Origin of the sequence: Tannerella serpentiformis (genome assembly GCF_003033925.1) — a bacterium.
In the GTDB taxonomy this organism is placed as follows: Bacteria; Bacteroidota; Bacteroidia; order Bacteroidales; family Tannerellaceae; genus Tannerella; species Tannerella serpentiformis.
Genome location: NZ_CP028365.1, coordinates 57,672 through 115,342, shown reverse-complemented (window position 1 = coordinate 115,342; position 57,671 = coordinate 57,672). Strand labels below are relative to the sequence as shown.

Sequence of the window (57,671 nt, the reverse complement as noted above, 5' to 3'; positions counted from 1 at the left end):
GCGCCCTCATAGATGACGAACTTCGTGACCGTCCGGCTGAGTGGTTTCGAGCGGATCTCTTGCCCACTCTCTTTGGCCTTCCGTATGCCGCTGATGAGGTCTACGATGATGGCGATTAAAACGAATACGAAACACGCGGTGGCCACAGGAAACATGGCCCCGGTACCTTCAAAGAGTACTTTCATGGTTTGTTTATTTGTTTATCTGTTGAGGTGTTGGGGTGTTTAGGTGTTGAGGGCTAAAGCCCCTGTTTATGTGTTTAGTTGTTGAGGTGTTAGTTGTTCGTTGTTGGGGTGTGAAATGAGGGTCGCCGCAGACCAAAAACGTGTTTTTGGCCCAATCCTCGGCGGGTTTGGGGCTTCAAATCGGTTTTTGGTGCAATCCTCGGCGGGTTTCGGGCTTCAAATCGGTTTTTGACGCAATCCCCGGCGGGTTTCGGGCTTCAAATCGGTTTTTGGCGCAATTCCCGGCGGGTTTCGGGCTTCAAATCGGTTTTTGGCCCAATCCTCGGCGGGTTTCGGGCTTCAAATCGGTTTTTGGCGCAATTCCCGGCGGGTTTCGCGGCGTCCGTGTAGGGGCGAATTGCATTCGCCCCATTAGACGGCCCCCAACGGGGCCGAATGAATGCGTCTGGCGCCCGTCCCTGTCGGGACGTCTGGAGGGCGAATGCAATTCGCCCCTACATGTATCAGGCAAAATTCGCCGGCGTCCGAAGACGCCCCCGGCAGACTTCCCAGCCTCGGCAGAGGCCGCCCCTACACGGGTACATGGTCATTGTTAGGTGTTGAGGCCTCCGACCTGTTGAGTTGTTGAGGCCTTCGGCCCGTTGAGTCGTTGAGGCGTTTGTTCGTTGGTTTGACAAGTGGTTCAACATCTCAACAATTCAACATCTCAACAACTAAACACCTAAACATCTAAACAGGGCCGTTAGGCCCCAACACATAAACGCCTATTCCTCCGGCAGGGTGATGTCCGGATTGCCATCGCCGCCCGGCTTCTTCGGTTTCTCGCCGCCCGGCTTCTTCGGTTTCTCGCCGCCCGGCTGGGGCTGTTCGCCGGAGCCACCACCCGGCTTCTTGGGGTCCTTCGGCTGGTCGGGCTGCTTGGGTTCACCGCCCGGCTTCTTCGGATCCTTGGGCTGCTTCGGTTGCTTCGGGTCTTTGGGCTCCTTAGGCTGCTTGGGTTCCTTGGGGACGGACGGCTTGCGGGGCGCGCGCTTCTTCTGGGCGGCGGACTGCTTCCAGGCGGCGTCCAGCTCGGCGGCGCGCTGGTTGAGTCGGGCAGCAAGGGCCTCGATGGCCGGCTTCTCGATGGGCGTGGAGCCGAAGAGGTAGTTGGAGCGCAGGGTGAAGAGGATGCGCTCGTAGGCGGCGTCGGTCCGTGGGCGGACTTTGGAGGCCAGCGGCAGCTTCGTGGCCGCGCGCCCGTCTGAGCGCTTGGTGGCCAAGTCGGAGAACGCCTTATTGAGGGCCTCGAGTTTGGCCGGCAGGTCGGCAAGGTGGAGCGTGGTGAGGTGGGCCGTGAGCTCCGCCTTCTTCAGGTCGACCACAAGGCCGGAGATGAGGGCCGTCTCACGGTCGGCCGCCTCGGTGGGTGCACCGCTGTAGACGCTGACGGTGGGCATGAGCGCGGCGGCTGCTTTCTGTACGGCCTCGTCGGGCGAGAGTCGGGCGGCACGAACGGAGGCGAAGAAGTACTGCACGGCGCGATCGCGGGCCGTGTCAGCCTTCACGAGCTCGGCCGTGAGGGCGTCGGCTTGGGCCTCGCGGTTGAGCTCGGTCTCTTCGGTGATGCCGCCGTTGTAGTCGGTCATGATCTCGGCTGGGATACCGGTCTTGGCCTGATCGGCCGATTTGAGGATGCCGTGCATCTCGGTGTGATAGGTCACGTGCATCGCGTTGTCGAGCTTCTTCTGCCCGACGGTCTTAATCTCTAAATCTTTGTCCATACTGATGTTTGTTGGTTGTTGGGGGCTAAAGCCCCGTTGGTTGTTGGTTTGTTTAGGTGTTTAGTTGTTTAGTTGTTTAGGTGTTTAGGTGTTTAGGTGTTAGTTGTTAGTTGTTCGTTGTTAGGTGTTAGTTGTTCGTTGGTTCGGCGGCAAAGGTGAAGGGCACCCAGACGCCCCGCAAATCGGCGTGTAAAGAACCGCGGATTCAGGCGGTTTTAACGGTTAAAATCGGCGGTTCTTTGCCGCGGGGATCCGGGCCAGTCGGTACTTGTTTTTCCGACAATTAGCGGTGTAGGAAGGGGGTAAAAAGGGGCTCGGAGCGTAACCGATATGCAGGTAACAGGTCAAACTTCGCCACCCGGCGCACCGGGCCCAGCAGCGGTGTCCGCGATGTGATCAATGTATCGCAGGCCTTACTGAACCCTCGCTGCGCGCCTTCGATCCCACAAAGGCCATCGAAGTCAGTGCCCTATTCGATCAATACATTAAAGAGATGCTCCGATGAAGCTGACGGACAAACAGGCTTTACAGGAATGGGAGCAATACCTGCAATCCATCCGCGAAGAAACGGCCACCCCGATCGCGCCATGCCCGTGGCCGAACGCGAAAAGCGCCGCCAATGGCCCCTGAGGCGCATCCCGCCCAGAATGGATCAAAGAGCTGTTCCCACTCCCCCTCCCTCATGTACCCGGCCAGATTCGCCGGCGGCCGCAGCCGCCCCCGATGATTTCGACACGGATGAAGAATGCCGTAACCCCGGAATCATCGCCGACAAATGGAACTGGACCAGAGCAAGCCCTCTACTTTACACGCTCATTCAGCGAGCCCCTGTTGGTTATTTGGTGCGGCAATATCATCGCCCGTGATTGTTGCATTGCCCGTGCTGGCGCGCGTGCCCGTGAGCTGGCCGGGCGGAATAAGCCGCTGGGGAATTGGGACATCATCAATATCCGAATGGTAGACATCCGCCGCCCCGACCCCAAGCGAGACTTTGCTGAGGGCGTTTCGGTCTGGCCGGAAAAGAATACAGAGGCGATGATCGATGAAGTACTCGCTCAGGTGTCGGCCGCCTCGGTGCAAAAGGAATGCTTCAACAACCCGGTGGTTGAAGGGACGTACTTCAAAGAGATCACATGGGGTACCGTGCCCCCGCTTAATAAGTTTCCCTTCCTCATTAGTTATGGCGACCCGGCACCCTCCAATCGTACCACGCACCGCAAGGGCGTGAAAGCGCTCGGATCGTTTAAGTCGAATGTGCTTTTGGGCATTTTGGATGGCCGTCTGTATGTCATTACGGGCTTCCTCGACCATGTCACCAATGATGAGTTCGTCAATTGGTACTACTACCAAAAGGATTACGTCCGCGACCGTACGACGATCTACAACTACATCGAGAATAACAAGCTACAGGATCCCTTCTACGAACAGGTTTTCAAGCCGCTTTTCCTGCAAAAGGCCATCGAACGGAAATTCATCATCTCTATCGCACCCGACGAGCGAGCCAAACCGGATAAGTTCGCCCGAATTGAAGGCAACCTCGAGCCGCTCAATCGGGCGGGCAACCTGATTTTCAACATCGCCGAAAAAGAGAATCCCCACATGCAGCGACTCGAGGAACAGTTTAAGCTCTTCGATGATGGACTCCCCGCCCCAGCCGACGGCCCAGACGCAGTAGAAGGGGGGTACTTCGTGGCTCAGCGTAAGGTTGCCGCCATCACCCCCACGGCATGGTCGATCGGCACGCGGCCGGTGAATAAGAAAAGGTATTGAAAGCGTTTTTTTACCCCTCCCAGTTCCACGAGGGGTAAGCACGGCGGAGGGCGGCCGCCGTTTCGCGGCGGGTGTGTAGGTCAGACAGGTAGTGGCTGACCCCACGCAGCACGTCCATAATAGACCGTTCGTCTACGAAAAACTCATGCTCGGACAGAATGTGCATCACATCATCGAAGCGGCGACGGCGTACCTCCGTCCAGTAATAGAAGCGTGCGGCCATCAGCCGGCGGCGCGCCTCGCGACGCTCCGCCCGTGTCAAACACATGGAAGGATTTCCCTCCGTCTCTTTCGTCTGGTTCTGCCCCTCTTTCGTCTGATTCTGTCCGGTCATCATTGATTGCTTGTCCTTGCTTTTGCAAAGGAAGCAAAAGCGGAGGGAAAGGGCGACGATTTGGCAGGTGAAAAGATAGACACAATGTCACCCGCCTATATACAGCAAAGGCGGCCTATCCATCCCGGACTCCGGCCGCCCCAATCAAAAGAAATTTATAACATCTTACTCTTATATCTTGTCTGCTTCTTTCCTGACGTCAGGAAAATGCTCCCCCCGCTCTATCTCTACAATCCCCCGTATAATCTCATAAGCCACTTGCGGGACAATCGCGTTGCCGGCCGCTCTTAGGGCTTCCTCGTTGAATCGTTTATCGGCGCGGTGGATAGCTTCTTCGATTTCATCATCAGACAGACAGTCCGCAAAATCCGCTCGTATCCGGCGGCGCAGTGATTCGGAGCATATCCCATCATCGTCAGTGCGAACCGGTGATTCATTCGGAAAATCCCGGAAACACCCACGCGGACTACGAACCCAGCCACGACTTCCTCCAAGTAGCTGGCCCCCTTCTTCGCTGCCATTTTCTTGTTGTTCACATTCAGCCCTGCTGCCTCGAGGCTTGCTCGTGGCGTTGGAAGCAGGCGCGGAGGCAAGGTTATCGTGTGCCCCCCAATGTTCACCGTCCGCGGCGGCATCGGAGGCGAGGAACCACACTCGGTCGCGCCTGTGGGGTGCCCCGACGGCACAAGCCGGAATAACCACCGGCCGGATGGTATATCCGATGGCTTCAAAGTCTTTGCAGATCCGGTGGACGGTGTATTGCCCGCATTTCGTTTGAAGCTCGTTACCCGCTCCGAACAGATCGGGCTCGCTTTCCAGCGTAGCGACGTGAGCGGGTTGTACCACCCTGAAAGGATGCCAGCAACATTTTCACCAATAACCCAGCGCGGTCGGACGTCACCAATAATGCGCAGCATTTCCGGCCAGAGGTAACGGGGCGCCTGCGGGCGCCGGCGAAGTCTGCCGGGTACAAGCCCGATGGCTGCCCCCCCCGGTGAGTATCGTACGGCGGCCGTAGTCGGCGCCGAATCGTGGAATAAGTCTTTCATCGATGATCGTTTTTGTCAGTGTACGAATGTCTTTATGATGATAGGCGGCGGGGAACAGGGAGGCCAACACGTCGGAACCGAATGCGCCGATCTCACACGATACGACCGTTTCGAAGTCGCTCCCGCGCGTACCCGGCCAAACTTCGCCGGCGGCCGCAGCCGCCCCGATATGAATCATCCCCGCCGCCATCCTGTTTTACACCTCGTCGTCCGTTTCCGATGTGTTATTCCCAGCGGCATGCGCCCGGCAAACTTCGCAGGCATGTTCCTGGCCAAACTTCGCCGGCGTCCGAAGACGCCTCCGGTAGGCCTCTTCTTGGCGGCGGATCCACGCGGCAATATCTTTCCACGGGAGCATCCCGCCTACGTTTTTATCGTCCACGTAGCAATGCGCATACACCTTGCGCGCGTCGCTGCCATAGGCCGCCACCTGATCTGGCTGATGATCATTGATTCGATCGAAGCCGATGCCCTTTTCAAGCAGCCAGTTCACCATCTCCGTTTGCTGGCGCCCTTCGCGGCATGTCCAGATAATGATGTAGTGCCCTTCGGCGCGCAGAGCGTTGATCGCCTCACGCGCCCCAGGCATCGCCTCGCCGATCCTCGGCCACTGGCCGTCGTGGATCGTTCCGTCAAAGTCTACTGCGATGATCATACGTCCGTCATGCTTAATGGGATAGCCACCCAGGCGCCCGACTCGTCGCGTACCGCCGCGCGGATGTAGTCTTTCGAGGGCGTGGGTTGGTAGCTCTCTTGGATGATGCGCACGCCCTCTATGAAGCGTTCGTCGCCCGTTTCCTCAGCCATCTTTTGCAGTTGTAGCACGCGGGAGGCCTTCAGATTGCCCGCCTCGTCGCGTGACAGCAGCCGCAGGATGGCCTTGACCAGCGCGCGGCTGGCATCGTCGCGGGCCTGCGATTCGATGTACGTTTTGACCATCGCGATACCCTCATTCACCGTGTCGCGGTAATTGTCGAGCATGTAGTGCCCGATGGTGATGCGCATCGTGCCCTCGGAGTTGGTGAACGTGTGCGACTGCTGATCGTCTTTCACGCCGAACAGCTCCGCCTTCATCTCCAATGCCCCGCGGAAGGCCTCCGCCGCGGCCGACTTTTTCTGGGCGATAGCCTCGCTGATATTCGTCAGCTCGGGCATTACGGCCGCGATCGTCTCATCCACCAATGCCGTGTAGGCTTCGCGATCGGACTTCCGTTTGGCCTCCGCCGCTTTCTTCTCTTTGGCCAGTTTGTAGGCCTCAAACTCTTGCCGCTCCTCGGCCGTCATTTCTACTGTTGTCATTTCTGTTTATGCGTTTAGGTGTTTATCTGTTTATGCGTTGGGGATCTCTTTTCGTCTTATGCGTTGGGGATCTCTTTCCGTCCGTCGGGGAACATCACATAGAGGAAGCCCCCGCCGCCCTGAGGTGTGTCCGCCATTCGGCCGATCTTTTCAATGTCTTTTACACGCTGCATAAAGGCGTTGTAAAGGCTGCGTAAACGATCCAGCGGGATGCGGTTGAAGTTCGTCGCCCCGGCCGCCCGACAGGCAATGGCCTTTACCCGATTCACATCCGCCTCATAGTCCATCGCTTGGCAGTAGCCGAACACGGCGGCCATCACCCGCTTGCGCCAGCGGTCAGCCTCGGACGCCCGCGAGGTCATCGCCACGGCCAGTTTACTGCACACGTCGGCCAGCCCTGCGCAATCCATTTCCGAGGAATGCTCTACGCCATACGAGGCGAGGATCTCGCGCTTACCGTCCTCATCGATCCGCGCCCTGTTCAGCAGCATGTGGAAGCGCTTCAGTAGTTGCCGCTTCCGGTGATCGTTGTCTATTGCTTTCATCATTCTTTGAACTAAAATCTAAAAGGTAAAAACTAAAAGTCCTACCGGTGGGAGGGGGCCGGTCGGGTACCCGGCAACTTTTCATTTTTAGCTTTTCGTTTTTCCGTTTACCTCCCGCCCCCAGTATTCATCCGCGCCTTTGTCCCAGATCACTACCGGCCGACCGCCGCCATAACGGCTCGTGGGGAAGGCTTTGAACCCTTCGATGCGAAAGGCCACGTTGGCATCGCGCAGGATGCGCAGGGCCGTGGGCGTCGAGGGGCGACGGCCGTCCACGTGACTGATGTAGACGAATAGCTTCGTGGGGAAGCGCCGCTTGAGGTCTTTGTATTCCGAAAACTTCAGATCCATGAATTGCACGGAATCGATAAAGACGATGTCCGCACTGCGTTGCCGCCGCAGCCTTTCGCAAAGCTCATCCTTGCTTTCGCGGTCGAGCAGTATCCAGCGGGCACCCGCCTCGAGCAGGCCGGCACGGTCGACAGCCATCTGGATCGTCCGCGAATTGCCCTCCTCGACGCTGTTGTAGGCCACGCGGCCGAAGGCGGTCAGATACTTGGATAGCATCATCGCGAAGGTCGTTTTGCCATTCTTCGTGTCGCCATAGATGATCCAGCTGCCCGTCAGTTCGGGCTCGCCCACCGCATCGCGCCATACACCGTCGAACCCGAGGGTGTTGAACTTTGTGGTCAGCACATTGCGCGCCGTCAATGCTCTTTTCATAAGCTAAAATCTAAAAGTGAAAAGGTAAAAACTGCCGGGGTATAGCCGGATGAGATTCACCGCTCCGGCCGGCAGGACTTTTCGTTTTTAGTTGTTAGTTGTTAGTTCCCTTCGACAGTTCGATGTTTATGCGTCGGAGGGATGGCGTATTGTCTTCGCCCATCAGGCGGCGCAGCAGGCGGTTCACGTCCGTATCCGCCCCGGCGTTGGCTTTGATGATCATCGCCGCCGTCAGTTGCAGGAAGCGCTCGGCCTCTTCGCGGGCCGTGGGCACGACCTTGCCATAGCGCTTGCCAAAGCGACCGAAGATTTCGGCGTAGCCCACCTTCTTGTTGTCGATGGCCCGGCGGATCTTTTCGCTGAGGCCATCCGCGCCCATCATGTAATACCCACAGCAGTGCTCCGTGGCGTTCCATAGGGCTTTGATCTCGAGGAAAGCCTCATAGCTGAGGTCGCCCGCCTCGTCGAGGATGACCAGCGGCCGATCGAGCGTTTTGAGGTAGAACACGAGGTCGTTGTAGACGTCCGCCAGCCGTCCCGTGCTACCCACGCCAAACTCTCGGGCGATGCCCCGCAGCAGCTTTTGCCGCGTTTTGACCTGCGAGCAATCCACGTAGACGGCATTGCGGTGCGTTTTGACATATTGCCGGGCGGTGTAGGTCTTTCCGATGTCGGTCAGGTCGCAGAGCATAGCCGAGAGGCCGTTCTGCTGGCACATCTCGAGCTGCGCCGTGATGTATTTGAAGACGGGCGTTTCGGCCGTCTGCCATGCCGGCGCATCGGTCAGGCCGACGCCCAAGCGGCGGGCGATGCTGATCCACTTTTCATCAGCCAGCACCCCGACCGTCTCGCCCCGCTTGATGCGGCTGTATTGCGCGCTGCCTATGCCAAGCGTGGCGGCAAAGCGGGCGTCCGAGCCGTCGAAATTGGCCCGACGCGCCGCCAGCGCGGCCCGGATTTTCTCTTTGTATTCGTTCGTGAGGCTCATATTTGTGTGTTTTGACGTTATTCCTATGACTGAGTCCTATTTGCTTGAATGCTTAATCCCTGACGAGCTGCCCGACAAGCAGTTCGTCGAGAGTACCAAAGTTCTTTTGTCGTTTTCCCGGCTGATGAAATACCCTTGCCGGCAGGTGCAAGGGGAAAACTATTGGTTAGTTGAATTGCCGGCTGACCCATATGCTGTCTGCGAGGCGATGATTGCTCATTCTCTACAATGTTATCCTGTCGAAACATGTCCTATTCGTGTTAAGTAGTTTCTATTTTGTTGGTTCATAATTGATCGATCGCGCGGGCGGCCCAATCCTCCATCGAGGCCGTGAGCTCGTCTTCCTCATAGCCGATCGGCTGACGGGTTTCGACGATTTGGACGGGCGCCGCGGCCGTGGCCTCAGCCGTCTCTTTACTGATTCGGCCCACCTGGGGGATCTCCCGGCGCCGCTCGCGGATCATCCGGTCGAAGCGCGCCGCACGCTTATGTTGCGTGAGCATCCGCGCCTCGTCCGCCTCAGTGCGTTCCGCGGCGCATTCGTTGTACGCCATTTCCGCCCGAGCTGTCGCCTGGCCGATGTAGACGTCGCCCTGATAGAGGTAGACGCACGGCACTGAGCCATCCTCTTGGGGCAGCCAGTAGGCCGTCACGCGCCGATCGTTCGGCTGGAGGCGGCTGAGCATATCGAAGTCCGCAAGGGCGAACTCGGCGCTGGCCACCCGCACGTAGTCGTTGTTGCGGATGGTCGTTTCCGTCACGTTGCCGATGTGTTTATACAGCCTTTCCGGCGCGATCGGCCGCAGCGTCGGGTTGGCGTGTTTCAAAAGCACCTCACGGCGGGTCAGCCCGGGGAACTCTTTCTGCCGCGGGTGCAAGGCGTTATTGTGTAGTTCGATGTCTGTCAAATCGTCGGCAATGATCGTTTGCGGTTGAAAGGTGGGGTCGATAAAATCGCCGTGCACCTTGTTGCGCACGCTTTTGAAGGCCTCCGCCTTGCCGTACCAACGGCCACACATGTGCCCTTGCTTCTTCGATGTACCCCATTTGAGCGACCGGATGTTGTGCTCGGCCCGTTTCTCGGTGGGCGACGAACAGAAGCGGACGAATTGGAAGGCCTCGGGCAGCCAGTCGATGTTTTGCATCAGGTGATGCTCCACTTCCAGCTCGGCCGGCATGGGCAGACCCAGCTCCGTGAGCTCGCAAAAGACGTTGCGGAAGGCCTCCATCACGGTGTCCAGCGTGGGCGTGCCCACGGTGTAGGCCGGGCGGAACCAGTAGCCCGAGACGACGTCCACGCAGAGGTATTTGGCCACCCAGCCGCGGGTGCTTTTTCGGGACAGGACGGCGTCGTCCATCGAGATTTTGGAGAGGGCAAACCGGCCATTGTGTCGCACATGCTTCGGGCGCTGCGAGTTGGCGTAGTCGAACTGGCCGTTGCGGTCGGCATAGACGGCCGTCTCGTTGACCACGTTTTTCAGGTACCGCCGGATGGTCGAGCAGCTCACCGCCTGCGGGCGGCCTTTGTAACGGTAATCCTCGGGGCGGAACACCTCGCCGGTCGCCCGGTCGAACAGCTCCGTATCGCCCGCCGCGAACTCCATGTAGAGCTCATGCACGCGGGCTGCGAAGGGCTTGTCGTTCGTTCGCCAAAGCGCCACGATCAGGTTTTCAGCCCGGCGGGACACCTTCCGCGCCGCGTCGTTGCCCATGTTGCGGGGCAGCAGCGCGGCGTATCCCTCGGCCACATAGGCGCGGAAGGCGCGCTCGAGGCTGCGTGCGTTGGTGTACTCCGGTACGGCCACGCCGTACGTTTCGGCCGACCGCCGGCACTCGTCAGTGTGCCAACGGAGCATCGTCTGCCAGTAGGCACCTTTCCGAAGTTTGGAGCCGCTGGCCGCGCGACGTTCCGTCTGTCGGGCGAGTCCCTTGCGGAGGGCGTTGAAGATTGAGGCCTTGGCCGTGAGCTGCCGGACGGTCTCTTCCGAGAGGCGTGTCCCGTCTGCTTTTTCGTAAGCAGCGAAGAAGGCCTCCGCCTCCCGATCCATGTCCACGGTGTAGAGCGGCCGGTGTTCCTCACGCGGCACACGCCCCATCACCCTTTCGATCACCCGCAGCCGGTCGGCCCGGCGGATCGACCGCGCGTCGATCACCGTCTCGCCCCGCACCCCGCGGCGCAGAATCTTCACGTCGCCGTTGCGGCGATCGTAACAATACTGCCGATAAGTTAGCCCCGACTGGCACCAGTCGTTCACCGTCAGGGCGGGCACACCATCTATCATTGAGTAAGCAGGCATCGTGGAAACTATAATCTAAAAGCTAAAAATGGGGAACCCGGGCAGCGCATAACAGCCGCCCAGTGATCACTCTCGGATAAGTTTTTGAGGCATATAAGGGTTAGAAAGAGCCATTCGAGGCCGGGTTTTGGACTCCAAAATGGTTTTTGATGCAATCCTCGGCGGGTTTGGGGCTTCAAATCGGTTTTTGGTCAAATCCTTGGCACGTTTTGGGCTTCAAAACGGTTTTTGGTCAAATCCTTGGCACGTTTTGGGCTTCAAAACGGTTTTTGGTGCAATCCTTGGCACGTTTTGGGCTCCCAACCGGTTTTTGGTCAAATCCTTGGCACGTTTTGGGCTTCCAACCGGTTTTTGGTCAAATCCGAGACTCATTTCGGGTGGTTGTTTGGTTGTTTAGACATTGAACAAAGCAACAATTAATCCTCGCCCAGGTGGTCAGCTATTCGCCGCATTCGTTCCCGGTCACGCCACCAGATCAGCCCGATCATAACCACCCAAGCGGCATACAGTACCAGTGCCACAGCCGGCTCACATTCCTCTGTCGGGGTGCACGAGAGCAACACCCCGAGGCATCCGAACCGAAGCCACATCCCCACGCTCGTCATTCTGAGCGCACCCAAAAACATGCGTAGCATAGCCCTACGCCCTCCCTTGGATATATCGTTCCACCCGTTCGGCCGTCAGTCTAACCGACTGCCCCTCGTCCGAGTCGAACAAGTAGACATCCAGCTCCCGGTATCGGTATCGCAGCATTTCGCGCCGCCCCCGACCCGTGTACCAATAGCACGCGCCAGGCCTCAATTCTCTTGCCTTCATATACAATTCCGATCGATTGTTGTATGTTCGTCATAGGATTCCGACACCCTGTCCTTCACCGTATCCGGCCCAAACACGAACCGATATTTCCATCCTCTGGTGTGAAATACATAGCGCCCGTCGTAGGTTTGATCCGTGAACGTCACTACCATGTCCTTCCCGTTCTTCGCCCGGTAGACATATGGCATTCCGATGATCAGTTTGTTTGCCTCCACGTCTCGTCCTCCCGAATCCTTTCTTCCACTCGTTCAGCCGTCATGCAGATCGACTGCCAGTCGTCCGAGTCGAACACGAAGCAGCCGTCCGCCCTTCTGTATAGGTAGCGCACCCTCTCTCGTCCCACTCGGCTCGTGTACCAGTAGCACGCCCCGGGCCTCAATTCACTTGTTTTCATCGCTCAGCTTGATTTTCTCGATTTCACTCATCAAAAGCACCCTCAGCGCTGGCCCAATCCGCGTATCGTTCCACATCAGCCGGCACAGCTCTACCAGCATGTAGCCCCGGCCATACACCGCCAGCGTAGCCTCTGCCTCCGCTGCCTCGTCCATCAGATCCATCGTAACCAACACCGCCGCACGATCTTCGGCTTTCTCCTTGACCAACTTCCGCAGCTCATTTCCCATCTCATCAGCCCGCAGAATCAGCGTGCTATTCACCTCCGAGACATCCGCTGGTCTCATACCCTTATCCGTATTCATTTCGTTTTTTACTTTTCGTTTTTCAGCTGTTAATGATCAATTCTATCGCATCGCTCATCGCGTCGATACGCGCCTGTGCACGCAGCAACTCCACATATAGCGGGTGCGCCGCCTGGACGATCGCTTCGTCCATCAGTTCCTCTTCCAGTCGTTCCGCGTCCGCCCGCGCCAGCTCCAACTGCTGGCCCAGCTCGCCGATTACGGATTCATACTTCGTTTCCATCGCGTCGTTTTTCGTTGCCATTCAGTTGTTCGATGACGGACGTCATCCGCGCCTCCGACAGCGGATTCACATACTCCCGACAGTTCTTCAGCGCCCGTTCCTGCAAAGCCAGCATCACGCTCCCGGCATGCCCGCCGGCCTGCCCAGCCACTACCCGCTGCACGAACCACACCGGGTAACCCGTCGAGCGCGCCACCTGTATGTAGTCCCGCCGTGACAGGTAGCGCCTCATCCGCCCCATCATCACTCGTTCCAGCTCCTCTCGTTGCTCGTCGGTCAGCTGTGCCCCCGGATCCACGTAGTAACCATATTTCCGAAGGCTCGGCAGCACCTCGCCCGTCACCCATTTCCGGAACGCCCGTGCCTGCGGCTTCCTGCTTTGAAAAGCCAGACAGTAAAATCCAGACTCATTTACTGCCGTCATTGCCTGAGGGCCTCCGAGGGTGTCCACTGTAATGGACACCCCTTTGTCCTCATCCTCTACACGGGACAAAGCATCCCTGTACTTGATCAACCCCAATACCTCACACACATCTTTAGCGATGAACCACGGCTCATCCTTAATCATCTGCATCCGTACGGATGCCCCTTCTTTCCATTGTAAAATGCTCGTTTCCATTGTCTTTACTTCCTTAGTTTAATACAGTTACTTGTTCCTTTCCTTTCTCTTTCAGACCCATATCCAGCGCCCGTTGCCGGATGCGCTTGACCAAGTCACTGCGAAACTCACCGTTCAAAGCCATGTTCACCATCCGGGTAAATACAGGATCTATCCGTCAAAGTCGGCCGCTTAGAATCTGAAAATGAGCGCTTTCGTGCTGTCATCGAGGCCAAACAGAAGGAGATCGAGACCAAACAAAGAGAGATCGAAGCCAGGCAAAAAGAGATCGAAGCCCAGCGAAAGGAGATTGAAACCAGGCAAAGAGAGATTGAGGATAAGGAACGACAGATCAAGCTGATGCGCATTGATCACCTGAAAAAAGAGGAACCCGATATTCATACTCAATATCTCGAACCTGCCCACGCACCTCTACCCCCCGAAAACCCCGTAGAATCCGCCAAACTGTTAAAATCTCAGCCCTAAGAAGCCCTCTTTACCCCCTGAAAACGGCCTAAAACGCTGGTTTTAAGCCCCCTTTGTTGCGTCCCACCTGTCGCAACTTGCGCTCCTACGCCGTAATAGGGGGTAAAACTCACCTCGAAAAGTCCACAACTTAACACATTATTAACCCGCAAGGGGGGGATTCTCGCCCCCATTTACCCCCATTTTTTGACCCTACTTTTGACCCCAGTTTGACCCCAGTTTGACCCTAACTCCAAAAACGGGGTAAAAAAAGAGGGGTGCCCGAACCTACGTCCGAACACCCCGTTTTAGCCCTATTTCGAGCCCTCTGAGCGCCTTTGTTTATCCCCTCAGATCATCAGTATTCATGCGCCTTTTCGCGCGTTTTTAGCCCTTTGGGAGGTCTCAATCCAACCCGCCCGTTGTAGGCCCCCAATTCCATCCCCTCGAATCCAACCGAAATCCAAGCGAAATGTACTGAATGTTTGGCGGCTCTTTTTCTCACATCTCTGTCTATCAGTGTTTTCCGTTTTCCCCGTTGTACTTAATGTTTTGTGGGGCATAAATACACTATTTCTGGCCGTCGCAGAATTTACAACGCCTGAAATACACTATTTCTGGCTGTCGCAGAATTTGCAGCGATCGAAATACACTATTTCTGGCCGCCGCAGATTTTAAGGGCGCCGAAATACACTATTTCTGGCTGCCGCAGATTTGCAACAACCCGTCGCTGTGTTCGACGGCCCTCCGCACAGGATAACGCTCAGTTGGCCACCGTTCCCCTTGAGCGTGGGGATCAGTTATCCCACGTGGGATCGTAGGCCAGAAGGGTAGAGGACTGCTGTGAGAGACCGATGTAGATGATGTCGTTGAGGGTGAACATGCAGTGGATGCCGCGGAAGTCGGACGGGAGCTGCGCGCGGCGTGTCCAAGTGTGCGTGGCGGGGTCATACTCTAGGATCGTGAACGATTCATCGATGAGGTAGAGCTTGTTGCGGCAGGTGGTTCCGGCTAAGATGCCGCCGTTGGCCACGGAGCAGACCGTCTCGGGTGTCCAAGTGGAGAGGTCGATCGTGCGCCAAAGGTTGCGGTTGAAGGAGCCGTCAGCATTGCGGCCGAGGCCGGCGTAGACCATCGTACCGACGGTGAGGGCTACGCCACCGTAGTGTTGCGTGGGGAAGTCGGGCTGCCGGATCCACGTGGAGGCTGCTACGTTGTAACCCCAGACGTGGTTCGTGGCCGTGTCGCCCCGCCCGCCGATGAGGAAGATGTTGCCGTTTAGGGCCACGCCTAAGGCGAGGCAGAGCGAGTCAGGCGCAGGGCTTGAGGCTATGGTGTACCAAGTATTGCTGGCGATGTCGTAGCGGTAGAAGCTGTTGCGGGTGCGATGGTTCACGTCGATGCCGCCGAAGACGTAGGCCGATCCGCCGAGTGTGACGGCCGTTTGCCACTTCAGCGGACCAGCGGGGCAGGCCAGCATTTGTCGCCACTCGTTGGTCGTGGTGCTGTAGTAGTAGAGGTCGGCGCTGTAGTAAGGCCCGATGTCACCGCCCAATAGGTAGCCGCGATCAGTCGTGGCGAAGCATGTCGGGGTGCCTTGCAGGCGGGCTGCACCGGGGAAGTTGTGCGGTATGGTGCGGAAGATTGAGGGCATGCGTTGGACGACGGTCTCGCCGTACGATGTGCCTTCGGCGTTGGTGGCGTAGGCGCGGATGTAGTACGTGCGCCCCCCCCTGAGGCCGGAGAGTTGTCCGGTGAAGGTGCCTCCCGGACTGAGGGTAAGCTCGGCCGATTCGGCGTTGTAAAGCGTCGGCGTCTCGTCCGTCAGCGACCAGCAGATGCCGCATGAGGTGACGGCACTCTGGCCCGGTGAGACGATTCGTCCGCCCAGTGTGGCCGTGCCTCGAGTCAGGGTCGACGCGGGCAGCGTGACGACGGTTGGGAGACTGCTAAGCGTGGTGAAGGAGTCGGGCGCACTGTAGGAATATCCGTAGACGCGGTTGCCCGCGTAGGCGCGGACGTAGTATTTGCGATTGGCCTCGAGGCCGGTGCACTGTCCCGTGAAGGGGCCCGTGCCGGAGCCGACCTCCACGTGGGGCGAGTTGGTGAGGGTAGGATCAGGCAGGGTGCTCCAGCAGAAGCCGCGCTCCTCGATCGGCGCATCGCCGGCTGAGAGGACTGTCGCCGACACGGAGGCGGAGGTGTAGCTCACATGGAGGACAGCCAAAGAGGAGACGACGGACCTGCCGTCGGTCGTGGTGAAGGACTTTCGGATGCCGTTGTAGACGCCGAAGTGGTTGCGAACAAAGGCCTCGACGTAATAGGTAGTGGACGGTCTGAGGCCGCGGATAGGACAGAGGAAAGAGTCGGCCGTAAATGTGCTGAGGAACGAATCCTTCGGGTTCATGTCGGGCGAGGTGGAGTAGTAGACACCGCGCGCCAGGATCTCGCCCTCGCCCGAGATCTCGATGCGCCCACCGCAGACGGCGGTGGCTGCGCGTGTGCTGTCGGCTATAATAAAGGTATGCACGAGGCCCAGGCCCGTTTGGGTCTGCACCTTTCGCTCCTCACCGTAGGCTACGCCTTTGGCGTTGCGGGCATAGGGGCGGATGTAGTAGTCGCGCCCGTTGACGAGCCCGTCCACGGTGCCCTGATATTCGCCGATGCCTTTCCCGAACACTTTGGTGTGGTGATCCACCGTCGGGTGGGCTTGCTCTGACCAGCAGAAGCCCCGTTCGGTGACGGCAGCCCCGTTCGCCTGCACCACGGTGGCCGTCAGCGTGACGGACGATGCCGTGAGGGCGTTGATGGTTACGGTTTCGCCCATCTGCGGGGTGTGGGCGTTCTGTATGCCGGGTTCCACCTCCGGGTCGTCGATGCAGGCCGACGGCAGGGTGAGGAACAGCGTAAAAAGGAGAGAGAGGAATGCGTAAGGGAGATATTTCTGGTTCATGGGAGGAGCCTCGTTGTTTCGTTTTTATGTCAGAAGATCATGCCTACACCCAGCGCGGGGTAGAGGTATCGGAAGTTGAGGACGGTGCATTCGCCCGTCACGTAGTATCGGCCGCGGGGTAGGAGGTAGGTGGCGCCGAGATCCACCTTCAGGCCTTTCTCGGAGGCGTCGAGGTCTTTGGCCCACGCTCTCTGGTAGATGTTTCCGGCATTGTCGGCCGTACCGTATTGCCGGATCAGGTCACGCTGCCAATAGCCTGCGCCGACGGAGGTGTAGATGCCGGGCAGGGTACGGATCATCAGCCCGACAGAGGCCATGAGTACATTGGCCTGCTTACGACCCATGTATCCGTAATAGCCGCTTTGACCCTCGATGATGAAGCGTCCGTCGGCTGTGCGACAGGTCGCGGTGTGGCCCTGAAAGGAGAAGTTGGATTGCGCCGCGATGTACCATCCTAACCGCCCGACGATCCCGCCCACGCGTATACCGAAGGGTGCGAGCAGTGAGGCCTGATAGCCGAAGAAGAAACGCATGGGCGTGACTGATGTGGGTGTAGCCGTCGGCGCCTCGTCTTCACCCCGATTCTGGCGGCGAACCATCTCTAATTGTCGGCGCCAATAGTCGGCCGTGACGGGGTTTTCGGCCGTACCGATGCCGCGACTGTAGTAAAGGATGAGCTTATCGATGGCGAACGTATCGCGCTCCGTGGCCCACTCCGTGAGGCAGTTGAGGCACTTGTTCATCACCGTGCGCATGGAGACGTGCATGGTTTCGTCTTCGAGCCAGATGGTCGTCAGTCGGTCGATGCTGTAGCGGTCGCATTCGGCAAAGACGCCCTCCTCGAACCACATTTTGGCATCCCGATAATCCTTGCGCTGCAGGGCCTCATCGCCCTTGCGATTGTATTCGGTCTGTCGCTGCGCTTGGGCGTGCCACGACAGGCAGCACGCGATCCACAGCAACAGCATTCCCGTCCACTTCTTCATTGTCTTTGTCTGTGCGTCTATACTTAGTCAATACGTTGTGAGCCCCCGGGCTACCATCGTGCCGTTGGCGTTGTAGATGTCGTAGAGGTGGTCTTCGCGTTCGAAGGCACGCCCGTTTTCCGATCGCCCCACACTGAGGTAGATGCAGCGGATGCGCTCGATGCCTTGCGCGTCGATGGCGCCGTAGCGTCCGTTCTGCTTTTTGCGAACGATGGTGTAGCTGCCGAAGGGCATGCCCTGCTCGTAGAGCGCTTTGCGGTCGCGGACGTTGTCCTCCTCGATGCGGTCGTCGCAAGCCAAACTAAGGCGGATCACCTCTTCGGTCACCTTGATCTCTTTCGCGCTCGCAAAGTCACGCTTGGCGTCGGCATAGGCGCCGCGTTCCATCTTCATCTTTCCGGAGGCGACCAGGGCGACGTAGCGCGCGTTTGAGGTCTCGGATGAGGCATCGTCACGCGTGGTAGTTTCCGTCTTATCGGATTTCTTCTCCTCGGTCTTCTTGTCCGTCTTTTTCTCCTCCGACTGATGTTTTTCCGCCTGTTTGTCTGCGGCCGACGAGGGCGCTACCGTGGGCGGATCGAACGGCGAGCGATCACTGCCTGCGTCGCTTTGCAGCAATAGGTTGGCCGTCGGTTCGTTCGTTGGTGCCGGTTTGCTGCCGCCGATCAGGTACGACGCGGCCCAGCCGATCAGCACCGAGAGGCCGATCAATAGCGGGATCAATACGCGGCGTTTGCCCTTTCGCCGACGCGCCGGGGTGGGCTGTTCCGCCGGAGTGAGGAGGGCCGTCTCTTCGACGTCGGCGGTGAGCAACTGCGTCCGCTCGTCGTCGTTCGTGAGTGGCGCACGCTGAGTCGTTTGGCCGGTAGCGGCCACGGGCTGATCTTTTCGTTCGGGATAGGGCGGGATGTCGAGGTCGTCCAGCATTTCGCGGACGGACGCGTAGCGGTCGGCGGGGTTCACCTGCATGGCTCGCAGGATGGCGTGTTCGGTGCGGGGGGTGATGTTGGCGTTCAGCCGCGAAGGTTCGGTGAGCGGTTTAGTCACACGGAGGATGGATTCGGGGGGCACGCAGCCCGTGAGTAGGTTGTAGAACGTGGCGCCGAGCGAATAGATGTCCGGGCGGGGCGAGAAGCCCGTCAGGCCGTCGCTGTCGTACTGCTCGATGGCGGCGAAGCCCTTCGAGAGGGTCAGCGTGGTAGTGCTTGTCTCCTGACTATCGATGTCGTAGCGTTTGCTGACGCCGAAGTCGATCAGTCGGGCGTCGTCGTGCTCGTCGATCAGGATATTGCCCGGCTTGATGTCGAGATGGAGGATGTTTTTGGCGTGTACAAACTCTAGCGCGCGCCCGATTTGGTCGATATATTTGAGTGCGCACGGCTCCGTCAGCTGCCCCTCGTTTTCGAGCAACGACTTGAGCGATCGGCCCGTGATGCGCTCCATAGCGATGTAGGCCGTGTTGTTTTCCTCGAAGACTTCGAGGACATTCACGATGTACGGGTGGTGCACTTCCGAGAGGATGCGTGCCTCCTGGATCTGCCGCTCGCGGAACTTGTCGAACAGCCTGCGCCCCGTCTCCGAATGCACGCGGACTTGCATCGTGGCGGGGTCTCTGAAGCAGTAATCTTTGAAGAAATATTCCTTGATACAAATCGGTACGGCGGTCTTTACGGCTCCCAGTTCACCCTTGACTTCGGTGTTCCAAACGCCCGAATAAGTGATTCCGAATCCGCCTTGTCCGATGACCTCTGTCAGACAATATTTCCCGTTTTGCAAGCAATATCCTTTCGGTAAAATCATGATTTCTGAATCATTCAGATTTTCAAGGGCAAAGGTAAGCAGCCGTTTTGAATTTGGCGGAAAAGGCTCTGGGAGCGGCTTCTCGGCCCCTTCGCCCGTCCGTCTGTAGGGGGAATCTCCGGAGTTGTTTTCACCCTTTTGTTGCAATTTCTCCCATGCGCCGTGGATGTCCCTTCCGATGGTCTCAATCAGTCGCCACAAACTTCTTCAGCTGATTGTATCGTACAATCGCCATTACATGTTGCGGCTGATTGTATTGTAACGTGAGTTCGGTGTAAGAATAGTGTCAGCAGAGAGTCTATACGCAGAATCCGCGCGATTGCCAAAGTGCTTTTGGAAATGCCTACAACACTGTTGCAAGTGCCTCGAAGAACTTTTGGGCGTTTGCGGGTACTCCCGCCGGTCTCCCGGCATTTGCTTTGGCGTTTGCGGGGAGTTCCGCAAGTCTCTCGGCATTTGCTTTGGCGTTTGCGGGTACTCCCGCAGGTCTCCCGGCATTTGCTTTGGCGTTTGCGGGTACTCCCGCAGGTCTCCCGGCATTTGCTTTGGTGTTTGCGGGAGTCCCGCAAGTCTCCCGGTATTTACTTTGGCGTTTGCGGGGAGTTCCGCAAGTCTCTCGGCATTTGCTTTGGCGTTTGCGGGAGTCCCGCAAGTCTCCCGGTATTTACTTTGGCGTTTGCGGGGAGTTCCGCAAGTCTCTCGGCATTTGCTTTGGCGTTTGCGGGAGTCCCGCAAGTCTCCCGGCATTTGCTTTGGCGTTTGCGGGGAGTCCCGCAAGTGCTTCGGAGAACCTGTTGGCCGTTACAGCATGCTATCAATGACATTCTCAAAAGGGTATCTCATTCTTTTGTCGAACTCACGTTATCGTACAATCACCACTACAGGCTTCGGCCGATTGTATCGTACAATCGCCAAGAAAAAAAGAGAAAGGCACTGCGAAAAACAAGTTCCACAGCGCCTTCTCGATAACTGCTTGAGAGATGACTAAGAGGGTCTCTTAGAAGATGTATCCGAGGCCGAGGCCGACGACTTCTTTGAACTGTACGCGCGGGCCATGCTTCACGCCGTCCTTGTCGACGTAGCGGATGTCGTCGTCGTAGAGGAGGTAGGTGTTGGCCTTGAAGGTGAAGTATTTGTTGAGCTTCCAGTCGAGCGACATCTTCCAGTCCACGTCCACGTTGCCGAAGGTTTTGTAGGCCGAGGTGAGGAGGACTTCGGTGTTGAAGAGGACGTTTTCGGTGATCTTCTTCGAGTAGGTGCCCTTGACCAGGGCGCCGAACTCGGCCAGCACGCGGTCGCCCTTCTCGACGCCGTACGCGCCCTCGTCGGAGAGGCGGCGGTCGGAGACGAAGGTCATCTTTTCAGACACGGGCGAGATGAGCACCTTGAGGTCTTCGCGCGGGTGGGTGTAGGTCATACCGATGGATCCGAGCAGGTAGCCCGGGGCCATGAATTTGGAGATGTAGGCGGCGTCGTCCGTCACGGGATACTTGCTGTAGCCCTTGTTGAATTGCGACTTGAAGTTCAGCTCCGCCGCGTAGGCCCAGGTGGCTGAGGCCTTGTAGCCGAGGCGGGTGGCGAGGTCGATGTGGTCGTCGTTTTTGATCTGGTCGCTACCTTGATAGGTGAGGCCGTAGCCGAGGTCGGCTGAGTTGTCCCACATCCATCTATCCTTCGCGTAGTTCCATTTGCCTGCGAAGGCGGCGAGCACGGAGACGGAGTTTTCGCCGCCGGCGGCCCAGTTGGTGAAGGAGGTCTGCCCGAAGGTCAGCGAGGCGGCACCGCTGTGTGTCCAATACGAGGTGTCGCGCGGCGCGTCGTCCTGCGCCATGATCGAGGCCGTCGGGCTGAGGAGGGCGACGGCCGCAAGGAGGAATAGTTTCTTCATTGTTTCTGGTTTTTAATACGGCCGCAAAAGTAGGTTGCCGGATAAAGGGCGCCGGAAGTCAGCAGGTTCGTTTAAGTAAACTCCTCGATTAATAAGTCTTTCGGCGGGAATGCAGGGCGTGCAATGGTCGGAAAAATACGCTCCTTAACGTGAGTTCGACGTAAGAATGAGGTATCTTATCCTTGGAGAATGTCTTTCATAGTGCGCTGTAAAGGCCAAAATGCTTTTGGAAATGCTTGCACCGGCGGTGCAAACCTCAAAAACCTCTTTTTGTTTCTTGCACCGGTGGTGCAAACAGAAAAAACCACTTTTTGTCACTTGCACCATCGGTGCAAACGGAAAAAATTGCTTTTTGGCCCTTGCACCGGTGGTGCAAATCGCAAAAACCACTTTTTGGCCCTTGTACCGCCGGTGCAAGTATTTCTAAAAGCGTTTTGGCCATCGTGTGACTCCCGTAGAAGCTCTCTGCTGGCGTTATTCTTACATCGAACTCACGTTCCTTAACAGGGCCGTGGGGGGACGTTTATTGGAATCGCTCGCTGTGATTACCGGTCATGCCCTCGTAGCGCGAGCGGATGTATTGGATATCGGCTTCGGCGTCGCCGGTGGGGCGGAAAGTCTCCATAATGCCGACCTCCTTCCGCCCGTAGTCGATGTATCCCAGCTGGATGGGTACGCCGGCCTTGAGCGCGATGTAATAGAAGCCCCGCTTCCATTCGTCCACGCGTTTGCGTGTGCCTTCGGGCGTGATGGCTAGGCGGAAACGGTCGCGGCGGGCGAACTCTGCGGCCATCTGCTCCGTCATGGAGGTGTTGCGACTGCGATCGATCGGGACGCCACCGAGGGCGCGAAAGAAGAGGCCCAGCGGAAAGGCGAACCATTCCTTTTTCATCAAAAACGCGGCCTGCTTGCCAATGGCGAGATAAAACAGTTCGCCGATGATGAAATCCATATTGCTCGTGTGTGGCGCTACGCAGATCACGCACTTCGCCACCTCGTTACCTGCCGGCCCTACACGCCAGCCCATCAGGCCCAAAAGCCACTTACCAAGTCTCTTCTTCATGTTCTTTCTTTCCGTTTGATATACCATTTTGTCGGGCCAAAGGTAAGAGCCGCACGGGGACGCCACGGTATTTCCGGGCTTGATCCCCCAGGGGGCGCGAAGGATGCGACGCGCTCCCCGCAAAGATTTTTTACATCCCTAATATTTGGGATTGTGATGGTTTGGAGGCGCCTCTACTTTTGCCGCCGAAAGCCTTTCACTCCAAAGGGGCTTTCGGCAGAAGCAGCAGACATATAATTAAGAACAATGAATAAGGTCAAGATTGGGTTATTACTCGGGCTTATGGCTGGCGTCGCCACCGTGCCCGTAGAGGCGCAAGTGAATGCCTCGGACAGTGTGCAACATCACGTGCTGGGCAACCGATTGAGCGTCGGTGGATATGGCGAGATCGCCTATTCCCGCAATTTCTACAGCGACAATGTGTATCGCTACAGCGATGCCGCCAAGTACAAGAACGACCCCAGCCACGGGCGTTTCGATGTGCCGCACGCCGTCATCTATCTGAACTACAATTTCGGGAAAGGATGGACGATGGGCTCCGAGATCGAGTTCGAACACACCGGTACAGGTAGCGCTCAGGAAAAGGAATTTACCGAGGGCGGCGAGTGGGAGATGGAAGTCGAGAAAGGCGGCGAGGTGGAGCTGGAGCAGTTCTGGATCCAGAAGTCTTTCTCACGCGCCTTCAACATTCGCGCAGGCCATATTGTTGTGCCCATCGGCATGACAAACGCGCACCACGAGCCACTCCATTTCTTCACCGTCTATCGTCCCGAAGGCGAGGCCACGATCCTGCCTTGCACATGGCACGACACGGGAATCAGCTTCTGGGGCCGCACGGGACGCGTCCGGTATGAGGCGCAAGTGGTGGCTGGCCTCGACGCCTTTTTCTTCGATCGCGAAGGTTGGGTGAGTGGCGGCGCCGGATCGCCCTATGAGTTTAAGGTGGCCAACAAATACGGCTTCATCGGCCGACTTGACTATTACGCCTTCCCCGGGCTGCGCATCGGCCTGAGCGGATACTATGGCCGCGCCATGCACAACGCCTTCCCACACGATCTCGAGGGGAAGGACGCCAATGGTAACGTGAAGCGTTACGACAATGTGAAAGGCACCGTGGCCATCGGTGCGTTCGACTTCGCGTTTAACCGGTTCAACTGGATCGTCCGCGGTAACGCCGACTACGGTTACGTGGGCGACGCCGCTACGATCAGCACCATCAAACGCAACCTGACGGCCAACTCCGCCCCCTATAAGAAAACGCCCGTCGGCAAGAATGCCGTGGCCGTAGGCCTTGAAGCGGGCTACGATATTTTCTCGCAGGTGGCTCGGCTGCGCGCTGACGACCAGAAATTCTACCTCTTCGGACGGTACGAATACTATAACTCCTACATCCCCTCCAGCGATCAGCAGAAGTATGAGTACACCGGCAAGCAACGCCTGGCCGTGGGCTTCAACTACTTCCCCCTGCCGCAGATCGTGGTGAAGGGCGAATACTCCACCCGTCTGCTCAAGCAGCAATACAATAACGAACCCTCCATCTCCCTCGGAATTGCCTATGAGGGCTTCTTCCTCTGATCCGACATCGAGAGACGTGCCACGGAGGGCATAGCCCAGAGAGGGTACTACACACGCACACACGCATTCATCATTAATAATAGACACATGATTAAGAAGTATCTTAGAACGTCATTGCTCCTCACCGTAGGGGCAATGCTGACATGGGGATTCTCCTCATGCGAGAAAAACAATGATCCTATCGAGAAAGGGCTTACCGAGAAGCAGAAAGAGATGAGTCAGATCGCCAAGCAGTATGTGGATAACACGGTCAACCTGACTTACAAAAACCTCGCTGCTGAGACCTCTGAGCTCTACGACAAGCTCAAGGCTGCCAAGGAAAAGTTCCTCAAAGACCCCAAGAGCCTCACGCAGGCCGAGGTGGACGAGATCTGCAAAACGTTCATCAAGGCTCGTTCCAGCTACGAGCAGAGTGAGGCCTTCCTCTTTGGTGCCGCTACCGATTTCGGCGTAGATCCGCACATCGACACTTGGCCGCTCGACGTGGACGGTCTGGCTGCCGCCCTGACCAACAAGTACCAGCTGGAGAAGCTCGGCGGTGACGAAAACGACGCTATCGCCTACGCGGCCGGTAAGCTCGGACAGGAGTTGCTCGGCTTCCACGGCATCGAATTCGTGATCTTCCGCAACGGCAAGAACCGCACCGTCGCTGCGCTGCAAGCCAACGAGGACAACGAGGCTTTCACCGCCATCAAGGCCCAGGTGACAGGCGCCGAGGAGCTGACTTACGCCACGGCTGTGGCGGGCGACCTCCGCGACCGTTGCTACCAGCTCGAGGTGGCTTGGAACGCCAACGCGCCCAAGGCTCACAAGGATCGGGTGGAAGAGATCGAACTCCCGTCTTCGCGTAACGGAAAATCGTACACCGATGACCTGCTCGGCGCTACCAAAGCCGGCAGCGGCTACGCTACCTGGGAAGAGGTCATGACCACCATCCTCAAGGCCGGATGTGAGAACATCTGCGACGAGGTGGCCAACACCAAGATCGGCAATCCCTACTCGGGCAAGGACAAGAATTACATCGAGTCGCCCTACAGCCAGCGCTCCTTCATCGATTTCCACGACAACTTGATCAGTATCCAGAACTCGCTCTATGGCGGCATCAATGGCAATCGCAATGAGGCCCTCTCGATCATGGCCTTCATGAAGAAGTACGACGCAGCCCAGGCTTCTAAGCTCGAGAGCGATCTCAAGGCTGCCCTGAAGGCCCTCGAGGACTGCCAGACGCAGCTCAAGGGTGGCTTTGTGAGCAACATCTCCAATCCGCTCGTAGGCGAGGCGCAGAAGAAGATCCAAACCCTGGATGAAGATCTGAACAAGGCTGCCGAGTGGTTCTCGAAACAGTAACCCATCCGTAACGGAAAAACGAAAGACGAAAAACGCCACCGAGGCCATCTTGCCACAGTCAGCAGAGTCCACGGTTCGCGCTTAGCTTTTCGTCCTTAGTTCCCAAAGGGGCATCGGGGAGGCGGGTTCAGCCCCATCACTTCCCGATGCCCCTTCCTGTTATATCTACAAACAACGAAAAGGAATTTCAGTATGACACTCAAACACAACCTCACGCTTTCCGCGTTAGCCGCGCTCTGGCTCGTGTCCTTCGCTGCGTGCAGCGATGATCCGAAGCCCGAGCCCGAACCGAATGTCCCCGACGCCAATTTTGTCGGTCAAGCCGTCGGCAACTTCTCGGCCGACGAGTGGTATCCCGGAGGTCAACTGGGCACGACTGACAACGTCGTCAACGGATCCTATGCCGACGAGACACCCGCCGTAGAAGAGCAAGGTTTGATAGAGCTCTTCAACCTGGGCGAGGCTTTTGACGAGAGAAAGTATACGATCAGCACGCCGCCATTCAAAGGCTGGGGGCCAGCGGCTTCACGCAAGACCTGCTTCGACTGCCACATCCAGTATGGCGGTCACGGTATGCGCCAGACTCAGTTCCGCCCCGAGTATGGCAATGGCTACGTCATCCAGGTTTATTATCCCGACGCGCCGGGCAGTAACAACGGCAAACCCATCGAGCACATCACCAAGTTTACCCAGGTGATGGCCGCACACCCCTTCCTCCCGCCGGTTGACCCAGACCAGATCAAGATCGAATGGAAAACGGTGGCGGCGATGGAAAGCGGCCTGCCGATGACCTTCCCCGACGGCGAGAAATACGAACTCATCTACCCCGAAGTCACCGTTCCCCAGACCGCATTCAACACCTCGCCCCGGCCCTCAGGCTATGAGGTGCGGCTGCTGGTATCGCTCAGCTTCTCCGGTCTCGGACTCATCGATGCTATCCCGGACGACTCCATCATCGCCCAATATCGCCGCGAGGCTAAGTATGGCGTCGCCCTCAACCCCGTCATCTGGGACAAGGGAGCGAATCGTCTGACCGCCGAAGGTTACAGCGAGCTCAACGGAAAGAAGCGTGTCCGCCGCTTCAATTACGATCTCACCGAGGCGGCCTTGCTTGAGGACGCAGGCCTCTGGGACGAGCTGGGAGTCTCGCGGACGGACCTGCCGTGGATGTGCTCCACCAACGAATGGGCTAAGGCCATGGCCGAGAATCCGTCCGTCGTCGCGGGCATCAAAGCCAATCCCGCGTCGCCTTATTACGCCGACGGGACGGAGAAAGGCATCTCCAACGCCATTCGCATCCTCCTCTCGCCTGAGACCAACCAGTTCGACAACCCCATCCACAAGTTCGAGCCCGAGATGGAGGACGACAACTACTACGCCTTCGCCGTCTGGCATCGCGGTCTCTCCATCCCCCGCGCCCGCAACCTGAACACGAAAACCGTGCAGCGCGGCAAGGAGGTATTCATGCAGATCGGTTGCGCCAATTGCCACCGCCCGCAGTGGAAGACCGGCAGCGATGATAACATTTACTCGCCCAAACCGGTAAAGAATCGCAAGCTGCCGCGCTATCCCCACCAGACGATCTATCCTTACACCGACTTTGTTCAGCATCGCATGTTCATGGCGAACGACATCTTTAACTCGTGGTGCAGAACCCCGCCCCTCTGGGGTCGCGGACTCATGCGGGTGAACACAGGCGGCGAGGACCGCTTACACGACTGTCGCGCGCGTAACACCATCGAGGCCATCATGTGGCACGCCTACAGCAAGAAGAGCGATGCCTATCGTACGGTCGAAAAGTTCTACCATTTGCCGAAGGCAGACCGCGACGCCGTGGTGGCATTCGTGAACGCGATATGATTCATCACTTTTCATAGCTTCCTTATCTCACCGATAGGGACACGCAAAGGCCGAGGAAGACTCTCTTCCTCGGCCTTTTTTTCATTCCCGCGCCGCGATACATTCTCCGCCTTGATAAATACGTAATTCATTTTTTCAGCATGAATCTTATACCCGTCAAGGATCAGATTCGCCATGAAACATGCTGCCATTTCCTCGACAGATTTTCGAGTCTTGGTGTAGGGGCGTATGGCATACGCCCCACAAACGCCTCCGCATGGGGGCGAATGACAGATAAACCCGATACATTTTGGGGTGTATGTCTTTGCGACCAACCCCACCTCGGCGAGAAACTCTTAAAATTTGTATGGATGCACGCAAAACCCGGCGAGGATTGGATGAAAATGGCCATATTCACAGAAAACCCGGCGAGGATTGGATGAAAATGGCCATATCCACCGAAAACCCGGCGAGGATTGGATGAAAATGGCCATATTCACCGAAAACCCGGCGGGGATTGGACAAAAATGGCCATATCCATCGAAAACCCGGCGAGGATTGGACGAAAATGGCCATATCTATCGAAAACCCGGCGAGGATTGGACGAAAATGGCCATATCCACCGAAAACCCGGCGAGGATTGGATGAAAATGGCCATATCTATCGAAAACCCGGCAAGGATTGGATGAATATGGCCATATTCACCGAAAACCCGGCGAGGATTGGACGAAAATGGCCATATCCACCGAAAACCCGGCGAGGATTGGATGAAAATGGCCATATCTACCGAAAACCCGGCGGGGATTGGATTCAATATGGATACAGCTATCGAATCCTCGCCGGGAATAGAATTCCATACGTTTTCGAGAATCCTATTTTGGGCGAGGATGGGATTCGTGTACCCACATGCGGGGCTATACCTATTCTATATAGGTGGGCAGATGGCCCGGACTGGGGTAAACGTATCAAGACAAGAAAGCCGGGCGACACGCGGAATGAGATCCGCAGTGTGCGTCCGGCAGTCTTTCACGCTTCGCTTTCCGTCCTTAGCTCATTCGCCTTCGCCGTCGTACTGCTGAAAGAGAAAATCGTTGTAGGGGAAACGGGTGATATGGATGGCTTTGACGTGCTCGTAGAGGAGCGACTTGAGGGCGGCGATGTTGGTCCGATCGCGGGCGGAGATGAAGATGCAGCTGCCGGGGCGACGGCTCATCCAGGTCTCGCGAAGCTCGGAGAGGGGGATGTTTTCGCGCTCGCGGGGCGTGAGATCATCCTCGTCCTTGGGGACAAACGAAAACGCGTCGATCTTATTAAAGACCGTGATGATGGGCTTGTCGGCGCAACCGATGTCTGCCAGGGTGCGCTCTACGACTTCGATCTGCTCCTCAAAAGTAGGGTGGGAAATGTCCACGACATGCACCAAAAGATCGGCTTCGCGAACCTCGTCGAGGGTGGACTTGAACGACTCGACGAGTTCGGTAGGCAACTTGCGGATGAAGCCCACCGTATCGGAGAGGAGGAAGGGCAGGTTGTCGATGATCACCTTGCGCACGGTGGTGTCGAGGGTGGCGAAGAGCTTGTTTTCGGCAAACACGTCGCTTTTACCAAGCAAGTTCATGAGGGTCGACTTGCCCACGTTGGTATAACCTACGAGCGCCACGCGGACCATCTTGCCCCGGTTGCGCCGCTGAGTGGCCTTCTGCCGGTCTATCTCTTCCAGCTCACGTTTGAGCTTGGAGATGCGGTCGAGAATGATGCGCCGGTCGGTTTCGAGCTGCGTCTCGCCCGGCCCACGCATACCCACGCCGCCTCGCTGACGCTCCAGGTGCGTCCATAGGCGCGTCAGACGGGGAAGCATATAGCGGTACTGCGCCAGCTCGACTTGCGTCTTGGCGTGGGCCGTCTGCGCGCGCTTGGCAAAGATGTCGAGGATGAGATTCGTGCGGTCCAGGATGCGCACCTTGAGTTCCTTTTCGATATTTCGTAGCTGCTTGGCCGAGAGCTCGTCGTCAAAGACCACGATGCCTATCTCGTTCTCAGCCACATACTCGCCAATCTGTTGCAACTTACCCGACCCGACGAAGGTTACGGCATGCGGCTTGTCGGCCTTCTGGGTGAAGCGTCGGACAGGCTCAATCCCGGCCGTTTCGGCCAGGAAGGCCAGCTCGTCTAAGTATTCCTTGACCTGCGCCTCACTCTGCTCGGGGGTGACTAACCCCACCAGGACGGCGCGCTCGGTCTGCTCTTGGGTGATAATGAATTCTTTCATACGGCTGCAAAGGTAGGGGGGAATGGCTAACTAAAATCGAAAAATAGATCCAAGGCTCGAGGCTGGGCGTTTCCGAAACGTGACGGGGCAAACTTCGCCGGCGGCCGCAGCCGCCCTTCCCTTGATGGAAGAAAAGAAGGCAAAAGAAGATCAAGTCCTCTGCCGAGGCCGGGGAAGCTGGCCGGCGGCATGGACTTACTGATTCGTGCTTGTATAGAGAAGGTGAAAAACGTATGGATTCCTAATTGGATCACAGAAATGATTGCCCCCTCCTGCCGGTAGGGTAGGGGCGTATCGAATACGCCCTCCTAACGCCCCAGCATGGGGCGAATGACTTCGTTGGAGATGCACCTAACTCCCAGCATGAGGCGAACGACTCGGCCAAAGACGCCTCGAACGGCCCCTTACGGGTCCGTCGGGAGGGCGTATTCGATACGCCCCTACAGCCTACCGGCCGGAGGCGCTTTTTCTTATGGTTGATTGGGGTGGATCGAAAAACCTGACGGGGGAAGGACAGCCGACGTCATGGACTTACCGATTCTTGCCGGCATAGGGGAGGCGGAGTACGTATGGATTCCTATTTGTTTCAAGGGATTGAAGGCCTTCTCCTGCCGGCAGGGTAGGGGCGTATGGCATACGCCCTCCGAACGCCCCGGGTACGGGGCGAACGATTTCGTTAGGTATGCACCTAACGGCCCCTTTGGGCCCGCCTTGGGGGCGTATTCAATACGCCCCTACAGCCTACCGGCAGGAGGCGTTTTTTCTTATGGTCGATTGGAGGGGATCGAAAAACGTGACGGGGCAAACTTCGCCGGCGGCCGCAGCCGCCCTTCGCTCGATAAAAATTCAGAAGGGGTAGCCGAGGGCTAAGTGGAACCCGAGGGCGTCGCGTAGGTTGGGGGCGTTGAGATAGCCGCGCCGACCGGTGTCGTAGGGGAAGTGGAGGGCGTAACCGATGTCGAAACGGAAGACGAGGAGGTTGATGTCGTAACGAAAGCCTATGCCGGTGCCGGTGGCGAGGTCGGTGAGGAGGTGTCTCCACGCGAACTGTCCGCCGGGACGCGCGGGGTCGTCGCGCAGCAGCCACACGTTGCCGACGTCGAGGAAGACGGCGCCGGCCAGGTCGCCCACGATGCGGAAACGATACTCGGCGTTGGCCTCCAGCTTGATGTCGCCAATCTGATCAATGTAGGCGTACGGGTCATTCTTATCCGGGGCGAAGTGGCCAGGGCCGACGCTGCGGATGGTGAAGGCGCGGATGCTGTTGGCGCCGCCGACGTAGAACTGCTCGCTGTACGGGGCTTCCGAGGCATTGCCGTAGCTGTAGATGATGCCGCCGCCGATGCGGAAGGCGAGGCGCTGATGGCGATCTATGTAATGATTGTAGCGAAGCTCAGTGGTCATCTTCAGGAACTGCGAATACGGGTTCTTGAAGACAGTCTTGCCCTTCTCGTCCCACCGTCGCCCGAAGAGGAGGTTAGTGGCTGAGAGCAGGTTACCGGCCTCTGCGATCGAAAAATGCCAGCGCGTCTTGCTGCGCTCCTCACGCACGGTGGAGTTGTCGAGCGTGTAGGTGTACTCTACGACGGGAATAAATTGATCCTGAAGGCTCTGGCGAATGGATGGGTTTCTTGAGGTGATGCTGTCAAAGGCGGCCGTGGTGCCTATGAGCCGCGAGTAAGTGAGGCGTAGCGGCGTGAACGTGTGTCGGCGGATGGGGTTGGGAACGAAGTCGTACGAGAGACTGCCACTGAAACTGAGCTGGTTGAAGAATCGCGCACGGTTCATGACTGTCGCCTGCGCCTCGAGGCGGGTGGTAGCGATCAGATCCCGGTCTTTGTGACCAAATTTCGGTAAGACGAGGCGGGGGAAGGTCAGCGAGCCGCGTGCGCCGATCTCGTAGTTGTTCACCAGCCCCGTATGCCCGGCGGTGCGCGCACCCGTCTGCCACTCGTACGAGCCAAACACAGTGGCGGAGAGATTCTCGCCGCCGCGGAAGAGGTTCATCCGGGTCAGGGCCAGATTGAACCCAGGCCCGGCATAGTGATTATCGTTGAGGGTACCCTTGACCTCGAGGCGACTATTGAGCGGATAGTCGTAGGTGGCACGGATGCGCAGGTTCATGGTGTCGCACGTGGCGGAGGTGTCGGTGGGCGTGTATTGCATATCCACAAAGCGGAAGGTGCGCAGCTTGTTCATCGCCGCCAGCGTCTCCTCCTGAGCGGCGAGGCTATAGCGGTCGCCACGCTCATAGCGCAAGGCATTGAAGAGGACGTGGGGGCGGAGGCGCAGCCTGCCCTCGTAATGAATGGTGACGGGGCCGTAGGTGAGGCTATCCGTTGGCTCCTCGCCGTCGTAACCGATCAGGCGGATGGCTGTGCGTCCCAAGAACCACGGCTTACGGATGAAGTCGCGGGGAATGTCGCGCCGGACACGTACGCGTAGGTCTACGAGGTGGTCTCCCTTCGTCGAGTCGGCTTGCACCTCGATGTACTCCGGTCGGAAGTAATAATAGCCGTTGTTACGCATGATGGTGGCGATGCGCTGGCGTTCCGCTTCGAGGCGATCGAGGGTGAAGAGATCGCCTCGGTGAAGCAGACGCTCTTCGTCGCGCCACTTGATGGTGGTATCGCTCCGATCTTGCATGCGACGAAAGCGGACAGAGTCGATCACGTAAGGCTCGCCCAGGGTGACGAGGTATCGCACCCGGGCTTTGAGCGAATCCTTGTGGTCGGGGATGATCTCATAGCGGGCCGCGCCGCGGAAGAAACCGTTTTCGTGGAGTACGTTCTGCGCTGCCAGCGCCCGGTTGGCGGGCTTTACGGTGGTTAGCGTCACCGGCCGCGCCGCGAGCCATCGGTACATCCACTGGTGGAAGCGCCCCTTTTTCCCGACGTGGGCGTTATAGACCCAGAGCCCGATAGGCAGCGGCGTGCGTGTGGTGGAACTGCCTAGGAGGGCGTTATTCGGCGCATAGGCCAGAGCCTCTTCCACCTTGCCCATCACCTCGTCCGCGCCGCGGTGGCGCTGATTGGCGGGGTCGTTGACTACGATGCGCTCGATGCCGGTGTAGAGCACTTCGCCCGGAGGAAGCATTTTCGTCGTGGAGCAGGATGCGCTGAGCAGAAGAACAAAGAAAAAAAGGGGGAGGAGGGGGGAGTGGTTCGGCTTCATCTTTCTTTTTTAGTCGTTAGGGGAAGGGTCGGCGTTCCGACGCGTCGTATCCTCGGCGGGAGCGCCTTCGGTGGAGTCCGTTTCCGTCTCGTCCGTATCGGGTGCGGCGGGCTCGGGCTCGGTCACTACCGTGCGATTGCGACGTTTGCGGAAGTCGAAGAGGTCGGCCAAGCGCTTCACCTTACGTCGGAAGATGGCGCTCAGGCCCGTCTTGCGGATCTCGCCCTCGAAGAGATTCTCATAGTCCGTCTGATTGTACACCTTGACGAAGCGCGAACCGTCGGCGTCGAGGCGATACTCCAGCGAGGCCTCGTCGAGATAGAGCCGGTTGCCCATCACGGGATCGTTGGTCGAGTAACGCATACCGAGGGTGGTGTAAATGCGCTCCTTGAGGAAGCCCATATAGAAGCGACCGAGGTAATCGATACGCCGACCCTTGCCGTCGGTGCCGTCGTAGGTGTTTACGTCGAACGAGAAGGGGACGTCGCCGCCCAAGCTGCCGAGCATGTTGTTGATCTCGCGTTGGAGTAGGCTGCTGATGGCCGTCCCCACATCCAGATGCTCGTTGCCAGTGCCGCTCTGGGCCAGATAGACACCCGTGACAAGGAGACCGATGGCCTGCTTGCTGCGCTCCTCTTCGCCCATGGCGGCCAGCTGCGTCTGCACGGTGCCATTCTTAGGCGCCTCGAGGATGAACTTGAGGGCGATGTTGCGCAGCTGCTGCCTGACCTGTAAGCCTACGTTGAAGTCCACCATCTGCGAACGCCCGTCGAGGTTGACAGTCGACCGCTGTCGGGTGAGGGCCGTCAGGTTGAGGTAAGGATTCATCAAGTCGCCCTGCCACTCTACGTAGCTGCCGTCTTGAATCGTGAAGTCCGTCAGCGGGATCACGGGGATGCTGTAGCGAATCAATCCGCCAGAGAGGGTGTATCGCCCACTCATGTTCATATCCCCGAGCGGGGTGTAATGGAACGACAGATCGCCGCCGCCACGCAGCTCGATACGGTTGGAGCGTTCGCCGGCGCCGCCCATATCCACCTTTAGGCGCGCCGTGGGATCCACGCGCAGCGTAAGCTGGGCGTCCAGTCCGCCTATCGAACTCGTACGCGCAGCGTTCTGCCGTTCTATGTCACGAATGCGTTGCGGGACGGTGTCGGAGAAGTAGGTGAAGGAGACCAGCCCGGCGAAGTTGTCTTGCAGCTCGTCGTTGGCGTCGAGCATGACATACGTGACGTTCGTACCACTGCGCACGTGCACGCCACCGCGCACCTTGAGCACGCGCAGTGGGCCGCGAGCCGTGAGATTCAGATCGATGGGCAGCCGACCGTAGAGCATGGCTCCGGGTGCGCCGTCGGGGGCGTCGATGAGTAGCATGTCTTGCGCCAGCAGTCGCAAGTCTGCCGTTTCCTTCATCGACTTGCTGAAGTCCACCGTGCCACTGATCACGAACGGATTGCCGCCCGTGGTGTAGATGCCATATTTGGTGAGGCGCAGCTTACTGTCCTTGATGTCCACCTCCTGATCGTCGAAGCGGAAGCGCGTGCCTACAGCCCTTACGTACATCGAGGTCGAGTCGAGCTGCAAATAGCCGTTCCAAATCGGACCCCGATCGCGACTTTCTAACGTCAACCGGCCACGCAACACGCCCTGCATATCTAAGGCACCGCCGAAGAAGGGGTTCAGCTCATTAAGAGGGATCCGATCGAACTGCATCGTGCCGTCTATCATGCCCTGCGCCTGTTTCTGTTGCGGCTGCCGATAGAAGGCGGAGACTGTCGCCAGTTCCGACTCGTTGTGGTAGAAGTGGGCGTCGAAGCGGTGGCGATTGTTGTCGAGGGGCAGGTAGACACCGTTGAGCAGGAGTTCGCCGACAGGCTGTCCGCGGAAGATGAGGTTGTCGATGTTCGCGTCGGCAGCAATGAGGAATGACACGTCGGAGGGCACGTAGCGCAGAGCCACATTGACCCGCCCCTGCATATCCGGGATAGCGGCGAAGCGCGACAGTTGCTGGAGATCGAGTTGGTTGATCTCGACAGCCAGCTCTGTAGAGTCCTCACTGGAGTGCATCCATAGCGCGGCATTCTCAGGTCCGGTCAACTTCAGATCGGCGGAGATGCTCTTTAGGCTGCGCATCTCCACGTAGTTCTCGGGGTTCAGCTTGAATGGCATGAAGGCCAGCACAGGCTCGTCGGGGATGAAGTGGAAGCGGTATGCCTTGCCACGCTGTTCGGCCTGCACGCCAAGTTGGAGGCCCGTCTCGCCACGACTGTCACGATAGAGTGCGTTGACTTCTGCCACACCGTTTAAGAGGTGGCCGCGCAGCCCGGCGGTGAAGGCGTCTTGTCCGCGAAAGCGGTTCTTGATCACGTCGACAGCGTAAGTCAGGCCCTCGATCGAATCGTGGCGGATGTCGAGGCAGATGGTGTCGAGCCGCATCGTATCCTTCATCACGGAGAGCAGCAGGGCGTTGGCTTGTAGCCCGTCGACGGGTGAGGTGGAGGCATGGACGGTGAGCCGATCGAAGAAGATGTTCTGCTCCTGAAGGTAGTTGTAGAGCGGATTGTCTTGCGCGGCCTCCAGCTGTATGTTGAGCGTGGGCAGGAGCGGCGTGAGGCGTTCGATATGGGCGGCGCTGTCGTGCTCCATCAGTCTGCGGAAGACGTCGGATACATTTCCGAGGCGTTGGAGGAGCGTGGGCGCGTCAGCGTTGCCGGTGGCAATTAGCCCCATGTCGCCGGCGTGGAAGGAGAGGCGTGTCGTGTCGTCATCGCTGACGGCGTGTAGGGTGAGCATCTTCGGGCGATAGATCTGCTGGTCCGTGGTGATGGCCCAGTTGCCCAGGGTGAGGTCTAACCGATGGCGCCGCTTGAGGTCGGTCTCCATCTCGGAGAAGAGTTGGAAAGAGCCGGAGAGCGGATCCTTTGTCAGCTTGAGCCCCATCAGATCGAGCGTATCCATGTCGATGGCCACCACGCCTGCCATGCGGTCGCGCCGGACGACACCGTCCAGCATGACCTTACCTTTTATATAAGGCGACTCGCTGTTCAGCGTGGCCTGCGCTTGATGGTTGAGCAATGAACCGTCGAGCGAGAGGCCGGAGAGGCGATAGGATCCGTAATGCACATCGGCCACGGAACCGCGCAGGGTGATGCGTGTGCGGGGTGAAAAGATGTCCGTGCCTCGCCCTTCGGCGTGCAGCACGGCCGTGAGTCGGTAGAGCGAATCCTGCGGCAGGAAGTGCACCGGCCGGAGGCTGTCTACGCGCACATCGACGGCGTACTCGTTTCGCAGCGAGTGGTAGCGGCCCGTCAGCTCGATGCGTCCGCCCGACTCCTCAGCTTTCAATCGCCCTTGGTATTCGCTCCCTTTGAGCGACGCCTCCAACTCCACCCGCATACGTTCAGGCATCCGTACCCGTCCACCCGAAATCTCCGGGATCCAACGGCTGAGGTACTGTCGGCTTTCGGTCTGTAGCCTTAGGTTGATCTGCCCCGTGCGTCGCCGCTCGTCCATGACATGCTCAGCCGATCCGTAGGCTTCAAACGTGAAGGCACCGGGCAAACCACCCATCAGATCGTGCACCCGCATCCGCTCTAAGTTGCCCTCCACCAGTCCCGAGAGATACAGCAACGAGTCCGGCAGCGCCCGCATCAGTCGCGGCCCCTGTTCGCCCATGGCCGTCAGCACGTCCTGCCCATCAATACCCGCCGACCATTCCGCCTGAAGATCGGCCGTCGGTCTATCCGACAGCGCGGCCCACGGCACATGCGCTTGCAGGTCGATCCACGAACGCGTCGTCCGCAGCATGCCCTCCGAGACGGAGACCCCCGTGCTATCCAGATGCACATAAGCCGACAGCGATTCCACCGAAAGCCCTGACCGTTCGTCGAGCGACGCCTCACGAAGCGCCACGCGCAGGTCGCCCGCATGGTAGCGCACGGAGTCGGCCAGCAGGCGGATGTTTGAGGCAGAGATATGTTGCGGATCGAGGCCCACGGTGCGTGGCCGCTCACTGCCATCGTAGGCCGCATAGGCGCCGCGGATGTCAAGCCGTCCGGCCGCGTAACGCTGTGCCTCCAAGTTGGCCGATACGCCCGTCACGCGTGCATCGCCCAGGTAAGTCGTTACCCCGAGCGTATCCTTAGGCATGCGCAGGGTGAAGCCTACGCGCTGTAGGTCGAGTCGTTCGGCCGTGATCCGCCAGCGGTTGACGGTCGTGTCGGTCGTGTCCGAGGGGGGGATTGAGTCGATCACCAGCGCCACCTCCACATCAGCCAGCAGTACGTTGTCGAGCTTCAGCTCCTCCTTCTTGGCCCAAAGACCAACGTCGGCCGTAGCCAGTCGCCCGAATGTGCCGTCCAAGTGCATGCCCTCGATCAGCCCTTTGCTGTGCACCAGCGCACTGTCCAACTGTAGCTCTGAGACGAATACCTCGCCCCGCAGCAGGGGCCACGGCCGCACGCTGACGGAGAGCCCGCGCACGTTGAGCAGCGTGTCGCACACTGAGTCGCGCACCGAGACGTCGCGCAGCGTGAGGTCTAACGGATACGACAGTCGCACATGCCCCACGGTGATCTCCATGCCGACGCGCTCAGATACGTGCCGCAGCACGACCTTCAGCACCGCATTCTGCACCGGTGGCACATAGAGCAACACGGCACCCACCGCCACCGCCCCCACGGGCGCCAGCAGGCATGTCTTGACTGTGCGTTTGATCCATTTAGCCATCGTGTTCGATCCGTCTGTTTATTACGGCGGGCAAAAATATGGGAAATACCACCCGCGCCCCCCTCGGTGTGCAGTAAGATGCCAATCCGTTTCTGATTGAGGGGCATTTGCTACCAAGGGTAACGAATCAGAATCTGATTAAGGGGCGTTTGCTGCCAAGGGTTGCGAATCAGAATCTGATCGGGAGTTGTTTGCTGCCAAGGGTTGCGAACCAGAATCTGATTGGGAGGTGTTTGCTGCCAAGAGTAGCGAATCAGAATCTGATTGAGGGGCGTTTGCTGTCAGGGATAGCGAATCAGAATCTGATCGAGGGGCGTTTGCAGCCAAGGGTAGCGAATCAGAATCTGATTGAGGGGCATTTGCTGCCAAGGGTAGCAAATCAGAATCTGATTGAGGGGCATTTGCTATGAGAGGTTATGAATCCCCCCTATTTATCCGTGCTTATTTTTGCGACCGGCTTTTACACCACAACATTTATACGATGATGAAGAGAGAAAAGAGTCACGGCACACGCCTCTTTGACGCCATCCGGACACGCTTCGGGCGGCACGACCGCGAACAGGACAGAGAGGTGGAGGAGGATCTCCTCAAGGCGGTCTATGAGCTAGGCGGACGCATCGCGGCCGACGAGGTGCAGCGCGTGGGCGAGTCGCTCGGGGCGGACGCGGATCGTACGGCGTCCGCTGTTGGCCGACTGGCCTTGCGGGGCGAGCTGACGATGGGCGACGAGCTACAACTGACCGACGCCGGCCGTGAGCACGCCCTCCGAATCGTTCGTGCACATCGCATCTATGAGCAGTATCTGGCCGAGCATTCGGGCTATGCGCCGGCGGAATGGCACGAGCGCGCGCACCGAATGGAGCACCGCATCAGTGACGCCGAGCAGGAGCGCATCGTCTCGCTGCTGCGCAACCCGTCGTTCGATCCGCACGGCGACCCCATCCCTACGCGCTCGCTGGAGGTGGCCGACCGTGGCGACGACGACCGTGCGCTCCGGGCCCGCAGCTGGTGGCGCGTCACGCACGTGGAGGACGACGACCGCGCCCTCTTCACCCTCATCGACGACCTCGGACTGACGAAGGACTCCGTGCTCTTCATCACCGACGTGACACCGGAGGGCTTCACCTTCATGTACGAAGGCGAGCGTTTCGCCCTGCCTGCGGCGGCCCACGCGGCGCTCAACATGGAGCCGATGACGGACGACGAGGTGCGTCGCAGTCCCGAGGCTGATGCCCGACGGCTGACCCGACTCGAGGCGGGCGTCACGGCGCGTATCGTGGGCCTTTCGCCCTCCTGTCGCGGCGCCCTCCGCCGCCGTCTGCTCGACCTTGGTTTCGTGCGTGGCAGCACAGTGAGCATCGATCTCGTCAGTCCGATGGGCAACCCCGTGGCCTACGCCGTGCGCGGGACAGCCATCGCCCTGCGCCACGATCAGGCGCGCTACATCCTAATCGGTACCGGCTCCTCTCAGCCGTCTTTTCCCCATATCCCACAACCCCAATGAATCAGACAACAAACACTGCCTCACCCTGCGCCACCTGTCCCAAGGCGGCGCCTATGCACGGTCTGGAGCGACGCGGTGCGCAGGCCGACGGCGAGCGCTTCGTCGTGGCCCTGGCCGGCAATCCGAATACGGGCAAGAGCACCGTCTTCAATGCCCTGACCGGACTCAAGCAACACACGGGTAACTGGCCCGGCAAGACGGTCGGCAAGGCCGAAGGCTTCTTCGGCTACGGTGGCGACACGTATCGCATCGTCGACCTGCCCGGCACGTACTCGCTCGCCTCCACGTCGGAGGATGAAGAGATCGCCCGCGACTTTATCCTCTTTGGCAAGCCCGACGTGACTGTCATGGTGGCCGACGCCACACGCCTGGAGCGCAACATGAACCTCATCCTGCAAGTGCTACAGATCACGGATCGCGCTGTGCTTTGCGTCAACCTGCTCGACGAGGCCGAGCGCAACCACATCCATATCGACCTCAACGCCCTCTCGCGACGGCTCGGCATCCCCGTGGCGGGTTGCTCGGCGCGGTCGGGCAAGGGCATCGACCGCCTGCTGGAGATGATGCACGAGGTGGCCACGGGCGCCTACGTCTGCCGGCCACACCGCGCCACGAACTTGCCGCCCGCCACGGCGGATCATATCCGCGTCTTGACCGAGGCCGTGGCCCGTGTGCACCCCAACTTATCGAACGCCGAATGGATCGCCTTCCGACTCGTCGAGCAGGATCCGAGCGTGCGCCAACGCTTCGGCAACGACGAGCTGAACGCGCTGGCCGAAAACATCCACCTCCAGATCAGCAACAACTTTCACGACCAATGGATGGAGGATATCTATGCCCAGGCTGAGGCGATCTGTCGCGACGTCGTGACGCAGGGCAACCGCCGCGGCCGACTGCCGATGGACGTGCGGCTGGATCGCATCTTGACGCATCGCGTGTGGGGTTTCCCAATCATGGTCGCGCTGCTCTCGGGCGTCTTTTGGATGACGATCGTGGGCTCGAACTACCCGTCGTCGTGGCTGAGCGACCTGCTCGTGGGGCTGATTCACCCGGCCCTGCGCGGCCTTTTCGTGGGCTTCGGTGCGCCGGCGTGGGTCACGGGGCTGCTGGTCGACGGCGTCTACCTCTCCACTGCATGGGTTGTCTCCGTCATGCTGCCGCCGATGGCCATCTTTTTCCCGCTCTTCACGCTGCTGGAGGACTTCGGCTATCTGCCCCGCGTGGCCTTCAATCTCGACGAACTCTTTCGCCGAGCCGGGGCACATGGCAAGCAGGCGCTGACGATGAGCATGGGCTTCGGCTGCAATGCTGCGGGCGTCGTCTCCACGCGCATCATCGACAGTACGCGCGAGCGACTGATCGCCATTATCACGAACAACTTCTCGCTCTGCAACGGGCGTTGGCCGACGCAGATCTTGCTGGCCACGCTCTTCGTGGGTGCCGCCGTACCGGCGCGTTACAGCGGGATCGTCTCGCTGGTGGCCGTCATGGGCGTCGTCTTTCTGGGCGTGACGCTCATGTTCGGCAGCTCGTGGGTGCTCTCGCGCACACTGCTCCGCGGCGAAGTCTCTACCTTCCACCTCGAGCTGCCGCCATACCGCCCGCCCCGCTTCTGGAGCACCATCTATACGTCCATCATCGACCGCACGCTGATCGTGCTTTGGCGAGCCCTCGTCTTTGCGGCACCCGCGGGCGCCGTCATCTGGCTCTGTTGCAACCTCACGGTGGGCGGTGTGAGCATCGCCGCGCATCTGATCCATTGGCTGAGCACACCGGGGTGGATCATGGGGCTGAACGGAGTCATCCTGCTCGCGTACATCTTAGCCATCCCCGCCAACGAGATCGTGATACCTACGGTGCTTATGCTGACGCTGCTTGTGCTTGGGCAGAGCGACGCGGGCGCAGCGGGTGTGCTGATGGAAGGCGGAGACGCAGAGACGAAGCAGATCCTCTTGGCTGGCGGATGGAACCTCTTGACGGCCGTCTGCCTCATGCTCTTCTGCCTCATGCATCACCCGTGCAGCACGACGATCTACACCATTTATAAGGAGACCCACAGCGCGAAATGGACCGCCGTGGCCACCCTTCTCCCCCTTGTGCTGGGCATCATCGTCACATCGATTGTCGCCTTCATCTGGCGCATGGTCGCTGGGTAAGAATAAGAAGTTGTATCCGCCAGTGAAGTTTGGCCGAAAGATGGCCGGCACCCCTGCTCCCCCACTCGAAACTCGTAACTAACAACATACATGAACGTAAAAACAATCAACCTCAAGGGCACACTGCGCTCACTCGACGTGCCCCTTATCATGGGTATCCTAAACGCCACGCCGGACTCCTTCTACGCCGGCAGCCGACAGCAAGACGAAGCCGCCGTAGTGCGGCGTATTGAGGCCATCCTCAACGAGGGTGGCACACTCATCGATGTCGGCGGATACTCCTCCCGACCCGACGCCGACGACGTTAGCGAGGCCGACGAGTGGGCACGGCTTGAGCCCGTCCTCCGCCGCCTCATGCGCGATTACCCCGATGTGCCCGTCTCCGTCGACACCTTCCGCTCGGCCATCGCCCGGCGGGCCGTCGAGGAATACGGCGCGGCCATGATCAACGACATCTCCGGCGGCTCGCTCGACGAACAGATGTATGCTACGGTCGCCACGCTGGGCGTCCCCTACGTCCTCATGCACATGCGCGGCACGCCTCGTACCATGCAGCAATTCACGGACTACGACGACGTGGTGGAGGCCGTCATGATGTATTTCGCTTCCGAGCTGCGCACGCTGCGCCGATTGGGCGTGGCCGACATCCTCCTCGATCCCGGCTTCGGCTTTGCCAAGACCTTAGAGCAGAACTATACGCTCATGCGTGCCCTCAGCGAGTTTGCCGACCGCTTTGAGGAGCCGCTGCTCGTCGGCATATCGCGCAAGAGCATGATCTACCGCCTGCTTGGCGGCACGCCCGACGACAGCCTCAACGGCACCACCGTGCTCAACACCTACGCCCTCATGCATGGCGCCTCTGTCCTTCGTGTGCACGATGTCCGCGCCGCCGTCGAGGCCGTTCGCATCACCCGCCAACTGATCCCTTCGGAATAATTCCCCTCAAAAAAACTCCCCTATAATGATATCCTTCGGCATCAAAGACGCGCTCGACGTCCTGCTGGTAGCCTTCTTTACCTACCAGATCTATAAGCTGATGAAAAGCTCCGGCACACTGCCCGTCTTCAGCGGCATTGTCTCCGTGGTCATCGTTTGGCTGATCGTCTCGCAAGTGCTTGAGATGCGCCTCATGGGCGCCATCCTCGATCGTTTCATCAGCGTCGGTTTCATTGTGCTTGTGGTACTCTTTCAAGACGACATCCGCCGCTTCCTCGTCACCCTTGGGTCGAACCCCGGTTGGCGCTTCGTAGCCAAACTCTTCTCGCGTCGCACAACAGACACCAAGGAGCAGAACTACATCGCCCCCGTTGTCTTGGCCTGTATGAACATGGCCCGTAAGAAGACCGGCGCCCTGATCGTCATCCGCCGCGAGATGGATCTTTCGGACTACGCCAAGACGGGCGAAATGTTTATGGCCGACATCAATGCGCGCCTCATCGAAAACATCTTCTTCAAGAATAGCCCCCTGCACGACGGAGCCATGATCATCAGCGACGGCCGGATCATTGCCGCGGGCTGCATCCTGCCCGTAGCCAAAAACGTGAGCCTGCCCAAGGAGATGGGCCTCCGTCACCGCTCCGGGCTGGGCATGTCGAAAGAGACGGACGCGCTGATCATCATCGTTTCCGAGGAGCGCGGCACGATAGCCGTCGCTCACAACGGCCAGATCGCCGCCAACGTTTCGGCCGAAGATCTGCGGCAAATCCTGGCCGGCGAGCGGGACGTGTAACTGGCTTCATGCCGCATGAAGAGGCCGAAAAGTTTTAGGCGCTCCAATTAACGTGAGTTCGATGTAGGCCATACTACGATTTCCTGAGGAAATGAGTGAGTAAGTGAGTGGCCGATTTCCTGAGGAAATGAGTGAGCAAGTGAGCTGCCGATTTCCTGAGGAAATGAGCCGAAAAGTTTTGTGGCGGCCGATTTCCTGAGGAAATGAGCCGAAAAAGTTTGTGGCGGCCGATTTCCTGAGGAAATGAGCTGAAAAAGTTTTGTGGCGGCCGATTTCCTGAGGAAATGAGCCGAAACAGTTTTGTGGCGGCCGATTTCCTGAGGAAATGAGCTGAAAAAGTTTGTGGCGAGCGATTTCCTGAGGAAATGAGCCGAAAAAGTTTTGTGGCGGCCGATTTCCTGAGGAAATGGGCTGAAAAAGTTTGTGGCGGCCGATTCCTCAAGGAAATGAGCCGAAAAAGTTTGTGGCGAGCGATTCCTCAAGGAAATGAGCCGAAAAAGTTTGTGGCAGGCGGCCCTTGTTTTTACCATCAAAAACGCGGATTGCTCTTTACCGATAGAAAAACTTGTCCTCCCCACCTGTAGCATTTTCGCTGCGGGTGCGTTAAGGGGGTAGATGGATGGAAAAAGACGCGAACAATGGACAGTTACGAGCAGATCATCGAGGGTGTGAGGCGCGAGCAGCGGGCGTCGCAGCTGGCGTTTTACGACAGTTTTCACGGGCCGACCTACCACAGCGCAGCGGCCGTGCTGGGCGCGGGTGATGAGGCGGAAGAGGTGATGCAAGATGTGCTGATGAAGGTGCTCCTCCGGCCCTCCCTGTTGCAGTCTGACGCCGCCGCCATGACGCGTTACCTGCGTCGCATGGCTACGAATGCGGCCATCGACCGCCTGCGCAGGGACCATGCTCCGCTCACGGTCACCATCAACGAAGACATGCTGCACGAGCCTCCCTCGGACGAACCTGACGACCCGGACGAGCTGCCCGACACGGACACGATCCGCCGCAGCGTAGAGCGTCTGCCGGAGACCTACCGCAACATACTCCGTCTGCGCCTCTTCGGCCAGATGCGCTTTGCCGACATCGCCGTGGCGCTTCGGGCCAACCCCTCCAGCGTGCGCGTGCAATACACCCGCGGCCTGTCGAGGCTGCGTAAACTCTTAACACGAAAGGAAGAAGGATGAACACGAACGATAAATTAGAAAACAGACTCCAGGCGCTGGCCGCGGAGATCTTTGCCGCCGATACACCGCCGGCGGGCCATCGCGAACGCTTTGCCCAACGATTAGATGCCGAGCGCGCATTGCGTCGGCGACGTCGGCTGTCGTGGCGACTGGCCATCGGTGCCGTGGCGCTGGCGGCGGCCGTGGCCCTTACGGCCGTCTGGCTGTGGCCGACGACGGTTGCGAGCGACGGCTGCGACGATGCGGCGGAATCGCCCGTCGAGGTGCAGCGCTATTATGCCATGAAGCTCGATCACGAGCTGGAGGCCACGCGTGCCCTGATCGGCGATACGGAGAATGAAGATCGTCGCGCTTTGCTCGAAGAACTTCAAGCCATGCAGGCCGAGGGCGTGCCCGACGTGCAGCTGCCCGACGACGAGCGAATCACCCTCATCGTGCGCGTCTACACCTCCAAGATCGACGCGCTGAAGCACATCCAAACGCAATTATCAACCCACTATAAGAAAGAGGAATCATGAAAAGAATGCTGCTTACCGTGCTGCTCGTGAGCCTTTGCGCCATGGGCAGCACAGCCGCCAAGAAGGTTTATCGGCGGCAGATTGTGAAGGAGTTCAGTGTTGGAGCGCGTCCTGAGCTCGCCCTTAGCAACTGCTTCGGTGAGATTCGCATCGTCGAAGGTGCGGATCGTAAGATCACTGTGCGCGTGGAGCTGCGCGGCGAGGGTAAGACGGAAGAGGAGGCGCGTCGGTATGCCGAGGCCGTCAACGTCGACCTCTCGCTGTCGGGCAACCGGGTGGAGGGCCGGACGACCTTCCAAAAGATCATCTGTAATAACTGCGGCCGTGCGGCGGACTTCACCGTGACGGTCCCGCGCGACGTCGTCCTCTCGCTCGCCAACCAGTTCGGCAACATCTACATCAACCGGGCCACGCAACCGCTCACCGTCACGGTGAAGTATGGCGACCTCTACCTCAAGGAGGCTTCGACGGCCTCGGTCAACGTCTCCTTTGGCAAGGCCTCCATCGACCGCTGCTCGATGCTCAACCTCAATAGCCAGTATTCAGGCATCACCCTCGGCACCGTGGGGCAACTCACGGGCAAGACGAAGTTCGACGGCACTTACCGCATCGAATCCGTCGGCCGCTGCACATTGACCGCGGGCTATACGCAGATAAGGATCGATCGGCTGAGCGAATCGTGCGTCGTGGACAAATTGCGCTTCAGCGGCCTCAGAATCGGCGAGGTGGCGCGTGGCTTCAGCGAGATCTCCGTCAAAGCCTCCTACAGCGAGGTGCACCTCGGCCTGACGCCCGGTCACGCTTTCCGCGCCGACCTCTCGGCCTCTTACGGCCAAATCCATACCGGCGACCTGAATATCCGTGCTGCCGATACGCGGAGCGGACACACCAATCAGCTTTCAGGCACGGCTGGCGCGTCGGATAGCCCGCGGGCGCGAGTGAGCGTCACGTCCTCGTTCGGAGATATTTATCTGAAGTGAGGCTGGAATGGCGTCGAAATACCGTTTGAACGCCTTCTCTGCGCTCTGATCCATCTTCGATTTTGAGATTTCCGGATTGGTTTACATTTGGCCCGTCAAAATAGTTATACCAAGTAGGACATAAGTGGAATTAGAAAGAGAAACAGAAGAAATGGACGCCTCGGCGGGCTGGGCTCGCATGTGGAGGCTGCTGAACGAGGAAGAGCGTAGCATCTTACGTGCAAATTCAATCATTGCGCACTATAAGCGCAACCAGATCATTTACTCCGAAGGCGACGAACCGAAAGAGATGATGTGTTTGCTCAAGGGGAAGGTCAAAATCGCCAAGGAAGGTGTGGGCGGACGTAGCCAGATTATCCGCATGATACGCCCCATCCAGTACTTTGCTTACCGGGCTTATTTCGCGAAGGAGCGTTACCTGACCAGCGCTACGGCCTGCGATCTGTCTACGGTCTGTGCCATCCCCATGACGATTGTTGACATGCTCATCCATGCCAACTCGCGGCTGGCTATGTTTTTTATCCGCCAGCTCTCCGCCGATCTGGGTATCGCCGACGAGCGGACCGTGAACCTTACGCAGAAGCATATCCGCGGCCGATTGGCCGAGTCGCTGCTCTTCCTCAAGGATAGTTACGGGCTGGAGGAGGATGGTGCCACGATCAGCATCTACCTCTCGCGTGAGGATCTGGCTAACCTTTCGAACATGACTTCCTCGAACGCCATCCGCACGCTCTCCTCCTTTGCTTCCGAGCGGATCATAGCGATGGACGGCCGCAAGATCAAGTTGATCAACGAGGATCAGCTTCGCAAGATCAGTCGTATGGGATAGAGGGGACGGTAAAGCGAAACAGTAGAAAGGAAAAAGTCCTGCCGGCGGAAAGGGTATCGCACCCCTTCTCTGCCAGCAGGACTTTTCGTTTTCCGCTTTTCGTCTTCCGCGCTACCCGATAAAGACGTATTTCAGGATGAAGAGCACGGCCAGGACATACATCGTCGGGGTGAGCTTGCGACGCTTACCGCCGAGCAGGTTCAGGACAACGTAGCTGATGATACCGATCAATATGCCGTCCGAGATGCTATACGTGAGGGGCATGAGGACGAGGCAGATGAAGGCGGGGAGCGACTCGGAATAGTCGTCCAAGTCAATGTCGCGGATGGGGCTGAGCATGAAGAGACCGACGATGACGAGCACGGGGCACGTAGCCGAACCGGGGATGGAGAGGAAGAGCGGCGCGAAGATGAGTGCCACGGCGAAGCATACGGCCGTGGTGAAGGCCGTGAGTCCCGACCGCCCACCTTGCGCCACGCCCGAGGCACTCTCCACATACGTCGCGATGGCGCTCGATCCCATCATCGACCCGATGGTTGTGCCTACGGCGTCGGCCATGAAGGCGCGCTTGAGGTGCGGCACTTGACCGTTCCGCAGCATCCCCGCCTTGGTGGAGACGCCGACGAGTGTGCCGATGGTGTCGAACATGTCAATGAAGAGGAACGTAAGCACGACGATGAGCATGTCGACCGTGAAGACGTGTGTGAAGTCAAACTTGAAGGCGATCGGAGCGATGGACGGCGGCAGGCCAGCCACACCGCCAAACGTGGTCAGGCCCATTGGTAAGCCGATGAGCGTCGTGCCGAGGATGCCGAGCAGTAGGGCACCGCGGACGTTGAGGATGAGCAGTGTGCCCGTAAGCACAAGGCCGATGATGGAGAGCAGTCCGGGGCCGGAGGTGATGGTTCCGAGCGTGACAAACGTGGCAGAGCTGGAGGCGATGACGCCGCCATTCTTCAGCCCGATGAAAGCGATGTAGAGCCCGATGCCCGGCCCGATGGCGTTGCGGATAGAGGCGGGGATGGCGTTGACGATGGCGTCGCGGAGATTCGTCTCGGTGAGGATGATAAAGGCCACGCCCTCGATAAGCACGGCGGTGAGGGCGAACGACCAGTCGTAGCCCATCTTGGTGCAGACGGTGTAGGCAAAGAAGGCGTTCAGGCCCATGCCTGGCGCCAGGGCGAAGGGTAGGCGGGCGTAAAGCGCCATGATGAGGGTGGAGAACATGGAGATGATGGCCGTGGTGGTGAAGATGGCGCCTTTGTCCATGCCGATGTCGCCCATGATGTTCGGGTTGACGGCCAGGATGTAGGCCATCGTCAGGAAGGTGGTAATGCCGGCTATGATCTCCGTCCGCACGTTCATCGTCTGCGGATCGAAGCCGAAAAGTCTCGTTAGGGTAGTCGTCTTGTTCATGTGGTTGTATAGGTAGGGGTGATGGGGAGTTACTACTACGGTTATTGATCGTGACTGAGGGTTTGCAGAGTGTCGCTCTGCGAACCCTCAGAAGGTCCACTTGGCGGCTATGGTCGGGTTAACCCGGAATCCGTCTTGGCCGGCAAAGTTGTTCGACAGCTCCACCTCGCTGCCGAGGCTGAGATTGAAGTGTGGGTCGATACCGGGGAAGCGGTTCAGGTTGACCCACAGCTGCGGCTCACTGATAAAGGCTAAGTCGCCCGCCCGGCCCGGCTCGCGCCACCAGTCGGCAAAGCCGGAGAAGGTAAAGCGGCCCGCGGCGGCATGTACGTACCAAGTGGCCGTGAGCTGGAAACTGTTCGGCTCCGGCGCACGCTGGATGTACTTATACAGGGCCATAAGCGAGAAGCCACGCGTGAAGTCGGGGTGGTTCCATGCGTAGGTAGCGCCGGCGAGGTAGGCGTTGCGGATGTGGTTCAGGCCGCCGTTGTACTCCACGTGCAGCGCCACGGGGGCCTTCCACCAGCGCAGCTCTCGGCTGATCTCCCAGTAGGCGCCGGAGACGCCGTCGTTCGTGTAATCCATATCGACAAAGAAGAAGGTGTTGCCCCAGGCATCGGGGCGGAACATCTCCACGGTGGATGTCCAATGTGCGCGGCCACGTTCGGAGTCGTAGAGGGCGTGGCCAAAGTCGTAGTGCATCTGCACGTTTTGCGCCTGCGTGGTGAGACGTGTTGCCGTTAGCAGGAGGCACACGGCAAGAAGGATGTGTAGTTTGATTCGATTCATTTGAAATAGGTGGTTAGAAGGTAGTTCGCTTACCCCCTGTAAATGTGGCTGTTTACTCATACCCTTATAAGGTAGCTTCGTCCTACCTTATAGGGTAGCTTCGTCATACCTTATAAGGGTATTGGGTTACTTCCGAATATTCTTTGCGGCGAAGACCATCATCAGGCCGAGGTTGACCACTAATACGCCGCCGCAGCACGCCACGTAGAAGGCCAACCATTCGCGATCGGGTCGCAGCACGAAGTAGGCCACCGCGGTGCCGACCGTGATCAGCCCCATGAGCACGGCCAACGTCCGCAGGATAACTGTCCGCTTATTCATTGCGCCGATGGTTCAACTGTTCCAGATCTGCCATGCGGCAAAGGCTTGTAGAAGCAACATCTCGAGGCCATTCTTCACCTCTGCGCCCTGTTCGCGGCCGCGGCGCATGAAGAGCGTCTCATCCGGGTTGTAGAGCAGATCGTAGAGCAGGTGCGAGGGCGTAAGCAAGTCGTAGGGGATGTCGGGGCATTCGTCTACCTTGGGGTACATGCCCACGGGCGTGGCGTTGACGATCACGGTGTATTGCTCCATCACCTTCGGCGTGAGGTCGGCATAGGTTAGGCAGGCAGGTTTGCGGGAGCGCGAGACGTAGGTGGCGCCGAGGCCGAGCTGCTTGAGGCCGTGGAAGACGGCCTTCGAGGCGCCGCCCGTGCCGAGGATGAGCGCCTTGCGGTGCGAGGGCCCAAGGAGGGGTTCGATGGACTCCTTGAAGCCGGTGATGTCCGAGTTATGCCCCTCGAGACGTGGCCGGCCGAAGTGGCGTCCGCGAAACTTGATGACGTTCACCGCGCCGATGCTTCGGGCGTTGTCGGTGAGGTCGTCGAGCAGGGGGATGACGGCTGTCTTGTAGGGTAGGGTGACATTTAGGCCGCAGAGGTCGGGGTTGTCGCGCAGCACGTTCTTCAGCTCTCGAACGTCTGCAATCTCAAAGTTGATGTATTCGGCATCGATGTGCTCCGACTCGAACTTCCGGTTGAAGAAGCTCTTGGAAAAGGAGTGCACCAGCGGATAGCCGATTAAACCGTATTTCTTCTTCATGTGTGAATAAGTAGTTATGCGCCTTTGGGGGCGCGGGTAGTTATGAGTAGTTATGGCCTTGCGGCCGGGTAGTTATGCGCCTTTGGGGTGCGGTAGTTACGGGGCTGCGCCCCGGGTAGTTAGCGGCTAAATCCGCAGTAGTTACGGCCTTACGGCCGGGTAGTTATGCGCCTTTGAGGCGCGGTAGTCAGAAGTAGTTATAAGTGGATCAAACTGCCTTTTACTACCTATAACTACCGCGGCTTTAGCCGCTAACTACCCGGCCGCAAGGCCGTAACTACCGGGAGCAGACCCCCCATAACTACCCGCGGCTGGAAGGCCGTGTAGCGGAATACAGCGTGCACACGCCGCCGGTGAACGTCCGCACACGGACGTCAGTGAAGCCTTGCCGACGGAGCAGCGCGGCCATGTCTTCGCCTTGCGGCATCTTACGGATGGAGGCGGGCAGGTAGCGATAGGCATCCTTTTCGAGACCGAACCAACCGCCGACGAGCGGCATGAAGACGCTGGAGTAAATGCCATACAGCTGCTTCATGGGGAAGCGACGCGGGGCCGACAGCTCCACAATGCGCAGTCCGCCGCCGGGGCGCAGCACGCGATACATCTCGCCAAGGCCACGCTCCAAGTCGGCATAGTTGCGAACGCCGAAGGCTACCGTTACAGCGTCGAACGAGGCGTCGGCATAGGTCAGCGCCATGCAGTCCTGCTGCTCAAAGGCGATGCGGTCTGACAGTCCCGCCTCGGCGGCCTTACGCCGACCGACGGCCATCATTTCTTCAGACAGGTCGGCCGCTACGACGCGGACCGACGGCGAGAGGCGCCGACAGAGCAGCAGCGCCATGTCGCCTGTGCCCGCGGCGATGTCGAGCACCCGGCGCGGGGCGATAGCCCGCAGCGAATCGACCGTCTTACGGCGCCAGCCGCGGTCGAAGCCGAGCGACAGCATGCCGTTGAGCAGGTCGTAACGCCCGGCGATGCGGTTGAACATACGTCTGACCTGCGTCCCTTTGTCTTCGTCATTGCCTGCGTAAGGCACGACGCGCTCCACTTCGACCGACATAGTGCGCCCTCCTCTGGTTAGGCTTTCTGCTGTAAGTAATCCTTCACGTTGCGCTCGATGCGTGCGATGAGGTCACCGCCTTCGTGGCGCACGAACGGCTCGCCCGTGATGTGTTCGTAAAGCTCGATGTAACGGTCTGAAATGCCGGCCACGATCGCAGGCGTCATCTCCGGCACGCGCTGCCCGGGCTTACCTTGGAAGCCGTGCTCCATCAGCCATTCGCGGACGAACTCTTTCGAGAGTTGGCGTTGCGGCTCGCCCTTGGCGTAGCGCTCCTCGTAGCCCTCGGCGTAGAAGTAACGCGAGGAGTCGGGCGTGTGAATCTCGTCGATGAGGTAGATCGTGCCGTCGTGCGAGCCGAACTCATATTTCGTATCCACGAGGATCAGTCCGCGTTCGGCAGCGATGCGTGTTCCACGCTCAAAGAGGGCCAGGGCGTAACGCTCCACCACTTCGTAGTCCTCGGGCGACATGAGTCCTCGGGCGATGATCTCGGCTTTCGAGATGTCCTCGTCGTGCGTGCCGATCTCGGCCTTGGTGGTGGGAGTGACGATGGGGTGTTCGAAGCGCTGGTTCTCGCGCATGCCGTCGGGGATAGGCACGCCGCAGATCTCGCGCACGCCGCTCTTATAGGTACGCCAAGCGCTGCCGCAGAGGTAGCCGCGGACGATCATCTCCACCGGGAAGCTCTGGCAACGTACGCCGATGGTGACCATCGGGTCGGGGGCGGCCTGCTTCCAGTTGGGGCAGATGTCGGTCGTAGCGTCGAGGAACTTGGCGGCGATCTGGTTCAAGACTTGTCCTTTGTAGGGGATGCCTTCGGGCAGGATGACGTCGAAGGCTGAGATGCGGTCGGTAGCGACCATGACGAGTGTGCGGCCGGCGATGTCGTACACGTCGCGCACTTTGCCGTGGTACACGCTCACCTGGTCGGGGAATTGATAATCGGTGTGGGTTAATGCTTTCATATTCTTGAAGTAGTTATGCGCCTTTCGGTCGCAGTGGTTATAAGTAGTCTGGGGTAGTTATGGGTTGGGGTGGACGCCGAGCTCATCTCTTCTTTTCTTCCCTTGATGAAAGAAAAGAAGCAAAAGAAGATCAAGGCGTCAGGGACGCCAGCCAAGTTGGCCGGGTACATTATCTCGGGGGACATGATCTATTGATTGGAGGATTCCTCCTCTGTTTTTTCTTTCTCTTTTTCGTACGCCTCGACGATGCGTTGCACGAGCCGGTGGCGGACGATGTCTTTACAGTCGAACTCGACGTGCCCGATGCCTGGCACGCGGCGCAGGACGTGCATGGCGTGAATAAGTCCGGAGGTGGCTTGCGGCGGCAGATCGATCTGGGTCACGTCGCCCGTGACGATCATCTTGGCGTTGATGCCGAGGCGGGTGAGGAACATTTTAATCTGATGCTTGGTGGTGTTTTGCGCCTCGTCGAGGATGATGACGGCATCGCTCAGCGTGCGGCCGCGCATGAAGGCCAGCGGGGCGATCTGGATCACGTTGTTCTCCATGTATTCGCGCAGGCGGGCCGAGGGGATCATCTCTTGGAGCGCGTCGTAGAGGGGCTGGAGATAGGGGTCGAGCTTGTCTTTCATCTCGCCGGGCAGGAAGCCGAGTTTCTCGCCGGCCTCTACGGCGGGTCGGCTGAGGATAATCTTGCGCACCTGCTTGTTCTTCAGGGCGCGCACGGCCAGGGCGATGGCGACGAAGGTCTTGCCCGATCCGGCGGGCCCGATGGCGAAGGTGAGGTCGTTCTCCTCGAAGCGATCGACGAGCAACTGCTGATTGGCCGAGCGGGCGGTGATGGCGCGACCATTGACGCCATAGATGATCAAGTGATCTTGTGCTACGGGCGGCAGCTCGTTGCCCTTGACTAAGTCGATAATCACCTCCTCGGTGAGTGCGTTACGCTCGGCGCAGTAGCGCTCAACCTCGCGCAGCTTACGTAGGAAGACCGCTAACTCGTCCTCCTCGCCGATGACCTTCACCACGTTGCCACGCGCCACGATGCGCAACTTCGGGTAGAGCGTGCGCAGGAGTTGCAGGTGACCGTTGTTGACACCGTAAAAGACGACCGGGTCGACGCCCTCGAGGATATAGGTTTGTTCTATCATATATAATAGGTAAGCGGAATGGGATCCGGCTTTGGGAGCGGCAAAAGTAGATAGAGAGGAACTAAAGAAACGAAAGGCACCTTGGTGCATTGTAAAAAACAAGGCTGAAATCAGCGATTTCAGGGTCATGTAGAAAAACAAAGCCCCGGTCTCTCTGCTGGAATAAAGGGTACAAAAAAGCGGAGGGAAGGCGCCGACTGCGATGAGTCGAAACCTTCCCTCCGTGTGAAGCAAAAAGAAGTATGCGGATGGGTTACCCGATTGCGGCGAGCGTGGCGAGGACGTCCTCGGCGATTTGCTCGTCGGTGAGGTGGTTCTCACGGAGCAGCTCGTCGACGTCGTAGCGGTCGTAAAGCTGCTTCTTGACGCCGAAGTTGAGGACGCGCATGGCGGACGGGCCGTAGTGGCGCGCGATGCGTTCGCCGAAGCCGCCGTCGAGCGTGCCGTCCTCGAGCGTGGCCACGACGGCGTGATCCTTCTTCAGCTCGTCGAGGAGCGCCGTGTCGACGCCCGTGAGGTAGCGCGGATTGATCAGCGTGGCATCGATGCCTTGCCCGGCCAGCAGCTGGCGGACGCGGTCGCCCTTCTGGTAGAAGTTGCCGGCGGCGATGAGGGCCACGCGGCTGCCGCGGTGACCGACGCGGAAGGTGTTGAGCGCGGAGTAATCCGTGTCGACCGGCTCAGAGGTGTGGTAAACCTCACCCTCGGGCACGCGGATGGCCACCGAGTGCTTGTCCTGCCGGATGGCCCAGGTCTGCATGGCCACGAGCTCCTCGTAGGTGGTGGGGGCAAGGTAGACGAGGTTGGGGATGTGGCTGAGCATGGCGATGTCGAAGAAGCAGATGTGCGTGAAGTCGTTCATGCCGAAGATCGAGGCGCCGAGCACGTTGATGACGGCCGGGTTACTGTTCACGCAGAGGTCTTGCGCGATCTGGTCGTAGGTGCGCTGCAGGAAGGTGGCGTAGGTGAAGTAGACCGGCCGTGCGCCGCGTTTGGCCATGCCCGAGGCTAGGGCCACGGCCTCCTCTTCGGCGATGCCGACGTCGATGTATTGCGCGCCGGCCTCCCGACGGCGGTCGGCGGTGAAGCCGAGGCCCATCGGCACGGCGGACGCTACGACGACGAGCTTCGGGTCGCGCTTCATCTCCTCGCGGAGGAAGTCGCCAAGCAGGCTGGGCATGTATTCGCTCTTGTCGCGTGGGCCGGTCGACTTACCCGTCTCACGGTCGAAAGGTGAACGGTAATGCCAAGCCTCCTGCTTCTCTACGGCCGGCGCGTAGCCGTGGCCCTTCTCCGTGTGGATGTGTACGACGGTGGGGCGGGGCGTGTCTTTGACGCGGCGGAAGATGTCGACCAGCGAGGCCAGGTTGTGGCCGTTTTCGAGGTAGTAATAGTCGAAGCCGAAGGTCTTGAAGAAGTTCAGTTCGGCCTGTCCGTACGTCTCACGCAGCAGGCGCAGGTTGGCGTAGAGTCCGCCGTGATTCTCGGCGATGCTCATCTCGTTGTCGTTAACGACGATGATGATGTTCGTGCCCAGTGCGGCGGCCGTGTTGAGCCCCTCGAACGCCTCGCCGCCGCTGAGGCTGCCGTCGCCGACGATGGCGACGATGTTCTCCGTGCCGCCCAACACATCGCGGCCCTTCTGCAGTCCGGTGGCCAGCGAGATGGCGGTGGAGGTGTGTCCGATCTCGAAGTAGTCGTACTCCGGCGATTCGATCGGGGAGCTGTAGCCCGAGATGGCGCGCGTGTCGGCATCGTCGAGGAAGCCGTGGGCGCGGCCGGTGAGGATCTTGTGTGGATACGTCTGATGGGAGACGTCGAAGACGAGCTTGTCCGTAGGCGTGTCGAAGACGTAATGCAGGGCCACGGTGGCCTCGGTGAAGCCCAGGTTCGGGCCGACGTGTCCGCCGTGGCGGCTGACGCGGTTCAGTACGGCGTCGCGCACTTCGTCGGCGACGATTTTCAGCTCGCTGACCTCCAGTTTACGCAGGTCAGCAGGGGAGTGGATCTTTTCTATGTACATATTTTTTATGCGCCTTTGGCGCGGTAGTTATCGGCCTTTGGCCGGGTAGTTATGCGCCTTCGGCGCGGTAGTTATAAGTAGTCAGAAGTAGTTATGCGCCTTCGGCACGGTGGAGGCACACAGCATACGCCCTGCCAAACGCCCATCCGGCTGACATATTGTCGGTAGTAAACTATTCGCCCTCGAATTACGTTTCCATGCCGTACACATTCATACAATAGAAGGAACAATAGACATGAACTGGAAAAATGAAAATAGACCTTGGTGGACACCGCGCCGGATGATGGCGGCGAAGGTGGTTACGATCGGCTTCCTGACGCTGCTGCTGATGATCCCGATGATGCTGATCGAAAGTCTGATGAACGAGCGCGAACGGACGGCCGGCAATGCCGTCGAAGAGGTGGGGCAGAAGTGGAGCGGGGCGCAGACCGTCCTCGGCCCGACGCTGACCATCCCGTACTATACCACGCAACACTCCGAGAAGTCGGGGCGCACGGAGCGCGTGGTGCAGTTGGTGAACATCCTGCCCGATTCGCTCGATATCATCGGCGACGTGCGCACGGAGGAGCTGCGGCGCGGTATCTACGAGGCCGTCGTCTATCGATCCACGATGGAGCTACGCGGCACCTTCGTCCTTCCGCCCGATGTGCCGCTGCGCCCGGGCGATCCGGACTTTCCGCTGGAAGGTGCCATGCTGAACCTTGGCCTCTCCGACCTGCGCGGCATCAGCGAGCCCGTGGCCGTGGAGTGGGGCTCGACACAGAAGACGCTCGACCCCGGCATACTGCACTACCAACTGCTCACCTCGGGCGTGTCGTGTCGTGTGAACGCGCTGCCGTTGGCCGGGGGTCGCACGGTGTCGTTCCGCATCCGACTCGCGCTGAAAGGCTCCGGATCGCTCTACTTCGCGCCCGTGGGCAAGACGACGACGATCGCCCTGCGGTCGAACTGTCGCACGCCGAGCTTCACGGGCGCCTTCCTGCCCGCCAATCGTCAGGTGACGGACAGCGGCTTCGTCTGCGACTGGAAGGTGATGCACCTCAACCGCAACTATCCGCAGGTGCTCACGGGCAGCGATCGTCAGGAGGCGATCGAGGAGTCCGTGTTCGGCGTCGATGTGCTGCAACCCGTGAAGCGCTACCAGCAGTCGATGCGTTCGGTGAAGTACGCCATCCTCATCATCGTGCTCACGTTCGTCGTCTGCTTCTTCGTGGAGGTGTTGCAGCGGCGCCACATCCACCCGCTTCAATACCTGCTCGTCGGGCTTGCCCTGAGCCTCTTCTATTCGCTGCTGCTCTCCATCTCGGAGCATACCAGCTTCGGCCTCGCCTACCTCATTGCCGCGGTGATGACCGTCAGTCTGATCACGTGCTACATGGCCGGTGTGCTCAAGCTCCGGCGTACGGCGATGGCCATCGGTGGACTGCTGGCAGGGCTTTACGTCTATGTCTACGTGCTGATCGGCATGGAGTCGTACGCCCTCTTGGCCGGCAGCGTGGGGCTGTTCGTCATCCTGGCGGTGATCATGTATGTGTCGCAAAAGATCGACTGGAGCGGGCGAGACGCAGCATAACAGGGAGGGGGCTACGGCCCCCGGCAAAGTTTGGCCGGACTCACAGGGGAGGGCGACCTGTTGTGTCGCACGGGTAGGGCCTAAAAGTTCAGAGAGCTGCCATCGTGTCGCACGATAGGGCCTAAAAGTTCAGAGAAGTGCCATCGTGTCGCACAATAGGGCCTAAAAGTTCAGAGAAGTGCTATCGTGTCGCACGGGTGGGGCCTAAAAGTTCCGAGAGGTGCCATCGTGTCACACGACGGGACCTAAATGGCCATTGAGACGCTATCGTGTCGCACGATGAGGCCTAAAAGTTCCGAGAAGTGCTATCGTGTCGCACGATAAGGCCTAAAAGTTCAGAGAAGTGTCATCGTGTCGCACGGGTGGGGTCGGGCCTACATGACGCCTGCCACGCCCGGCGGTTGTGCAGCCTCTTTATCGGTCTACTTTTGCCGCCGCGATAAGTAAAAACAGTACACTACAATAACACATGAAGCAATCAATGAAGCGAGGCACACTGTGTGTGCAAGGCGGCTGGCAGCCGAAGAACGGTGAGCCGCGTGTGATGCCGATCTATCAGAGCACCACGTTCAAGTACGAATCAAGCGACGAGATGGGGCGACTCTTCGACCTCGAGGCGTCCGGATACTTCTACACCCGGCTGCAAAACCCGACGAACGACACCGTGGCGGCCAAGATCGCCGCACTCGAAGGCGGCGTAGCAGCCCTGCTCACCGCATCGGGCCAGACGGCTTCGTTTTACGCCATACTGAACCTCTGCAGCGCGGGCGACCATGTCGTCTGCGCCTCGGAGATCTACGGCGGCACGTTCAACCTCTTCGCCGTGACGATGAAGCGCATGCAGATCGACTTCACCTTCGTCGACCAAGACGCACCAGAGGAGGAGATCGACCGCGCCTTCCGACCGAACACGAAGGCCGTCTTCGGCGAGACCATCGCTAACCCTGCCTGCGCGGTGTTGGACATCGAGAAGTTTGCCCGCATAGCCCACCGCCACGGCGTGCCGCTCATCGTGGACAACACTTTCGCCACGCCCATCAACTGCCGACCCTTCGAATGGGGTGCCGACATCGTGATCCACTCCACGACGAAGTACATGGACGGCCACGCGACGTCTGTGGGCGGCGCTATCGTCGACAGCGGCCGCTTCGACTGGGAGGCGCACGCGGAGAAGTTTCCCGGCCTCACCACCCCTGACGCCTCCTACCACGGCATCGTCTACACGCAACGGTTCGGCAGCGCAGCCTACATCACCAAGGCGGTGGTACAGCTCATGCGCGACCTCGGCGCCATCCCTGCGCCGATGAACGCCTTCCTGCTGAACCTCGGCCTCGAA

The 57,671-nt window shown here is 59.0% G+C and carries 50 protein-coding genes (2 of these 50 cut by a window edge); 15 read left to right on the top strand and 35 right to left on the bottom strand.

The window, feature by feature from the left end:
• Both C7123_RS00490 and C7123_RS00485 read right to left on the bottom strand, forming a co-directional pair.
• On the bottom strand, nt 1-185 hold the 5' end (the start) of the coding sequence (locus C7123_RS00490) for a phage holin family protein (RefSeq protein WP_083206880.1). 301 nt of this gene lie to the left of the window's left edge; only the first 185 of its 486 coding nucleotides appear in the window; its start codon is at nt 183-185; the stop codon falls past the left edge of the window.
• A 764-nt stretch (nt 186-949) separates the two neighbouring features.
• Nucleotides 950-1,948, bottom strand: a complete 999-nt coding sequence (locus C7123_RS00485) for a DUF6261 family protein (RefSeq protein ID WP_069175401.1) — start codon at nt 1,946-1,948, stop codon at nt 950-952.
• A 501-nt stretch (nt 1,949-2,449) separates the two neighbouring features.
• On the opposite strand from C7123_RS00485, the gene C7123_RS13435 reads away from it, so the two are divergent.
• Both C7123_RS13435 and C7123_RS00480 read left to right on the top strand, forming a co-directional pair.
• Nucleotides 2,450-2,578 carry a hypothetical protein gene (locus tag C7123_RS13435; RefSeq protein WP_257791033.1) on the top strand — a complete coding sequence of 43 codons (129 nt, stop codon included), beginning with the start codon at nt 2,450-2,452 and terminating at the stop codon, nt 2,576-2,578.
• A gap of 108 nt (nt 2,579-2,686) precedes the next feature.
• The gene (locus C7123_RS00480) at nt 2,687-3,718 is read left to right on the top strand and encodes a hypothetical protein (RefSeq protein ID WP_216820859.1); all 1,032 of its coding nucleotides are present in this window, start codon (nt 2,687-2,689) and stop codon (nt 3,716-3,718) included.
• 10 nt (nt 3,719-3,728) lie between these two features.
• On the opposite strand, the gene C7123_RS00475 is transcribed toward C7123_RS00480, so the two are convergent.
• From C7123_RS00475 to C7123_RS00385, 21 genes are all read right to left on the bottom strand, one after another.
• Nucleotides 3,729-4,052, bottom strand: coding sequence for a hypothetical protein (locus tag C7123_RS00475; protein ID WP_159049779.1), 324 nt, complete (start codon nt 4,050-4,052; stop codon nt 3,729-3,731).
• A 171-nt stretch (nt 4,053-4,223) separates the two neighbouring features.
• The gene (locus C7123_RS00470) at nt 4,224-4,898 is read right to left on the bottom strand and encodes a DNA cytosine methyltransferase (protein WP_069175398.1); all 675 of its coding nucleotides are present in this window, start codon (nt 4,896-4,898) and stop codon (nt 4,224-4,226) included.
• A gap of 51 nt (nt 4,899-4,949) precedes the next feature.
• The gene (locus tag C7123_RS13180) at nt 4,950-5,279 is read right to left on the bottom strand and encodes a hypothetical protein (RefSeq protein ID WP_216820858.1); all 330 of its coding nucleotides are present in this window, start codon (nt 5,277-5,279) and stop codon (nt 4,950-4,952) included.
• A gap of 18 nt (nt 5,280-5,297) precedes the next feature.
• The gene (locus C7123_RS13175; protein ID WP_069175396.1) at nt 5,298-5,756 is read right to left on the bottom strand and encodes an HAD family hydrolase; all 459 of its coding nucleotides are present in this window, start codon (nt 5,754-5,756) and stop codon (nt 5,298-5,300) included.
• A complete protein-coding gene (locus tag C7123_RS00460) occupies nt 5,753-6,400 on the bottom strand; it encodes a DUF3164 family protein (protein ID WP_069175395.1) in 648 nt (215 codons plus the stop codon). Before C7123_RS00460 ends, C7123_RS13175 begins: the two co-directional genes overlap by 4 nt.
• A 56-nt stretch (nt 6,401-6,456) precedes the next feature.
• Complete coding sequence (locus C7123_RS00455; protein ID WP_159049778.1) at nt 6,457-6,945, bottom strand: hypothetical protein; 489 nt, start codon at nt 6,943-6,945, stop codon at nt 6,457-6,459.
• A gap of 87 nt (nt 6,946-7,032) precedes the next feature.
• Complete coding sequence (locus tag C7123_RS00450; RefSeq protein ID WP_069175178.1) at nt 7,033-7,668, bottom strand: P-loop NTPase family protein; 636 nt, start codon at nt 7,666-7,668, stop codon at nt 7,033-7,035.
• Between the two features lie 94 nt (nt 7,669-7,762).
• Nucleotides 7,763-8,656: an ATP-binding protein gene (locus C7123_RS00445; protein WP_069175393.1), complete on the bottom strand. Its 894-nt coding sequence runs from the start codon at nt 8,654-8,656 to the stop codon at nt 7,763-7,765.
• A 284-nt stretch (nt 8,657-8,940) separates the two neighbouring features.
• Nucleotides 8,941-10,953: a hypothetical protein gene (locus C7123_RS00440; RefSeq protein ID WP_159049777.1), complete on the bottom strand. Its 2,013-nt coding sequence runs from the start codon at nt 10,951-10,953 to the stop codon at nt 8,941-8,943.
• 416 nt (nt 10,954-11,369) lie between these two features.
• The gene (locus tag C7123_RS00435; RefSeq protein WP_069175390.1) at nt 11,370-11,588 is read right to left on the bottom strand and encodes a hypothetical protein; all 219 of its coding nucleotides are present in this window, start codon (nt 11,586-11,588) and stop codon (nt 11,370-11,372) included.
• Nucleotides 11,589-11,592: 4 nt separating this feature from the next.
• Nucleotides 11,593-11,769, bottom strand: coding sequence for a hypothetical protein (locus C7123_RS12765; RefSeq protein WP_159049776.1), 177 nt, complete (start codon nt 11,767-11,769; stop codon nt 11,593-11,595).
• Between the two features lie 196 nt (nt 11,770-11,965).
• Nucleotides 11,966-12,163, bottom strand: a complete 198-nt coding sequence (locus tag C7123_RS12760) for a hypothetical protein (protein WP_109187367.1) — start codon at nt 12,161-12,163, stop codon at nt 11,966-11,968.
• Nucleotides 12,150-12,449: a hypothetical protein gene (locus C7123_RS00425; RefSeq protein ID WP_159049775.1), complete on the bottom strand. Its 300-nt coding sequence runs from the start codon at nt 12,447-12,449 to the stop codon at nt 12,150-12,152. The genes C7123_RS12760 and C7123_RS00425 overlap by 14 nt, the downstream gene beginning before the upstream one ends.
• Before the next feature lie 40 nt (nt 12,450-12,489).
• A complete protein-coding gene (locus tag C7123_RS00420) occupies nt 12,490-12,711 on the bottom strand; it encodes a hypothetical protein (protein WP_159049774.1) in 222 nt (73 codons plus the stop codon).
• Nucleotides 12,674-13,309, bottom strand: coding sequence for a BRO-N domain-containing protein (locus tag C7123_RS00415; protein WP_083206879.1), 636 nt, complete (start codon nt 13,307-13,309; stop codon nt 12,674-12,676). Before C7123_RS00415 ends, C7123_RS00420 begins: the two co-directional genes overlap by 38 nt.
• Nucleotides 13,310-13,480: 171 nt before the next feature.
• On the bottom strand, nt 13,481-13,690 hold the full coding sequence (locus tag C7123_RS00410; protein WP_109187366.1) for a hypothetical protein: 210 nt from the start codon (nt 13,688-13,690) through the stop codon (nt 13,481-13,483).
• Nucleotides 13,691-14,549: 859 nt separating this feature from the next.
• Nucleotides 14,550-16,706 carry a Kelch repeat-containing protein gene (locus C7123_RS00405; RefSeq protein ID WP_107490549.1) on the bottom strand — a complete coding sequence of 719 codons (2,157 nt, stop codon included), beginning with the start codon at nt 16,704-16,706 and terminating at the stop codon, nt 14,550-14,552.
• Between the two features lie 29 nt (nt 16,707-16,735).
• Entirely contained in the window at nt 16,736-17,692 is a 957-nt protein-coding gene (locus tag C7123_RS00400) for a hypothetical protein (RefSeq protein ID WP_069175382.1), read from the bottom strand.
• Between the two features lie 27 nt (nt 17,693-17,719).
• Complete coding sequence (locus C7123_RS00395; protein ID WP_069175381.1) at nt 17,720-19,492, bottom strand: serine/threonine protein kinase; 1,773 nt, start codon at nt 19,490-19,492, stop codon at nt 17,720-17,722.
• A gap of 997 nt (nt 19,493-20,489) precedes the next feature.
• Nucleotides 20,490-21,380, bottom strand: a complete 891-nt coding sequence (locus C7123_RS00390; protein WP_037984697.1) for a DUF3078 domain-containing protein — start codon at nt 21,378-21,380, stop codon at nt 20,490-20,492.
• Nucleotides 21,381-21,903: 523 nt separating this feature from the next.
• Nucleotides 21,904-22,443, bottom strand: coding sequence for a lysophospholipid acyltransferase family protein (locus C7123_RS00385; RefSeq protein ID WP_069176371.1), 540 nt, complete (start codon nt 22,441-22,443; stop codon nt 21,904-21,906).
• A gap of 246 nt (nt 22,444-22,689) precedes the next feature.
• Between C7123_RS00385 and C7123_RS00380 the strand changes: the two genes are divergently transcribed.
• The 3 genes from C7123_RS00380 (at nt 22,690) to C7123_RS00370 (ending at nt 27,225) form a co-directional block, all read left to right on the top strand.
• A complete protein-coding gene (locus tag C7123_RS00380; RefSeq protein ID WP_069175380.1) occupies nt 22,690-24,018 on the top strand; it encodes a hypothetical protein in 1,329 nt (442 codons plus the stop codon).
• An 87-nt stretch (nt 24,019-24,105) separates the two neighbouring features.
• Entirely contained in the window at nt 24,106-25,365 is a 1,260-nt protein-coding gene (locus C7123_RS00375) for an imelysin family protein (RefSeq protein WP_083206876.1), read from the top strand.
• 192 nt (nt 25,366-25,557) lie between these two features.
• On the top strand, nt 25,558-27,225 hold the full coding sequence (locus tag C7123_RS00370) for a di-heme oxidoredictase family protein (RefSeq protein WP_069175379.1): 1,668 nt from the start codon (nt 25,558-25,560) through the stop codon (nt 27,223-27,225).
• Between the two features lie 1,030 nt (nt 27,226-28,255).
• Here C7123_RS00370 and hflX read toward each other — a convergent pair.
• The 3 genes from hflX to C7123_RS00350 all read right to left on the bottom strand — a co-directional run bounded on the left by hflX (nt 28,256) and on the right by C7123_RS00350 (nt 37,375).
• Nucleotides 28,256-29,473 carry a GTPase HflX gene (hflX, locus tag C7123_RS00365; RefSeq protein WP_037984704.1) on the bottom strand — a complete coding sequence of 406 codons (1,218 nt, stop codon included), beginning with the start codon at nt 29,471-29,473 and terminating at the stop codon, nt 28,256-28,258.
• Nucleotides 29,474-30,319: 846 nt separating this feature from the next.
• A complete protein-coding gene (gene tamL, locus C7123_RS00355; protein ID WP_069175377.1) occupies nt 30,320-32,647 on the bottom strand; it encodes a translocation and assembly module lipoprotein TamL in 2,328 nt (775 codons plus the stop codon).
• Nucleotides 32,648-32,656: 9 nt separating this feature from the next.
• On the bottom strand, nt 32,657-37,375 hold the full coding sequence (locus C7123_RS00350; protein WP_069175376.1) for a translocation/assembly module TamB domain-containing protein: 4,719 nt from the start codon (nt 37,373-37,375) through the stop codon (nt 32,657-32,659).
• Nucleotides 37,376-37,856: 481 nt separating this feature from the next.
• Between C7123_RS00350 and C7123_RS00340 the strand changes: the two genes are divergently transcribed.
• The 4 genes from C7123_RS00340 to cdaA all read left to right on the top strand — a co-directional run bounded on the left by C7123_RS00340 (nt 37,857) and on the right by cdaA (nt 42,764).
• Nucleotides 37,857-38,879 carry a metal-dependent transcriptional regulator gene (locus tag C7123_RS00340; RefSeq protein ID WP_317046595.1) on the top strand — a complete coding sequence of 341 codons (1,023 nt, stop codon included), beginning with the start codon at nt 37,857-37,859 and terminating at the stop codon, nt 38,877-38,879.
• Nucleotides 38,876-41,035: a ferrous iron transport protein B gene (gene feoB, locus C7123_RS00335; RefSeq protein WP_069175374.1), complete on the top strand. Its 2,160-nt coding sequence runs from the start codon at nt 38,876-38,878 to the stop codon at nt 41,033-41,035. Before C7123_RS00340 ends, feoB begins: the two co-directional genes overlap by 4 nt.
• 90 nt (nt 41,036-41,125) lie before the next feature.
• Nucleotides 41,126-41,971, top strand: coding sequence for a dihydropteroate synthase (gene folP / locus C7123_RS00330; protein ID WP_069175373.1), 846 nt, complete (start codon nt 41,126-41,128; stop codon nt 41,969-41,971).
• Between the two features lie 22 nt (nt 41,972-41,993).
• Nucleotides 41,994-42,764, top strand: a complete 771-nt coding sequence (cdaA, locus tag C7123_RS00325) for a diadenylate cyclase CdaA (RefSeq protein WP_038012501.1) — start codon at nt 41,994-41,996, stop codon at nt 42,762-42,764.
• 47 nt (nt 42,765-42,811) lie between these two features.
• Here the strand turns inward: cdaA and C7123_RS12755 are convergent, their stop codons facing one another.
• Nucleotides 42,812-43,351 (bottom strand): hypothetical protein, encoded by a 540-nt coding sequence (locus C7123_RS12755; RefSeq protein WP_159049773.1) that lies wholly within the window; start codon nt 43,349-43,351, stop codon nt 42,812-42,814.
• Nucleotides 43,352-43,402: 51 nt separating this feature from the next.
• Here C7123_RS12755 and C7123_RS00320 point away from each other — a divergent pair, with 51 nt between their 5' ends.
• The 4 genes from C7123_RS00320 to C7123_RS00305 all read left to right on the top strand — a co-directional run bounded on the left by C7123_RS00320 (nt 43,403) and on the right by C7123_RS00305 (nt 46,275).
• Complete coding sequence (locus C7123_RS00320) at nt 43,403-43,948, top strand: RNA polymerase sigma factor (protein ID WP_069175372.1); 546 nt, start codon at nt 43,403-43,405, stop codon at nt 43,946-43,948.
• A complete protein-coding gene (locus tag C7123_RS00315) occupies nt 43,945-44,466 on the top strand; it encodes a hypothetical protein (protein WP_069175371.1) in 522 nt (173 codons plus the stop codon). The genes C7123_RS00320 and C7123_RS00315 overlap by 4 nt, the downstream gene beginning before the upstream one ends.
• Nucleotides 44,463-45,446: a DUF4097 family beta strand repeat-containing protein gene (locus C7123_RS00310; protein ID WP_083206875.1), complete on the top strand. Its 984-nt coding sequence runs from the start codon at nt 44,463-44,465 to the stop codon at nt 45,444-45,446. Before C7123_RS00315 ends, C7123_RS00310 begins: the two co-directional genes overlap by 4 nt.
• Before the next feature lie 151 nt (nt 45,447-45,597).
• The gene (locus C7123_RS00305; protein WP_069175369.1) at nt 45,598-46,275 is read left to right on the top strand and encodes a Crp/Fnr family transcriptional regulator; all 678 of its coding nucleotides are present in this window, start codon (nt 45,598-45,600) and stop codon (nt 46,273-46,275) included.
• A 111-nt stretch (nt 46,276-46,386) separates the two neighbouring features.
• On the opposite strand, the gene C7123_RS00300 is transcribed toward C7123_RS00305, so the two are convergent.
• From C7123_RS00300 to C7123_RS00265, 8 genes are all read right to left on the bottom strand, one after another.
• Complete coding sequence (locus C7123_RS00300) at nt 46,387-47,691, bottom strand: NCS2 family permease (RefSeq protein WP_069175368.1); 1,305 nt, start codon at nt 47,689-47,691, stop codon at nt 46,387-46,389.
• A gap of 87 nt (nt 47,692-47,778) precedes the next feature.
• Entirely contained in the window at nt 47,779-48,480 is a 702-nt protein-coding gene (locus C7123_RS00295; protein ID WP_069175367.1) for a nucleoside-specific channel-forming Tsx family protein, read from the bottom strand.
• A gap of 126 nt (nt 48,481-48,606) precedes the next feature.
• A complete protein-coding gene (locus tag C7123_RS00290) occupies nt 48,607-48,801 on the bottom strand; it encodes a hypothetical protein (protein WP_037984718.1) in 195 nt (64 codons plus the stop codon).
• Nucleotides 48,802-48,813: 12 nt separating this feature from the next.
• Nucleotides 48,814-49,560, bottom strand: coding sequence for a shikimate dehydrogenase family protein (locus C7123_RS00285; protein ID WP_069175366.1), 747 nt, complete (start codon nt 49,558-49,560; stop codon nt 48,814-48,816).
• A 301-nt stretch (nt 49,561-49,861) separates the two neighbouring features.
• A complete protein-coding gene (ubiE, locus tag C7123_RS00280) occupies nt 49,862-50,620 on the bottom strand; it encodes a bifunctional demethylmenaquinone methyltransferase/2-methoxy-6-polyprenyl-1,4-benzoquinol methylase UbiE (protein ID WP_069175365.1) in 759 nt (252 codons plus the stop codon).
• A gap of 17 nt (nt 50,621-50,637) precedes the next feature.
• The gene (locus C7123_RS00275) at nt 50,638-51,588 is read right to left on the bottom strand and encodes a phosphoribosylaminoimidazolesuccinocarboxamide synthase (RefSeq protein WP_069175364.1); all 951 of its coding nucleotides are present in this window, start codon (nt 51,586-51,588) and stop codon (nt 50,638-50,640) included.
• A 188-nt stretch (nt 51,589-51,776) separates the two neighbouring features.
• Entirely contained in the window at nt 51,777-52,739 is a 963-nt protein-coding gene (locus tag C7123_RS00270) for a PhoH family protein (protein WP_069175363.1), read from the bottom strand.
• 253 nt (nt 52,740-52,992) lie between these two features.
• On the bottom strand, nt 52,993-54,762 hold the full coding sequence (locus tag C7123_RS00265) for a 1-deoxy-D-xylulose-5-phosphate synthase (RefSeq protein WP_069175362.1): 1,770 nt from the start codon (nt 54,760-54,762) through the stop codon (nt 52,993-52,995).
• A 235-nt stretch (nt 54,763-54,997) separates the two neighbouring features.
• On the opposite strand from C7123_RS00265, the gene creD reads away from it, so the two are divergent.
• Together creD and C7123_RS00255 are read left to right on the top strand one after the other, a co-directional pair.
• Nucleotides 54,998-56,335: a cell envelope integrity protein CreD gene (creD, locus tag C7123_RS00260; RefSeq protein WP_083206874.1), complete on the top strand. Its 1,338-nt coding sequence runs from the start codon at nt 54,998-55,000 to the stop codon at nt 56,333-56,335.
• 469 nt (nt 56,336-56,804) lie between these two features.
• Nucleotides 56,805-57,671 carry the 5' portion of an O-acetylhomoserine aminocarboxypropyltransferase/cysteine synthase family protein gene (locus C7123_RS00255; RefSeq protein WP_069175360.1) on the top strand. Its footprint extends 417 nt past the window's final position, so the window shows 867 of its 1,284 coding nt (coding positions 1-867); its start codon is at nt 56,805-56,807; its stop codon lies beyond the right edge, outside the window.

Bases quoted from the DNA above. Each gene is read 5' to 3' on its own strand.
- C7123_RS00485 (WP_069175401.1), bottom strand. From the start codon at position 1,948: ATGGACAAAGATTTAGAGATTAAGACCGTCGGGCAGAAGAAGCTCGAC.
- C7123_RS13435 (WP_257791033.1), top strand. From the start codon at position 2,450: ATGAAGCTGACGGACAAACAGGCTTTACAGGAATGGGAGCAATACCTG.
- C7123_RS00480 (WP_216820859.1), top strand. From the start codon at position 2,687: ATGAAGAATGCCGTAACCCCGGAATCATCGCCGACAAATGGAACTGGA.
- C7123_RS00475 (WP_159049779.1), bottom strand. From the start codon at position 4,052: ATGACCGGACAGAATCAGACGAAAGAGGGGCAGAACCAGACGAAAGAG.
- C7123_RS13180 (WP_216820858.1), bottom strand. From the start codon at position 5,279: ATGATTCATATCGGGGCGGCTGCGGCCGCCGGCGAAGTTTGGCCGGGT.
- C7123_RS13175 (WP_069175396.1), bottom strand. From the start codon at position 5,756: ATGATCATCGCAGTAGACTTTGACGGAACGATCCACGACGGCCAGTGG.
- C7123_RS00460 (WP_069175395.1), bottom strand. From the start codon at position 6,400: ATGACAACAGTAGAAATGACGGCCGAGGAGCGGCAAGAGTTTGAGGCC.
- C7123_RS00455 (WP_159049778.1), bottom strand. From the start codon at position 6,945: ATGAAAGCAATAGACAACGATCACCGGAAGCGGCAACTACTGAAGCGC.
- C7123_RS00450 (WP_069175178.1), bottom strand. From the start codon at position 7,668: ATGAAAAGAGCATTGACGGCGCGCAATGTGCTGACCACAAAGTTCAAC.
- C7123_RS00445 (WP_069175393.1), bottom strand. From the start codon at position 8,656: ATGAGCCTCACGAACGAATACAAAGAGAAAATCCGGGCCGCGCTGGCG.
- C7123_RS00440 (WP_159049777.1), bottom strand. From the start codon at position 10,953: ATGCCTGCTTACTCAATGATAGATGGTGTGCCCGCCCTGACGGTGAAC.
- C7123_RS00435 (WP_069175390.1), bottom strand. From the start codon at position 11,588: ATGCTACGCATGTTTTTGGGTGCGCTCAGAATGACGAGCGTGGGGATG.
- C7123_RS12765 (WP_159049776.1), bottom strand. From the start codon at position 11,769: ATGAAGGCAAGAGAATTGAGGCCTGGCGCGTGCTATTGGTACACGGGT.
- C7123_RS12760 (WP_109187367.1), bottom strand. From the start codon at position 12,163: ATGAAAACAAGTGAATTGAGGCCCGGGGCGTGCTACTGGTACACGAGC.
- C7123_RS00425 (WP_159049775.1), bottom strand. From the start codon at position 12,449: ATGAGACCAGCGGATGTCTCGGAGGTGAATAGCACGCTGATTCTGCGG.
- C7123_RS00420 (WP_159049774.1), bottom strand. From the start codon at position 12,711: ATGGCAACGAAAAACGACGCGATGGAAACGAAGTATGAATCCGTAATC.
- C7123_RS00415 (WP_083206879.1), bottom strand. From the start codon at position 13,309: ATGGAAACGAGCATTTTACAATGGAAAGAAGGGGCATCCGTACGGATG.
- C7123_RS00410 (WP_109187366.1), bottom strand. From the start codon at position 13,690: ATGAATATCGGGTTCCTCTTTTTTCAGGTGATCAATGCGCATCAGCTT.
- C7123_RS00405 (WP_107490549.1), bottom strand. From the start codon at position 16,706: ATGAACCAGAAATATCTCCCTTACGCATTCCTCTCTCTCCTTTTTACG.
- C7123_RS00400 (WP_069175382.1), bottom strand. From the start codon at position 17,692: ATGAAGAAGTGGACGGGAATGCTGTTGCTGTGGATCGCGTGCTGCCTG.
- C7123_RS00395 (WP_069175381.1), bottom strand. From the start codon at position 19,492: ATGATTTTACCGAAAGGATATTGCTTGCAAAACGGGAAATATTGTCTG.
- C7123_RS00390 (WP_037984697.1), bottom strand. From the start codon at position 21,380: ATGAAGAAACTATTCCTCCTTGCGGCCGTCGCCCTCCTCAGCCCGACG.
- C7123_RS00385 (WP_069176371.1), bottom strand. From the start codon at position 22,443: ATGAAGAAGAGACTTGGTAAGTGGCTTTTGGGCCTGATGGGCTGGCGT.
- C7123_RS00380 (WP_069175380.1), top strand. From the start codon at position 22,690: ATGAATAAGGTCAAGATTGGGTTATTACTCGGGCTTATGGCTGGCGTC.
- C7123_RS00375 (WP_083206876.1), top strand. From the start codon at position 24,106: ATGATTAAGAAGTATCTTAGAACGTCATTGCTCCTCACCGTAGGGGCA.
- C7123_RS00370 (WP_069175379.1), top strand. From the start codon at position 25,558: ATGACACTCAAACACAACCTCACGCTTTCCGCGTTAGCCGCGCTCTGG.
- hflX (WP_037984704.1), bottom strand. From the start codon at position 29,473: ATGAAAGAATTCATTATCACCCAAGAGCAGACCGAGCGCGCCGTCCTG.
- tamL (WP_069175377.1), bottom strand. From the start codon at position 32,647: ATGAAGCCGAACCACTCCCCCCTCCTCCCCCTTTTTTTCTTTGTTCTT.
- C7123_RS00350 (WP_069175376.1), bottom strand. From the start codon at position 37,375: ATGGCTAAATGGATCAAACGCACAGTCAAGACATGCCTGCTGGCGCCC.
- C7123_RS00340 (WP_317046595.1), top strand. From the start codon at position 37,857: ATGATGAAGAGAGAAAAGAGTCACGGCACACGCCTCTTTGACGCCATC.
- feoB (WP_069175374.1), top strand. From the start codon at position 38,876: ATGAATCAGACAACAAACACTGCCTCACCCTGCGCCACCTGTCCCAAG.
- folP (WP_069175373.1), top strand. From the start codon at position 41,126: ATGAACGTAAAAACAATCAACCTCAAGGGCACACTGCGCTCACTCGAC.
- C7123_RS12755 (WP_159049773.1), bottom strand. From the start codon at position 43,351: ATGCTACAGGTGGGGAGGACAAGTTTTTCTATCGGTAAAGAGCAATCC.
- C7123_RS00320 (WP_069175372.1), top strand. From the start codon at position 43,403: ATGGACAGTTACGAGCAGATCATCGAGGGTGTGAGGCGCGAGCAGCGG.
- C7123_RS00315 (WP_069175371.1), top strand. From the start codon at position 43,945: ATGAACACGAACGATAAATTAGAAAACAGACTCCAGGCGCTGGCCGCG.
- C7123_RS00310 (WP_083206875.1), top strand. From the start codon at position 44,463: ATGAAAAGAATGCTGCTTACCGTGCTGCTCGTGAGCCTTTGCGCCATG.
- C7123_RS00305 (WP_069175369.1), top strand. From the start codon at position 45,598: ATGGACGCCTCGGCGGGCTGGGCTCGCATGTGGAGGCTGCTGAACGAG.
- C7123_RS00300 (WP_069175368.1), bottom strand. From the start codon at position 47,691: ATGAACAAGACGACTACCCTAACGAGACTTTTCGGCTTCGATCCGCAG.
- C7123_RS00295 (WP_069175367.1), bottom strand. From the start codon at position 48,480: ATGAATCGAATCAAACTACACATCCTTCTTGCCGTGTGCCTCCTGCTA.
- C7123_RS00290 (WP_037984718.1), bottom strand. From the start codon at position 48,801: ATGAATAAGCGGACAGTTATCCTGCGGACGTTGGCCGTGCTCATGGGG.
- C7123_RS00285 (WP_069175366.1), bottom strand. From the start codon at position 49,560: ATGAAGAAGAAATACGGTTTAATCGGCTATCCGCTGGTGCACTCCTTT.
- ubiE (WP_069175365.1), bottom strand. From the start codon at position 50,620: ATGTCGGTCGAAGTGGAGCGCGTCGTGCCTTACGCAGGCAATGACGAA.
- C7123_RS00275 (WP_069175364.1), bottom strand. From the start codon at position 51,588: ATGAAAGCATTAACCCACACCGATTATCAATTCCCCGACCAGGTGAGC.
- C7123_RS00270 (WP_069175363.1), bottom strand. From the start codon at position 52,739: ATGATAGAACAAACCTATATCCTCGAGGGCGTCGACCCGGTCGTCTTT.
- C7123_RS00265 (WP_069175362.1), bottom strand. From the start codon at position 54,762: ATGTACATAGAAAAGATCCACTCCCCTGCTGACCTGCGTAAACTGGAG.
- creD (WP_083206874.1), top strand. From the start codon at position 54,998: ATGAACTGGAAAAATGAAAATAGACCTTGGTGGACACCGCGCCGGATG.